Source organism: Azoarcus sp. DD4 (genome assembly GCF_006496635.1).
GTDB lineage: Bacteria > Pseudomonadota > Gammaproteobacteria > Burkholderiales > Rhodocyclaceae > Azoarcus.
The window spans coordinates 4,366,838-4,423,653 of sequence record NZ_CP022958.1 but is presented as its reverse complement, the minus strand read 5'-3'; the positions used below and the strand labels follow the sequence as shown (position 1 = coordinate 4,423,653).

Annotated in this window: 52 protein-coding genes and 1 pseudogene (2 of these 53 running past the window's edge); 37 read left to right on the top strand and 16 right to left on the bottom strand. The window is 66.6% G+C overall.

Annotation, left to right across the window (positions count from 1 at the left end; genetic code table 11):
* The 7 genes from trpE to CJ010_RS20360 all read left to right on the top strand — a co-directional run.
* Positions 1-1,047 carry the 3' portion of an anthranilate synthase component I gene (gene trpE, locus CJ010_RS20390; RefSeq protein WP_141019751.1) on the top strand. 426 nt of this gene lie to the left of the window's left edge, so only the last 1,047 of its 1,473 coding nucleotides appear in the window; its start codon lies off the left edge, out of view; it ends in the stop codon at positions 1,045-1,047.
* Between the two features lie 371 nt (positions 1,048-1,418).
* The gene (locus CJ010_RS20385; RefSeq protein ID WP_141019750.1) at positions 1,419-2,006 is read left to right on the top strand and encodes an aminodeoxychorismate/anthranilate synthase component II; all 588 of its coding nucleotides are present in this window, start codon (positions 1,419-1,421) and stop codon (positions 2,004-2,006) included.
* Positions 2,007-2,021: 15 nt separating this feature from the next.
* Entirely contained in the window at positions 2,022-3,059 is a 1,038-nt protein-coding gene (gene trpD / locus CJ010_RS20380) for an anthranilate phosphoribosyltransferase (RefSeq protein WP_141019749.1), read from the top strand.
* Entirely contained in the window at positions 3,059-3,853 is a 795-nt protein-coding gene (gene trpC, locus CJ010_RS20375; protein ID WP_141019748.1) for an indole-3-glycerol phosphate synthase TrpC, read from the top strand. The genes trpD and trpC overlap by 1 nt, the downstream gene beginning before the upstream one ends.
* A gap of 3 nt (positions 3,854-3,856) precedes the next feature.
* Positions 3,857-7,780, top strand: coding sequence for a translocation/assembly module TamB domain-containing protein (locus tag CJ010_RS20370; protein WP_141019747.1), 3,924 nt, complete (start codon positions 3,857-3,859; stop codon positions 7,778-7,780).
* Positions 7,781-7,931: 151 nt separating this feature from the next.
* Positions 7,932-8,498, top strand: coding sequence for a peptide-methionine (S)-S-oxide reductase MsrA (gene msrA / locus CJ010_RS20365; RefSeq protein WP_141019746.1), 567 nt, complete (start codon positions 7,932-7,934; stop codon positions 8,496-8,498).
* A 93-nt stretch (positions 8,499-8,591) separates the two neighbouring features.
* Positions 8,592-8,936 carry an FKBP-type peptidyl-prolyl cis-trans isomerase gene (locus CJ010_RS20360; protein ID WP_011767042.1) on the top strand — a complete coding sequence of 115 codons (345 nt, stop codon included), beginning with the start codon at positions 8,592-8,594 and terminating at the stop codon, positions 8,934-8,936.
* A 68-nt stretch (positions 8,937-9,004) separates the two neighbouring features.
* On the opposite strand, the gene CJ010_RS20355 is transcribed toward CJ010_RS20360, so the two are convergent.
* Both CJ010_RS20355 and recQ read right to left on the bottom strand, forming a co-directional pair.
* Positions 9,005-9,676 (bottom strand): PEP-CTERM sorting domain-containing protein, encoded by a 672-nt coding sequence (locus CJ010_RS20355; RefSeq protein WP_141019745.1) that lies wholly within the window; start codon positions 9,674-9,676, stop codon positions 9,005-9,007.
* A 229-nt stretch (positions 9,677-9,905) separates the two neighbouring features.
* Complete coding sequence (gene recQ / locus CJ010_RS20350) at positions 9,906-11,732, bottom strand: DNA helicase RecQ (RefSeq protein ID WP_141019744.1); 1,827 nt, start codon at positions 11,730-11,732, stop codon at positions 9,906-9,908.
* Positions 11,733-11,853: 121 nt separating this feature from the next.
* Between recQ and CJ010_RS20345 the strand changes: the two genes are divergently transcribed.
* Both CJ010_RS20345 and CJ010_RS20340 read left to right on the top strand, forming a co-directional pair.
* Positions 11,854-12,495 carry a TetR/AcrR family transcriptional regulator gene (locus CJ010_RS20345; RefSeq protein WP_141019743.1) on the top strand — a complete coding sequence of 214 codons (642 nt, stop codon included), beginning with the start codon at positions 11,854-11,856 and terminating at the stop codon, positions 12,493-12,495.
* A gap of 45 nt (positions 12,496-12,540) precedes the next feature.
* Complete coding sequence (locus CJ010_RS20340) at positions 12,541-13,524, top strand: MDR family oxidoreductase (protein ID WP_141019742.1); 984 nt, start codon at positions 12,541-12,543, stop codon at positions 13,522-13,524.
* Positions 13,525-13,546: 22 nt separating this feature from the next.
* Here CJ010_RS20340 and CJ010_RS20335 read toward each other — a convergent pair whose 3' ends face one another.
* From CJ010_RS20335 to CJ010_RS20295, 10 genes and pseudogenes are all read right to left on the bottom strand, one after another.
* Complete coding sequence (locus CJ010_RS20335) at positions 13,547-14,005, bottom strand: nuclear transport factor 2 family protein (RefSeq protein ID WP_141019741.1); 459 nt, start codon at positions 14,003-14,005, stop codon at positions 13,547-13,549.
* A gap of 10 nt (positions 14,006-14,015) precedes the next feature.
* Complete coding sequence (locus tag CJ010_RS20330) at positions 14,016-14,798, bottom strand: SDR family oxidoreductase (RefSeq protein ID WP_141019740.1); 783 nt, start codon at positions 14,796-14,798, stop codon at positions 14,016-14,018.
* A gap of 7 nt (positions 14,799-14,805) precedes the next feature.
* Positions 14,806-15,375 carry a DUF3833 domain-containing protein gene (locus CJ010_RS20325; protein ID WP_205754828.1) on the bottom strand — a complete coding sequence of 190 codons (570 nt, stop codon included), beginning with the start codon at positions 15,373-15,375 and terminating at the stop codon, positions 14,806-14,808.
* Positions 15,372-16,109, bottom strand: coding sequence for an MFS transporter (locus CJ010_RS25590; RefSeq protein WP_256378930.1), 738 nt, complete (start codon positions 16,107-16,109; stop codon positions 15,372-15,374). The genes CJ010_RS20325 and CJ010_RS25590 overlap by 4 nt, the downstream gene beginning before the upstream one ends.
* A 32-nt stretch (positions 16,110-16,141) precedes the next feature.
* Positions 16,142-16,687: pseudogene (locus CJ010_RS25585) on the bottom strand (MFS transporter); the annotation flags it as partial.
* Positions 16,684-17,304 carry a chalcone isomerase family protein gene (locus CJ010_RS20315; RefSeq protein ID WP_141019739.1) on the bottom strand — a complete coding sequence of 207 codons (621 nt, stop codon included), beginning with the start codon at positions 17,302-17,304 and terminating at the stop codon, positions 16,684-16,686. The pseudogene CJ010_RS25585 and the gene CJ010_RS20315, both read right to left, overlap by 4 nt.
* A gap of 2 nt (positions 17,305-17,306) precedes the next feature.
* Positions 17,307-18,596 (bottom strand): cyclopropane-fatty-acyl-phospholipid synthase family protein, encoded by a 1,290-nt coding sequence (locus CJ010_RS20310; RefSeq protein WP_141019738.1) that lies wholly within the window; start codon positions 18,594-18,596, stop codon positions 17,307-17,309.
* Positions 18,593-19,399 carry a DUF1365 domain-containing protein gene (locus tag CJ010_RS20305; RefSeq protein WP_141019737.1) on the bottom strand — a complete coding sequence of 269 codons (807 nt, stop codon included), beginning with the start codon at positions 19,397-19,399 and terminating at the stop codon, positions 18,593-18,595. The genes CJ010_RS20310 and CJ010_RS20305 overlap by 4 nt, the downstream gene beginning before the upstream one ends.
* Before the next feature lie 34 nt (positions 19,400-19,433).
* Positions 19,434-20,783, bottom strand: a complete 1,350-nt coding sequence (locus tag CJ010_RS20300) for an NAD(P)/FAD-dependent oxidoreductase (protein ID WP_141019736.1) — start codon at positions 20,781-20,783, stop codon at positions 19,434-19,436.
* A gap of 15 nt (positions 20,784-20,798) precedes the next feature.
* A complete protein-coding gene (locus CJ010_RS20295) occupies positions 20,799-21,074 on the bottom strand; it encodes a hypothetical protein (RefSeq protein WP_141019735.1) in 276 nt (91 codons plus the stop codon).
* Positions 21,075-21,167: 93 nt separating this feature from the next.
* Here CJ010_RS20295 and CJ010_RS20290 point away from each other — a divergent pair, with 93 nt between their 5' ends.
* The 9 genes from CJ010_RS20290 to CJ010_RS20250 all read left to right on the top strand — a co-directional run bounded on the left by CJ010_RS20290 (position 21,168) and on the right by CJ010_RS20250 (position 31,332).
* A complete protein-coding gene (locus CJ010_RS20290; protein ID WP_141019734.1) occupies positions 21,168-22,085 on the top strand; it encodes a MerR family transcriptional regulator in 918 nt (305 codons plus the stop codon).
* A 349-nt stretch (positions 22,086-22,434) separates the two neighbouring features.
* Positions 22,435-23,901, top strand: a complete 1,467-nt coding sequence (locus tag CJ010_RS20285; protein ID WP_240794428.1) for an acetyl-CoA hydrolase/transferase family protein — start codon at positions 22,435-22,437, stop codon at positions 23,899-23,901.
* 92 nt (positions 23,902-23,993) lie between these two features.
* A complete protein-coding gene (locus CJ010_RS20280; RefSeq protein ID WP_371415674.1) occupies positions 23,994-25,661 on the top strand; it encodes a Na/Pi cotransporter family protein in 1,668 nt (555 codons plus the stop codon).
* Between the two features lie 62 nt (positions 25,662-25,723).
* Positions 25,724-26,215, top strand: coding sequence for a D-glycero-beta-D-manno-heptose 1-phosphate adenylyltransferase (gene rfaE2 / locus CJ010_RS20275; protein WP_141019732.1), 492 nt, complete (start codon positions 25,724-25,726; stop codon positions 26,213-26,215).
* A gap of 409 nt (positions 26,216-26,624) precedes the next feature.
* Positions 26,625-27,764 carry a cytochrome c oxidase subunit II gene (coxB, locus tag CJ010_RS20270; protein ID WP_141019731.1) on the top strand — a complete coding sequence of 380 codons (1,140 nt, stop codon included), beginning with the start codon at positions 26,625-26,627 and terminating at the stop codon, positions 27,762-27,764.
* 105 nt (positions 27,765-27,869) lie between these two features.
* Positions 27,870-29,447, top strand: a complete 1,578-nt coding sequence (gene ctaD, locus CJ010_RS20265) for a cytochrome c oxidase subunit I (protein WP_141019730.1) — start codon at positions 27,870-27,872, stop codon at positions 29,445-29,447.
* 195 nt (positions 29,448-29,642) lie between these two features.
* Positions 29,643-30,227 carry a cytochrome c oxidase assembly protein gene (locus CJ010_RS20260; protein WP_141020794.1) on the top strand — a complete coding sequence of 195 codons (585 nt, stop codon included), beginning with the start codon at positions 29,643-29,645 and terminating at the stop codon, positions 30,225-30,227.
* The gene (locus tag CJ010_RS20255) at positions 30,220-30,414 is read left to right on the top strand and encodes a DUF2970 domain-containing protein (protein WP_240794426.1); all 195 of its coding nucleotides are present in this window, start codon (positions 30,220-30,222) and stop codon (positions 30,412-30,414) included. The genes CJ010_RS20260 and CJ010_RS20255 overlap by 8 nt, the downstream gene beginning before the upstream one ends.
* 66 nt (positions 30,415-30,480) lie before the next feature.
* Positions 30,481-31,332, top strand: a complete 852-nt coding sequence (locus CJ010_RS20250; RefSeq protein ID WP_141019728.1) for a cytochrome c oxidase subunit 3 — start codon at positions 30,481-30,483, stop codon at positions 31,330-31,332.
* A gap of 8 nt (positions 31,333-31,340) precedes the next feature.
* Here CJ010_RS20250 and CJ010_RS20245 read toward each other — a convergent pair whose 3' ends face one another.
* Positions 31,341-31,535 (bottom strand): twin transmembrane helix small protein, encoded by a 195-nt coding sequence (locus tag CJ010_RS20245; protein WP_141019727.1) that lies wholly within the window; start codon positions 31,533-31,535, stop codon positions 31,341-31,343.
* 48 nt (positions 31,536-31,583) lie between these two features.
* On the opposite strand from CJ010_RS20245, the gene CJ010_RS20240 reads away from it, so the two are divergent.
* The 5 genes from CJ010_RS20240 to CJ010_RS20220 are packed head-to-tail and all read left to right on the top strand — an operon-like array spanning position 31,584 to position 35,502.
* Positions 31,584-32,306: an SURF1 family protein gene (locus CJ010_RS20240; protein ID WP_141019726.1), complete on the top strand. Its 723-nt coding sequence runs from the start codon at positions 31,584-31,586 to the stop codon at positions 32,304-32,306.
* On the top strand, positions 32,284-32,934 hold the full coding sequence (locus CJ010_RS20235; protein WP_141019725.1) for a hypothetical protein: 651 nt from the start codon (positions 32,284-32,286) through the stop codon (positions 32,932-32,934). The genes CJ010_RS20240 and CJ010_RS20235 overlap by 23 nt, the downstream gene beginning before the upstream one ends.
* On the top strand, positions 32,931-33,989 hold the full coding sequence (locus CJ010_RS20230; RefSeq protein ID WP_141019724.1) for a heme A synthase: 1,059 nt from the start codon (positions 32,931-32,933) through the stop codon (positions 33,987-33,989). The genes CJ010_RS20235 and CJ010_RS20230 overlap by 4 nt, the downstream gene beginning before the upstream one ends.
* The gene (gene cyoE / locus CJ010_RS20225) at positions 33,989-34,888 is read left to right on the top strand and encodes a heme o synthase (RefSeq protein WP_141019723.1); all 900 of its coding nucleotides are present in this window, start codon (positions 33,989-33,991) and stop codon (positions 34,886-34,888) included. The genes CJ010_RS20230 and cyoE overlap by 1 nt, the downstream gene beginning before the upstream one ends.
* An 11-nt stretch (positions 34,889-34,899) precedes the next feature.
* Positions 34,900-35,502: an SCO family protein gene (locus CJ010_RS20220; RefSeq protein WP_141019722.1), complete on the top strand. Its 603-nt coding sequence runs from the start codon at positions 34,900-34,902 to the stop codon at positions 35,500-35,502.
* Positions 35,503-35,554: 52 nt separating this feature from the next.
* Here CJ010_RS20220 and rpoH read toward each other — a convergent pair whose 3' ends face one another.
* Positions 35,555-36,409, bottom strand: a complete 855-nt coding sequence (rpoH, locus tag CJ010_RS20215) for an RNA polymerase sigma factor RpoH (protein ID WP_141019721.1) — start codon at positions 36,407-36,409, stop codon at positions 35,555-35,557.
* A 404-nt stretch (positions 36,410-36,813) separates the two neighbouring features.
* On the opposite strand from rpoH, the gene CJ010_RS20210 reads away from it, so the two are divergent.
* The gene (locus CJ010_RS20210) at positions 36,814-37,884 is read left to right on the top strand and encodes a porin (protein WP_141019720.1); all 1,071 of its coding nucleotides are present in this window, start codon (positions 36,814-36,816) and stop codon (positions 37,882-37,884) included.
* Between the two features lie 293 nt (positions 37,885-38,177).
* Positions 38,178-39,272, top strand: a complete 1,095-nt coding sequence (locus tag CJ010_RS20205) for a porin (protein WP_141019719.1) — start codon at positions 38,178-38,180, stop codon at positions 39,270-39,272.
* 123 nt (positions 39,273-39,395) lie between these two features.
* Here the strand turns inward: CJ010_RS20205 and CJ010_RS20200 are convergent, their stop codons facing one another.
* Together CJ010_RS20200 and CJ010_RS20195 are read right to left on the bottom strand one after the other, a co-directional pair.
* On the bottom strand, positions 39,396-40,802 hold the full coding sequence (locus CJ010_RS20200) for an MBL fold metallo-hydrolase RNA specificity domain-containing protein (protein WP_141019718.1): 1,407 nt from the start codon (positions 40,800-40,802) through the stop codon (positions 39,396-39,398).
* A gap of 162 nt (positions 40,803-40,964) precedes the next feature.
* Entirely contained in the window at positions 40,965-41,705 is a 741-nt protein-coding gene (locus CJ010_RS20195) for a long-chain N-acyl amino acid synthase (protein ID WP_141019717.1), read from the bottom strand.
* 355 nt (positions 41,706-42,060) lie between these two features.
* On the opposite strand from CJ010_RS20195, the gene CJ010_RS20190 reads away from it, so the two are divergent.
* The 12 genes from CJ010_RS20190 to CJ010_RS20135 form a co-directional block, all read left to right on the top strand.
* On the top strand, positions 42,061-42,582 hold the full coding sequence (locus tag CJ010_RS20190; protein ID WP_141019716.1) for an XrtA/PEP-CTERM system exopolysaccharide export protein: 522 nt from the start codon (positions 42,061-42,063) through the stop codon (positions 42,580-42,582).
* Between the two features lie 74 nt (positions 42,583-42,656).
* On the top strand, positions 42,657-44,201 hold the full coding sequence (locus CJ010_RS20185) for an XrtA system polysaccharide chain length determinant (protein ID WP_141019715.1): 1,545 nt from the start codon (positions 42,657-42,659) through the stop codon (positions 44,199-44,201).
* Positions 44,202-44,214: 13 nt separating this feature from the next.
* Complete coding sequence (locus tag CJ010_RS20180) at positions 44,215-45,180, top strand: XrtA-associated tyrosine autokinase (RefSeq protein WP_141019714.1); 966 nt, start codon at positions 44,215-44,217, stop codon at positions 45,178-45,180.
* A gap of 4 nt (positions 45,181-45,184) precedes the next feature.
* On the top strand, positions 45,185-46,726 hold the full coding sequence (locus tag CJ010_RS20175) for a TIGR03016 family PEP-CTERM system-associated outer membrane protein (protein WP_240794425.1): 1,542 nt from the start codon (positions 45,185-45,187) through the stop codon (positions 46,724-46,726).
* A gap of 12 nt (positions 46,727-46,738) precedes the next feature.
* A complete protein-coding gene (locus CJ010_RS20170; protein ID WP_141019712.1) occupies positions 46,739-47,818 on the top strand; it encodes an XrtA/PEP-CTERM system-associated ATPase in 1,080 nt (359 codons plus the stop codon).
* Positions 47,815-48,987, top strand: a complete 1,173-nt coding sequence (gene wecB / locus CJ010_RS20165; RefSeq protein WP_141019711.1) for a non-hydrolyzing UDP-N-acetylglucosamine 2-epimerase — start codon at positions 47,815-47,817, stop codon at positions 48,985-48,987. The genes CJ010_RS20170 and wecB overlap by 4 nt, the downstream gene beginning before the upstream one ends.
* Before the next feature lie 19 nt (positions 48,988-49,006).
* Positions 49,007-49,846: an XrtA system polysaccharide deacetylase gene (locus CJ010_RS20160; RefSeq protein WP_141019710.1), complete on the top strand. Its 840-nt coding sequence runs from the start codon at positions 49,007-49,009 to the stop codon at positions 49,844-49,846.
* Between the two features lie 24 nt (positions 49,847-49,870).
* Entirely contained in the window at positions 49,871-50,917 is a 1,047-nt protein-coding gene (locus CJ010_RS20155; RefSeq protein WP_141019709.1) for a FemAB family XrtA/PEP-CTERM system-associated protein, read from the top strand.
* Between the two features lie 5 nt (positions 50,918-50,922).
* The gene (locus CJ010_RS20150) at positions 50,923-52,146 is read left to right on the top strand and encodes a TIGR03087 family PEP-CTERM/XrtA system glycosyltransferase (RefSeq protein WP_141019708.1); all 1,224 of its coding nucleotides are present in this window, start codon (positions 50,923-50,925) and stop codon (positions 52,144-52,146) included.
* Between the two features lie 111 nt (positions 52,147-52,257).
* A complete protein-coding gene (xrtA, locus tag CJ010_RS20145; protein WP_240794424.1) occupies positions 52,258-53,739 on the top strand; it encodes an exosortase A in 1,482 nt (493 codons plus the stop codon).
* Positions 53,739-54,911: a TIGR03088 family PEP-CTERM/XrtA system glycosyltransferase gene (locus CJ010_RS20140; protein ID WP_141020793.1), complete on the top strand. Its 1,173-nt coding sequence runs from the start codon at positions 53,739-53,741 to the stop codon at positions 54,909-54,911. Before xrtA ends, CJ010_RS20140 begins: the two co-directional genes overlap by 1 nt.
* 16 nt (positions 54,912-54,927) lie before the next feature.
* On the top strand, positions 54,928-56,816 hold the 5' portion of the coding sequence (locus CJ010_RS20135) for an XrtA/PEP-CTERM system amidotransferase (protein ID WP_141019706.1). It continues 49 nt past the right edge of the window; the window shows 1,889 of its 1,938 coding nt (coding positions 1-1,889); the start codon lies at positions 54,928-54,930; its stop codon lies beyond the right edge, outside the window.

Below are 56,816 nucleotides of genomic sequence, written 5' to 3'. Positions count from 1 at the left end.
GAACTCGGAACCCCCGACATCCTGCTGCTGCTGTCCGAGGAGATCGCCATCGTCGACAATCTCACCGGCAAGCTGACGCTGGTGGTGTATGCCGAACCGGAGGTGCCTGGCGCCTACAAGCGCGCCAGGAAGCGCCTGCAGGAACTGCTGGCCCGGCTGCGCGCGCCGGTAGCGATTCCGGAGGACGTGCGCGCCGAGCCGGCGCCGGCGGTGTCCAGCTTCGGCGAGGAGGCCTTCAAGGACGCGGTGCGCCGTGCCAAGCAGTACATCGTCGACGGCGACATCATGCAGGTGGTGCTGTCGCAGCGCATGAGCAAGCCCTTCGCCGCGCATCCGATGGCGCTCTACCGGGCGATCCGCTCGCTGAATCCGTCGCCCTACATGTTCTATTTCAATCTCGAGGACTTCCACGTCGTCGGCGCCTCGCCGGAGATCCTGGTTCGCCTCGAGGACGACACCGTCACCGTGCGGCCGATCGCGGGTACCCGCAAGCGCGGGGCTACCGTCGCCGAGGACGTGGCGCTGGAAGAAGACTTGCTGGCCGACCAAAAGGAGCGCGCCGAGCATCTGCAACTGCTCGACCTCGGCCGCAACGACGCCGGCCGGGTGTCGGAGACCGGCACCGTGAAGGTCACCGAGCGCTTCACCATCGAGCGCTACTCCCATGTGATGCACATCGTGTCCAACGTCGAGGGCAAGCTGAAGGATGGGTTGGACGCGCTGGCGGTGCTGCGTGCCACCTTCCCGGCGGGCACGGTGTCGGGCGCGCCCAAGCTGCGCGCAATGGAGATCATCGACGAGTTGGAGCCGGTCAAGCGCGGCATCTACGCCGGCTCGGTGGGGTATCTTGGTTTCCACGGCGACATGGACCTGGCGATCGCGATCCGCACGGCGGTGCTCAAGGATGGTCAGATCCACGTGCAGGCGGGGGCGGGCATCGTTGCCGACTCCGACCCGGATGCCGAATGGCAGGAAACGCAGAACAAGGCGCGGGCCATGCTGCGGGCGGCCGAGATGGCCGAGGGCGGGCTGGATACGCAGGTTTGAGGTTTGTGCCGCTGGTGACTTGGTGAGCTGAAACCGGCGGCACGGGTGGTTTTGTTACCGGGCTGCGGAACTCGCTCGCTGCGCTCGCTCGGACAGTCCTTGCCCTTCCACAAACACCACCCATGCCGCCTCAGGGTGGCGAGGGCCCGGACGCCGCGTGCGGTGAATCGTGGAGGATGTGCGGGTGTTCCTGGAGCCGGCGAGGACTGTCCGAGCCCGAAGGGCGAGTTCCACAGCCGGCGGAAGGAATTCCCGCGCAGCCTCCAACGCGCGCCCACCGTTCAGTCACATACCGCCCGGCGCTACACAGATATTCCATCGCGTCGAAGCCAGAATTGGCAGCCGCGACGCAGCGAAAAAGGAAAACCGACATGTTGCTGATGATCGACAACTACGACAGCTTCACCTACAACCTGGTGCAATACTTCGGCGAACTCGGCGCCCAGGTGAAGGTGTTCCGCAACGACGAAATTACCCTCGAGCAGATCGCTCACATGAAGCCCGACCACCTGGTCGTCTCGCCCGGACCGTGCTCGCCGGCTGAAGCCGGCATCTCGGTCGCCGCGATCCGCGAATTCGCCGGCAAGCTGCCCATCCTCGGCGTCTGCCTCGGCCACCAGAGCATAGGTGCCGCCTTCGGCGGGCGCATCGTGCACGCGCAGAAACTCATGCATGGCAAGACCTCGCCGGTGCACCACAAGGACATCGGCGTGTTCCGCGGTCTGCCCAACCCGCTCATCTGCACCCGCTATCATTCGCTCGCGATCGAACGCGCCAGCCTGCCGGACTGTCTGGAGATTACCGCCTGGACCGACGACGGCGAGATCATGGGCGTGCGCCACAAGACGCTGGACGTCGAAGGCGTACAGTTCCACCCCGAATCGATCATGACCGAGCGCGGCCATGACCTGCTGAAGAACTTCCTCGAATCGAGCCGCAGCCTGCCTGCCGCCGCCTGACCGGAAAAAGCGAACATGACGATCACCGCCCAGCAAGCGCTCCAGCGCACCATCGAACACCGCGAAATTTTCTTCGACGAAATGCTGTCGCTGATGCGCCAGATCATGGCCGGGGAAATCTCGCCGGTGATGACCGCCGCCATCCTCACCGGCCTGCGCGTCAAGAAGGAAACCATAGGCGAAATCACCGCCGCCGCCACCGTGATGCGCGAACTCGCCACCAAGGTGGTGGTGCCGCCGCCGCATGACCACTTCATCGACGTCGTCGGCACTGGCGGCGACGGTTCCCACACTTTCAACATCTCCACCGCCACCATCTTCGTCGCCGCCGCGGCCGGCGCGCGCGTCGCCAAACACGGTAACCGCAGCGTGTCGTCGAAGTCGGGCAGCGCGGATGCGCTCGAAGCGCTCGGCGCGAACATCATGCTCACGCCCGAACAGGTGGCGGAGAGCGTCGACGCCACCGGCATCGGCTTCATGTTCGCGCCCAGCCACCACAGCGCGATGAAGAACGTCGCCCCGGTGCGGCGCGAGATGGGCGTGCGCACCATCTTCAACATCCTCGGCCCGCTCACCAACCCGGCGGGCGCGCCCAACACCCTGCTCGGCGTCTTCCATCCCGACCTCGTCGGCATCCTGGTGCGGGTCATGGAACGCCTCGGCGCCAACCACGTGCTGGTGGTGCATGGCCTGGACGGCATGGACGAAGTCAGCCTCGGCGCCGCCACCCTGGTCGGCGAACTCAAGGACGGCAAGGTCACCGAGTACGAGATCCACCCGGAAGACTACGGCCTCGCCATGGTCGGTAGCCGCAACCTGCGCGTGGCCGATCCCGAGGAGTCGCGCCAGGTGCTGCTCGGTGCGCTCGAAAACAAGGAAGGCCCGGCGCGCGAGATCGTCGCGTTCAACGCCGGCGTCGCGCTCTACACCGCCAACCTGGTCGATTCCATCGGCGCCGGCATCCTTCGCGCCCGTGAGGTGCTCGCCAGCGGCGCGGCGCGCGCCAAGCTCGACGAGTACGTGCAATTCACCCGCAAGTTCGGGAGCGCCTGATGAGCGACATCCTGCAGAAGATCTGCGCGGTCAAGCGCGAGGAAGTCGCCGCCGCGCTGGCCGCCAGGCCGCTCGCCACGGTGCGGGCGGAAGCCGAAGCGCAGCCCGCCGCGCGCGACTTCGTCGGCGCCATCCGCGCGAAGATCGCCGCCGGCCGCGCCGCGGTGATCTCCGAGATCAAGAAGGCCAGCCCCTCCAAGGGCGTGATCCGCGAGGACTTCCGCCCGGCAGAGATCGCGCAGTCCTACGAGGCCGCCGGCGCCGCCTGCCTGTCGGTGCTCACCGACAAGCCCTTCTTCCAGGGCGCGCCGGAATACCTGCAGGCCGCCCGCGCCGCCTGCGCGCTGCCGGCGCTGCGCAAGGATTTCCTGGTCGACGCCTACCAGGTGTATGAGGCGCGCGCGATGGGCGCCGACGCCATCCTGCTGATCGCCGCCTGCCTGTCGCTGGCCGAGATGCAGGAGATGGAGCAGATCGCCCGCAGCCTGGGCATGGCGGTGCTGGTCGAGGTGCACGACGGCGAAGAGCTGGAGCAGGCCCTGCAGCTGCAGACCCCGCTCATCGGCATCAATAACCGCAACCTGCGCACCTTCGAGGTCTCGCTGCAGACCACGCTCGGCCTGCTGCCGCGGCTGGCGTCCGAGGCGGAGCGTATCGTGGTCACCGAGTCGGGCATCCTCAAACCGGAAGACGTCGCGCTGATGCGGGCCAACGGCGTCAACGCCTTCCTCGTCGGCGAAGCCTTCATGCGGGTGCCCGATCCGGGTGCCGGTTTGCGGGCACTTTTCGGCTAAAGCATGGGCGAGCCGGACGCACCCGATGCGGTGGCGCCGGCCCCCGGCGCCGCGCCGGGCAAGCGCCGGCGCTGGTTGTACGCGCTGGCCAGCGCCGCCGCAGCCGTAGTCGGTGCCGCCGTGTGGGCGCTGGCCACCGAGTCCGGTCTGCAGCTGGTTGCTGGCCTGGCCAGCCGCGTCACCAGTGGTCAGTTGCAGTTCGACGAGCCGCAGGGGCGGCTGATCGGCCCGCTGCGTATCGCCCGCATCCGCTATACCTCATCAGGTCTTACCTTTCGCGCCGATGAGCTGGCGCTGGATTGGCAGGCCGCCGCGCTAGCACGCGGACGCCTGCAGGTCGACCGCCTGAGCGCAGCGCGTGTCGAAGTTCGACTGCCGGAGGCGGTCGATGACGCTGCACCCCTTGCTGCACCGGATTCGCTTGCGCTGCCGCTGGACATCGAGCTCTCCCTGTTTGCGCTCGACGCGTTTGCGCTCTGGCGGGGAAAGGCCTCCGAGCCGGCTTTCAGCATGTCCGCCGTGGCGGCCTCGCTGGTCAGTGAGGGCGGGCGACACCAACTGCGCAGCCTGCAGGCGACGCTGCCTTTCGGCGCGGCGACCCTGGCGGGAGAGATCGGCACCGCGCCACCCTTCACCCTCGCCGCACAGGCTTCCCTCGCCGGTAGGCAGGCCGGACACGACTTTCAAGTCGAGGCGAAGGCTGCCGGCGGGCTCCTGGCGCCGAGCGTCCAGGCCGATCTGCACGGCGCGCTCGATGGACACCTGGAACTGGAGGCGACGCCGTTCTCCAGCTTGCCGCTGCGCAGCCTGCGGGTGAAGGCCGGCGGAATCGACCCGGCTGCCTTCGTCGCCGGGGCTCCGACGGCGGCACTGAGTTTGGAGGCCGACCTGAGCGCGCGCGAGGCGGCGGATTTCGCCGGCGGCCTGCGCCTGGTCGGACCGTTCCGTATCGACAATGCCCGCCCGGACACCCTCGACCACGGCGGGCTGCCGCTCGCCGTGGTGGCGGGCGAGCTTGACTGGACGGCGGCGGCGATCGGCATCCGCAGCCTCGATCTGCGGCTCGCCGGCGGCGGGCGCCTGAATGGTGCACTGTCTTGGGCGCCGGCGGCGACGCCGAGTGCCGGCGACTTCGGCCGTCTCCAGGCCCGGCTCGCGCTGGACGATATCGATACACGCCGGCTGGATGCTCGCCTGCCGTCACAGCGCTTGGCGGGAACGCTGGAGGCCGAGGCCGACGCGCAGCGGCAGGCAGCGAAGCTGAAGCTGCAGGCCGGGACAGCACGCGTAGAGGCCGAGGGCGTGCGTCAGGTCGATGCGGCCGGAGTGGCGAGTTTCACGCTGTCGACCTTGCTGCGGGCGCTGAATCCGCAGGCGCTGTTCCCGGCGGCGCCGCGGGCTCAGGTGAATCTTGCGCTTGATGCGCACGGGCAGCTTGGCGACCAGGCTCATGTCGAAGCGAGCTTCCGTCTGCCCGACGGGCGCCTCGAGGGGCGACCGCTGCGGGGCGAGGGCCGCTTCCGCTTCGACGCTGGCTCCGACACGCCGCGCCTTGCCGATGTGGACATCGCGCTCGACGTCGCCGGCAACCGGCTTAGCGCCAGGGGCGCCTGGGGGCGTGAGCGCGATCGGCTGGCTTTCCTGCTCGACGCTCCCGCGCTGGCCGCGCTCGGCTACGGGCTGGGCGGCCGGCTGCGTGCGGAGGGCGAAGCCGGCGGTGGGCTGCAGGCGCCGTCGGGGCGCATCCAGCTGTTCGCCTCGCAACTGCGGCTGCCGGGCGGTGTCCAGGTCGCCGGGGCGAACGCGAGTGCTTCGCTGGCGGCGGGATCGAATGGTGCCGTGGCGCTGGCACTGGGTTTGTCCGGTGTGGGCCGGGAGGGGGCCGAGGCACCGTGGGTGGATGCCCTCCGCCTCGGGGTGGACGGGCGGATCGACGCGCACCGTGTCGAACTGAGCGCCGAAGGCGCGGCCGACCACCGCCTGCGTCTCGCGCTGGATGGCGGCTGGCACCCGGCCAGCAACCGGACCGGCTGGCAGTGGACCGGCAGCTTGAGTGCGCTGCAAAGCGAGGGCGCACTCGCGGTACGCCTGCTGGCCCCGGCGGCACTGGTGGCCGGGGCCAGCGGCGTCGATCTGGCGGCGGCCGAGTTCCTGGCCGGCGAGCAGGGGCGCATCCGCCTGGAGGAAACGCGCTGGTCGCCGGCATCCAGCGCCTTCCGCGGTTCGCTCACCGGCCTGTCGTTCGGCCTGGTCCGGCGCGCAGACGGACGGCCACGACGCGGCCCGGGGCCGCTGGTGCTGGGTGCGGAATGGCGTTTTCGCGTCGCCGATGCGGTGGATGGCGAGGCGCGCCTGTACCGTGAAGCAGGCGATCTTTCCGTCAGTGGCGAGCTTCCCACCCGACTTGGACTGGAGGCCTTGGAAGCGCGGCTGGTCGCGCGCGACAGCCGGCTGTCGGCCTCGCTTGCTGCGCGCGGCAGCGAATTCGGCGAGCTGTCGGGGACGGCCACCGCGGCGCTCGAGCGCGAAGGCGGCGGCTGGCGGCTGGCTCAGCAGGCCCCGCTGCTCGGTTCGGCCAGGTTGGCGATGCCGTCCATTGCCTGGCTGGGACGTCTGCTGCGGGAGAACGTCGAAACCGGCGGTCAACTGGAGGGGGCGTTCACGCTCGCCGGCACCCCGGCCGAACCGCGGGCGAGTGGCCGCATCCAGGGGCGTGGCCTCAGTCTGGCGCTGGTCGATCAGGGCTTGATCCTGTCCGGCGGCGAACTGGAAGCCGATTTCGACCGGGATTTCCTGCGCCTGGAGCGCCTCGCCTTCGTCTCGCCCAACCGGGTGAAACCGCGCGAGAGCCGAATTCCGTTTGCCACCCTGACATCCACACCGGGTTCGCTCGCCGCCAATGGCCGCATTGCGCTCGCCACGGGCATCGGCGAATTCGTCTTCACGGCGGATCGCCTGCCGATCCTGCAGCGCGCCGACCGCTGGCTCATCCTGTCGGGCAAGGGCGAGGCGAAGTCGACCTGGACCACCCTGGCCCTCGATGCCGATCTGCGCGCCGATGCGGGCTATGTGGAGATTGCGGAAACCTTGCCGCCCAGCCTGTCCGACGATGTCGTGATCCTGGGGCGGGAAGAGCCCACCGCTGGTGGCTTCGCAATCACCAGCGATGTGCGCGTCGCCCTCGGCGATGCACTCTATTTGTCCGCGCTCGGGGTGGAAACGCGCCTCGGCGGTGCATTGCGCCTGCGTCAGCAACCCGAGCGGCCGCTGGTCGCGATCGGCAGTGTGTCGACGGTAGGTGGCAGTTACAAGGGTTATGGCCAGCGGCTCGCGATCGAGCGCGGGCTGGTGAACTTCCAGGGGCCGCTGGACGATCCGGGGCTCAACATCGTCGCCTTGCGCAAGGGGCTCGCGGTGGAGGCGGGGGTGGCGATCACCGGCAGCGCGCGCCGTCCTCAGGTGCGCCTGGTGTCCGAACCCTCGGTGCCTGATCCGGAGAAGCTATCGTGGATCGTGCTCGGCCGCGCCCCTGATGCCAGCGGCGGTGCCGACCTCGCCTTGCTGCTGCCGGCGGCGCAGGCGCTGCTGGGTGGGCCGGGCGGCGGCATGACCGAGCAGCTGTCGCGCAGCCTGGGTTTCGACTCGTTCGCCATCGGTCAGGGGGAACTGAACAGCAGTTCGCGCACGGCCACCAGTCGTGTCGCCGGGAGTGGTACGACTATTGCGAGTGGACCGACGGTTGCCGGCCAGGTGCTGAGCGTGGGCAAGCGTTTGTCGACCGACCTCTTCCTGTCCTTCGAGCAGAGCCTGGGCGGCGCGGAGAGCCTGGTCAAGCTGACCTACCAGCTCGGTCGCCGCGTGTCGGTGGTCGCACGTGGCGGAACCGACAACGCGCTGGACGTGTATTACACGTTCGCTTTCCGCTGAATCGGCGCCGCGGTCGCGCGAGTGTGATCCAGTTGCGTCTGGTTACTATGTCTTTGGATATATTTTGCCCAGCGTGACGAATGACGCGAATGAAGTGCGTCGGGCGCTGTCTGATGCAGTAGATGCCGGCCATGGCATATGAGGAACGATCATGACGAACACGACTGTAGCCCCGACGCTGGAGACTGCGCTCCTTGGCGGGGGGTGTTTCTGGTGCCTTGAAGCGGTGTTCCGCGAGGTCGAGGGTGTCGAGCGCGTGGTGTCCGGTTACAGCGGCGGCCACCTGGATGCGCCGACCTACCGTCAGGTGTGCGCGGGCGGTACCGGCCATGTCGAAGTGGTGCAGGTCCACTTCGATCCGGCGCGGGTGAGCTATCGCGACCTGCTGGAGATCTTCTTCGTGATCCACGACCCGACCACGATGGACAGGCAGGGTAACGACGTCGGACCGCAGTACCGTTCGGTAATCTACGTCAATGGCGACGAACAGTTGCACACCGCGCTGGCGCTGATCGAGGAACTCGGCGAGGCGCGGGCCTATCCACGCGCGATCGTCACCAAGGTCGAGCGCGCCGGTACCTTCTGGCCGGCGGAGGTCGAGCACCAGGAGTACTACGCGCACAACAGCGACCAGCCCTACTGCCAGTACGTGGTGGCACCCAAGGTGGCGAAATTTCGCGACAAGTTCGGCGCGCGGCGCAAGGGTGCGGGGCACTGAACCATGCCGGCTGGAGGTCGGCGGACTGGGTTTGCGGCTGCGAGCGGTTAGAATCCGGGTTTTCAACCGGGGCGACCCGAGCAGGAGACACACATGACCCAGACCACTACCGCCAGCGGCCTCATCATCGAAGACCTCGAAGTCGGCAGCGGCGATGTCGCGGCGAAGGGCCAGATGGTTTCGGTGCACTACACCGGCTGGCTGACCGATGGCCGCAAGTTCGATTCCAGCAAGGATCGCAACGATCCGTTCAATTTCCCGCTCGGTGCCGGCCACGTGATTCGCGGCTGGGACGAAGGCGTCCAGGGCATGCAGGTCGGCGGCAAGCGCAAGCTGACGATTCCGCCGGAACTCGGCTACGGCGCCCGCGGCGCCGGTGGCGTGATTCCGCCGAACGCCACGCTGGTGTTCGAGGTAGAACTGCTGAAGGTGCTGTAAGCGGCGGCTGGCGATACTCAGGAGCACAACAGGAAAAAGGCGCTGTCCATCGGGCAGCGCTTTTTTTTTTAGCGCCGCGCCAGGGCCGGCGTGCGCCGCAAGGCGCCCAGCCCGAGCATGCCGACGCCCAGCAGTGCGAGCGTAAGCGAGCCCGGTTCCGGGATGGCGAGTACCGCGACCGGGGTGTTGGCGGTAGAGATGAGTCGATCTCCGCTCAGCCGTACCCAGTCGATCAGGGCGCCTTCGCTGTTGGAGCCGCCCGATCCGCCGCTGACGTCGGTCCAGAAGCGCAGGTCGAGCAGGGTATCGGTCCAGGCGAGCAGGGTGCTGAACTCGGAGAACACGAGTTCGGTGCCGCCCAGGCTGAAGCTGCCTAGGTTGGACCAGGTGCTGCTGCCGCCGACGCGGGCGTCGACATAGAGGTAGTCGGCGGCATCGGAGTCGTTATCGAACACTGCCCACGAGAAGGACAGCGTCAGGTTGTCGTAGCCGGTGGCGTCGATGCTCACCTGGGTGGCAGAAGCGTCGGGCGAGCCGGCGCGCGCATCGGTCAGCGCAAGATACTGGCTGCCATCGATGGTCACATCGCTGGGGGTCCGTTCGAGTTCGATCCAGCCGTTGCCGACGGTGTTGCCGCCGCTTCGATTGAAGTCGTCCTCGAACACGGTAACCGCGGCTGCCGGAGCGGCGAAGGTCCAGGCGAGGGCGGCGGTGCTGAGCAAATGCCAGGTTTTTTTCATGGCTTTTCTTCCCGCGGGCGATGTCGGATCGGGCTGGGCGAGGGCCGGCGTTGCCGGGGCCGTCGTCCGTCTGGCGCTTCAGCCGTACTGCAGTTTCATGGCGCGTGAACCGATCTTAGCTTGCGCCATGCCGGCGGCTTCGGGACTTATGTCACGCCGCATGTTTTTATGCCGAAGGACATAGCGATGGATTTGTGGCGAAAGTCACGCCGTGCCGGCGTGGCGGGCCTCAGCCGACTTCGGCGACCAGATCGACGATGGCCTGGCCGTAGGCTTCCATCTTGCGGTCGCCGATACCGCTGACGCCGGCGAGTTCGGCGAGGCTGGCCGGGCGGGCGATGGCAATCTCGCGCAGCGTGGCGTCGTGGAAGATCACGTAGGCCGGCACGTTGCGCTCTTTCGCGGTGGCGGCACGCCAGGCGCGCAGGCGGTCGAACAGGGTGGTCGGCACGCCGCCGGGGATGTCCATGGACGCGGTGGTGCGTGCCTTGCTGCGCCCGCGCTTGCGCTCGCGTTCGAGGCGGAGGTGGAATTCGGCCTCGCCACGCAGCAGCGGGCGGGCCAATTCGGTGAGGGCGAGCGCGTTGTAGCGCTCGTGATCGACCGCCAGGTATTCGCGCGCGATCAGCTGACGGAACACCGTGCGCCAGCGCTTCTCGTCGAGTTCGCTGCCTATGCCGAAGGTGCTGAGCCCTTCGTGCTGGCGTTCCAGCACCTTCTCGGTGCGTTCGCCGCGCAGCACGTCGATCAGATGGCCGGTGCCGTAGCGCTGGCCGGTGCGGTAGACGCAGGAGAGCGCCTTGCGCGCGGCCTCGGTGGCGTCCCAGGTCTGCGGGGGGCTGATGCAGTTGTCGCAGTTGCCGCAGGGGCCGGATTCCTCGCCGAAGTAGGCGAGCAGATGCTGGCGGCGGCAGGTGGTGGCCTCGACCAGGCCGACCAGCACGTCGAGCCGGTTGCGCGCGAGGCGCTTGAATTCCTCGCTCGCTTCCGATTCGTCGATCATGCGGCGCTGCTGCACCACGTCCTGCGCGCCCCAGGCCATCCAGGCCTGCGCCGGCAGGCCGTCGCGGCCGGCGCGGCCGGTTTCCTGGTAATAGCCCTCGATCGAGCGCGGCAGGTCGAGGTGGGCGACGAAGCGCACGTCCGGCTTGTCGATGCCCATGCCGAAGGCGATGGTCGCCACCATCACGATGCCGTCCTCGCGCAGGAAGCGGGTCTGGTGTTCGGCGCGCACATCCTGGCCGAGGCCGGCGTGGTAGGGCAGCGCGTTGATGCCCTGTTCCTGCAGCCAGGCGGCGGTCTCCTCCACCTTGCGGCGCGACAGGCAATACACCACGCCGGCTTCCGACGGAAACTCCTCGCGGATGAAGTTCAGCAGCTGGCGGCGCGGATCGTCCTTGTCGACGATGGTGTAGCGGATGTTGGGGCGGTCGAAGCTGGAGATGAAGCGGCGCGCGTCCTCCAGCCGCAGGCGGCCGGCGATCTCCTCGCGGGTCTGGCGGTCGGCGGTGGCGGTGAGCGCGATGCGCGGGATGGCCGGGTAGCGCTCCGGCAGGATGGACAGCTGCAGGTATTCCGGGCGGAAGTCGTGGCCCCACTGCGACACGCAGTGCGCCTCGTCGATCGCGAACAGCGCCAGCCGGTGGGTGTCGCGCAGGTGGTCGAGCTGGTCGAGGAAGCGCGGCGTCATCAGCCGCTCGGGCGCGACATAGAGCAGGTCGAGTTCGCCGGCGTAGAGCGCGCGCTCCACCCTGCGCGCCTCTTCCGCATCCAGGCTGGAGTTGAGGAAGGCCGCCTTGACGCCGGCTTCCACCAGCGCGCTCACCTGGTCGTGCATCAGCGCGATCAGCGGCGACACCACGATGGCCGTGCCCTCGCGCAGCAGCGCCGGCACCTGGTAGCACAGCGACTTGCCGCCGCCGGTCGGCATCAGCACCAGCGCGTCGCCGCCGGCCGCGACGTGCTCGACGATGGACTGCTGCTCGCCGCGGAACGCGGTGTAGCCGAAGACGTGCTCGAGGACGTGGTGCGCGGAGGTATGGGTGTAAGCGGACATCGGCCGGCATTTTACGGGAATCGGTGCCTTGCAGGCGGCGCGTGCTGCGCGCCCGAAGGCCAGGAAGGGGATCGGAAGGCAGGCTTGCAATTTAATAGACGACCGGTCTAATATGGGTCGCATGAACCAAGCGAATACCGCCCGCCGCCGTCCCGGCCGCCCGCCGCGTGTCGACGGGGCCCGCGAAGACACCCGTGCAGCCTTGTTGCGCCAGGGCATCGCAATGCTGACCGAGCGCGGCTTCAACAGCATAGGTATAGACGAAGTGCTGCGGGCGGTCGGCGTGCCCAAGGGCTCCTTCTATTACTACTTCGCCAGCAAGGACGATTTCGGTCTGGCGGCACTGCAGACCTATGCCGAGTACTTCGCCGCCAAGCTCGACCGCCATTTCCTCGATGCCAACCTCTCGCCGCTGGCGCGCGTACGCGCCTTCATCGACGGGGCCGACGCCGGCATGGGGCGCTACGACTACCGGCGCGGCTGCCTGGTCGGCAACCTCGGGCAGGAGATGAGCGCGCTGTCGGAGCCCTTCCGCGCCCGCCTGGAGGCGGTGTTCGCCGACTGGCAGGCCCGCCTTGCTGCCTGCCTGCAGGAGGCGGTCGCCGCCGGCGAACTGGCGGCCGACACCGACTGTGCGCGCTGGGCTGAATTCTTCTGGACCGGCTGGGAAGGCGCGGTGCTGCGCGCCCGCCTGGCCGGCAACGGCGGGCCGCTGCAGCGCTTTGGCGAGTTCTTCCTCGCCGCGCTGCCGCGTCCCGACTGACCCCCGATTTTCGCAAGCAGGTTCCCAACCCCTGGAGGAGACAGCATGTTCAAGGCCATCCTGATCGAGAAGGACGACAGCGGCTACCGCGCCGCGCTCAAGGACGTCCACGAGGCGCAGTTGCCGGAAGGCGACGTGCGCGTGAAGGTGGCGTGGTCCACCCTCAACTACAAGGACGGCCTTGCCATCACCGGCAAGGGGCCGGTGGTGCGCAGCTTTCCGATGGTGCCCGGCATCGACCTCGCCGGCACGGTGGAGGAGAGCAGCCATCCCGATTACAAGGCAGGCGATGCGGTGGTGCTCAACGGCTGGGGCGTGGGCGAGGCGCATTGGGGAGGGCTGGCGCAGCAGGCGCGCCTGAAGGGCGACTGGCTGATTCCGCTGCCGGCGGCATTCACGCCGCGCCAGGCGATGGCCATCGGCACCGCCGGCTACACCGCGATGCTGTGCGTGCTGGCGCTCGAACGCCACGGCATCACCCCGGCTTCCGGCGACGTGCTGGTCACCGGCGCCGCCGGCGGGGTGGGCAGCGTGGCGGTGGCATTGCTGGCGAAGCTCGGCTACCGCGTGGTGGCGTCCACCGGGCGGCCGGCGGAGGCCGACTACCTCACCGCGCTGGGCGCGGCGGAAATCGTCGATCGCGCGCAGTTCTCGGCGCCCGGCAAGCCGCTCGTCAAGGAGCGCTGGGCGGCGGCGATCGACACCGTCGGCAGTCACACCCTGGCCAATGTCTGCGCCAGCCTGCGCTACCGCGGCGTGGTGGCGGCCTGCGGCCTCGCCCAGGGGATGGACCTGCCGGCCACGGTAGCGCCCTTCATCCTGCGCGGGGTGACGCTGGCCGGCGTCGATAGCGTGTACTGCCCGCGCGCGGATCGTCTGCTGGCCTGGCAGCGGCTGGCGACCGACCTCGATCCGGCCCTGCTCGACACCATCACCCACGAGATCGGCCTCGGCGAGGCGATCACCGTTGCCGGCGCGCTGCTCGAAGGCAAGGTGCGCGGCCGCGTGGTGGTGGATGTGAACCGCTGACGACGGTGCCCCTGTGCCGGCGTCAGCCGGGTGCAGGGGCCGCCAGGCGCTGGCGCAGCGCCCGCATCAGGGTGCCGACCAGCGGCAGTTTTTCGTAGAGTTCCTCGGCCGCATCCCAGTAGTCGCGGTGCATGCAGACCCGGCCGGCGCCGTCGAAGCGCAGGTGGCTGACGCCGCGGATGACGACGTCGCGGCCGCGCAGCCGGAGGTGGAAGTCCCAGCCCAGCATGGCCTCGCGCCCGCTGGCGATGCGGCTGGTGACGACGAAGCGGGGCGCATCCACCGTGGCGAACATGTGTTCGAAGATGCGGACGATGGCCGGCGTGCCGACGACCGCATTGAAGGGGTCCTTGAAGCGGGCGTCGGGGGCGTAGAGTGCGCCGATCCCGGTGATGGTGTGCGGCGAGAGCGTCTGGTAGAAGCGGACCAGGCGCTCGCAGGCGGCATCGATGTCGAAGCGGATGGCGTGGGCGGTTTGCACGGTGTCGGGTTCACAGGCCGGTGAGCTTGCGTATCAAGGAGAAATATAGCCGGCGGGGCAGACATTGCAGCGCTTTCATCACGCGCGTGAAGCGCTTGGGGAAGTGGATCTCGAATTCGCCGCGCGCGAGGCCGGCGAGGATTTCCCCGGCGGCGGTGTCGGCCGAGATCAGCGCCGGCATGCGGAAGTCGTTCTGTGCGGTGAGCGGCGTGGCGACGAAGCCCGGATTGATCACGAAGACCGAGATGCCGCGCGGCGCGAGGTCGAGGTAGAGGGTTTCTGCGAAGTGGATCAGCGCGGCCTTCGAGCTGCCATAGGTGATGGCGCGCGGCAGGCCGCGATAGCCGGCGACGCTGCCCACCAGCGCGATCGCGCCGGCGCCGCGTTCCAGCATGGCGGGCAGCACGGTGGCGACACCGTCCATGGGGCCGATCAGGTTGACCGCCAGGGTCTCGCGTATCGCCGCGGCGTCCAGTTCCCAGGCGCGCAGCGGGCGATAGGTGCCGGCGTTGAAGACGACCAGATCGATGCCGCCCCAGTGAGCGAGCAGGCGTTCGTGCGCGGCGGCGACCGCTTCCCGGCGGGTGATGTCCAGCGGCAGCAGCAGGGCTTCCGGGCAGGCGTCGGCGAGTGCGGCAAGCTTGTCGCTGCTGCGCGCCGACAGGGCCAGCTTCGCACCGCGGCTGGCGAGTGCGCAGGCCAGCGCCGCGCCGATGCCGGTGGAGGCGCCGATCAGCCAGACGCGTCTGCCCTGCCAGTCTGTAATCGGCGTGTTCAGCGCTCGCAGCAACATCCGCGCCTCACTCCCGCCGCTTGTGGAAGGACAGGGTGACTTCGCCCAGGCGGAAGCCCCACTTGCTCATTACCGAGCGGTTGAGCATGACGCGCTCGTCCATCAGGAACATCCAGTCGTCGAAATCGACGTGGTAGATCTCGTCCTCTACCGGCAGGGCGAGCACGTAGCGCCAGCGCAGCGCATTGCCGGCGACTTCGCCGCGCGCCTCGCCGACCACGTCGTCGGCGCGGCCTGTCCAGCCGCCCCGGCCGTCGCGCGTCAGCGTCCACACCCGCCGCTGGGTGCTCCCGTCCGAGTAGGTGAAGCGCTCGTCCAGCGTGCCGGTATCGCCTTGCCAGCTGGCGGCGATCACGACGTGGAAGCGCTTGACGACCTTGCCGCTGCGGTCCTGGAACATGCCGTGGGCGTCCAGCGTGCCGTTGAAGTAGTCGCGCAGGTCGAGTGCCGGCTGCTCGGCCGCGTATTCGCTGACGTCGATGCTGCTGCAGCCGGCGACGCCGAGGAAGGCGCAGCACATCAGCAGCGGGAACGCGCGACGCAACAAGCGCGGGTGCAGCACGAAGGTCGGGGTCATGGGGATGGGCTCCGTCTGACTGAGGCGGCGACTGCGTCGCCGGCCAGGGTGGTCCGCCAGCGCCACAGCAGGGCGATGGCGATGCATTTCAGGGCGACCGGCAGCAGCGCGTACACCGTGCGCAGGGCGTCGAGCGCCGCCGGCGAACGTTCGCCGGGCGCGTAGCCGAGCCAGGCGAGCAAGGGCAGCGCCAGGCCGGCGGCCAGCGCGAGGTTGGCCTTGGTCACGAAATTCCACCAGCCGAACCAGGCGCCGGCGCGCGCCTGGCCCGACGTGGGCGCGCGGGCCAGCAGATCGGCCAGCAAGGCCGGCGGCAGGGCGAGGTCGGCGCCGAAGGCGATGCCGGACAGCACGCAGATGGCGGCAAAGGCGCCGAGATCGCCGGCCTTCAGCAAGGCGGCCCAGGCGAACACCACGCAGGCCAGCAGCATGCTGCCCAGCCAGGCCGGCAGCTTGCCGATGCGGTGCGCGATTGCCACCCACAGCGGCAGGCTGGCCGCTGCGGCGAGAAAGTAGAGAACAAGGAAGAGACCGGCGCGGTGTTCGGCCTGCAGTACGTCGGCGACGAAGAACAGCACGGTCGCCGAAGGGATGGCCGCGGCGATGCCGTTGGCCGCGAAGATGGCGAGCAGGCGGGCGAAGGGGCGGTGTGCGAGTGCGCGCTCAACCCGGCGAGGACGGGCGCGCGGTGCGCGGTCGGCGCCGGCGCGTGTGCTGCACCGAGCAGGGTCCACGCGGCGCACGCCGCCAGCAGCGGCAGGAAGAGCCAGCCGAGGCGGGCCAGTCCGGCCGCAGTGTCGGAGGCCAGCAGGCCGGGCAGGGCCGCGGCCAGTATCACCCCGATCAGGGCGAAGCCCTCGCGGCTTGCCACCAGGCGGGTGCGTTCCTGCGGGTCGCGCCCGAGTTCTGCACCCCAGGCGTTGTAGGCGATGCTCGCAGCGGAGTAGCCGAGCGAGACCAGCACCAGTAGGCCGCCCAGCCAGGCCAGACCGGCGCCGGCGGGGGGAGCGAGCAGGGCCGGCAGGCCGAGCGCGAGCAAGGGCAGCGCCAGCACGATCATCCGCTGGCGCCAGGCCCAGCGGTCGCAGGCCCAGCCGATCAGCGGGTCGCTCAGGGCGTCGAAGATGCGGGTGGCGAGCAGCATCGCACCGACCGCCGCCAGCGGCAGGCCGAAGCTGTCGGCATAGAGGCGGGGCACATGGACGTAGATGGGCAGGGCGGCGAAGGCGAGCGGCAGACCCAGCGCACCATAGGCCAGCAGTGCGCTACCCGGCATGGCGACGTTGCGGCAGGCGGAAGTCGATGTTGTCACCGGCGGGCGTCCTGGTGCCGCGCCTGCGGACCGGCTTCGCCCAGCAGACGGTTGCGCATGGCGGGTTCGCGGGTACGCGGGTCCAGCCAGATGGCGAAGAAGGCTCGGGCGAGTTCGGGATCGTCGATCTCGCCGGTTTTGCGCTCGCCGTGCCAGAAGCCGGCGCCTTCGCCCGGCAGGTGCAGGCCGACCAGGGTGTCGCCGGCCGCAACGTCGGGCAGCACCCGGGCGAGCGCTGCACGCCAAAGCGCATGGCGGGCGGCGTCGCCGAAGCCGAGCCGCGCGATCTCGTCGATGCTGGTGTCAACCAGCCGGGCGCCCTCGATGTCGCGCGCGTAGCGAATTTCCAGTGCATGCCTGCGCTCGGCCGACCAGCCGGCGCCGGCTTCTCCCCACAGCGCAGCGTCGTAGATCCTGAGGCCGAACCAGCGCAGTTCGGCGCGGCCGAGCGTCTGCAGTGCGCCGGCCTGTTGCACCACCGCGGCCGGCAGGCGCAGCCCGGGTGCCGCGGTGGTGGTTCCGGTGCGATCGGCAGCCTGCCCAGCCGCCGCGAGGCCGATGGCTGCCAGCCAGGCGACGAGCAGCACGGTCGGACGGAGGCGGGCACGGCGGGCCATGATCAGCCGCGATGGGTGAAGGTGTAGTGGCGCACGTCGATGTCGCCGCTGCGAAAACCCGCTTCGCAGTAGGCGAGGTAGAAGCGCCACATGCGGTTGAAGCGTTCGGGGAAACCGAGTTCGCCCACCGCGCCGATCCGTGCTTCGAAGCGCTGGCGCCAGCAGGCGAGTGTCAGCCCGTAGTCCCGGCCGAAGCCGAAGTCGTCGACGATGCACAGGCCGGCGCGTTCGCTCTGCTTACGGATCGTAGCCGGCGAGGGCAGCATGCCGCCGGGGAAGATGTGACGCTGGATGAAGTCGGTGCCGCGGCGATAGCGGGCGAACAGCGCGTCGGCAATGGTGATGGCCTGGACCACGCAGCGTCCGCCCGGCCGCAACAGGTGGGCGATCTGGCGGAAGTAGGTGGGCCACCAGGTTTCGCCGACCGCTTCTATCATCTCGATGGAAACGATGTGGTCGAATCGGCCGCTGGTGTCGCGGTAGTCGCACAGGCGGAATTCGACGCGGTCGGCATAGCCGCCGCGCTCGGCACGCTCGCGTGCGTAGGCGAGCTGGGCCGGCGACAGGGTCAGTCCGACGACCTCGCAGCCGAACTCGGTGGCCGCGACTTCGGCGAAGCCGCCCCAGCCGCAGCCGATCTCGAGCAGGCGCTGGCCCGGCCTGGCGTCGAGCTGGGTGAGGATGCGACGGTATTTGCGCAGTTGCGCTTCGGCCAGCGCGGTACCCGACGGCAGCTCGCCCGGCCTGCGGTCTTCCGGAGCAAAGAGGCCGGCCGAGTAGGTCATGGTCGGGTCCAGCCAGAGTGCGTAGAACTCGTTGCCGAGGTCGTAGTGGGCCCGGATGTTGCGGCGCGAGCCGCGTCGTGTGTTGGCACGCAGCAGGTGGACGAGACGGTGGCCGAGCAGGCGCAGGACGCGGCCGTAGATCGCGTCGCCGAGCTGCTTGCGATTGCCTGACAGCAGGCCGAGCAGGCCGGGCAGTTCGCCGGTATCGACGTCCCAGTCGCCATCCATGTAGCTCTCGCCGAAGCCGATGTCGCCGCGCCCGAGGGCTTCGTCGAATACGCGCAGATCGCGTATCCGCAGGTGGGCCACCAGGGCACCGCGGCCGGCGCAGACGGTGTTGCCGTCGGGCAGGGTGAGCGCGAGCGCACCGCCTTCGAGGCGGTCGAGCAGTGCCAGCGCGAGGCGGGTAGCGCGTGGCAGTTTGTGCAGGCTCGCCGCTGGCGCGGCTGCGTCCAGCAGGGTCTGCAGCGTATGGCCGCGCGCCAGGCTGTGTTCGACGGCATTCATCGTGTGGTCTCCTCGAGCGGCGGCAGCGGTTTGCGGTGAAAGCGCGCGCGCCGCAGCACAAGGCGCAGCGCCTGCCAGTGGATGCGGGCGATCAGTCCCACGGTCATGAAGGGGTGGCGCAGCAGCCACTTCCGCATCGCCGCGCCGGTAAGGGGCTCGGCGCGGCCGCTGACACGGGTGCTGAGACTGTGGCTGCCGTCTTCCCAGTAGTCGATGGCGACCGAGTGGATCTGGCCGCGGCTGTCGAAGCGGAAGCGATATTCGCCGCGCACCGGGAAGAAGGGCGAAACATGGAAGACCTTGCGCGCCCGCAGTTCTTCGCCGGCCTCGATGGGGCGCAGGTCGGCGTGGTGCACCAGGTAGTTGTGGTGCTCGCCGAAGGTGTTGCTCACCTCGGCCAGTACCACCCGCAGGCGGCCGTCGCGGTCGTGGCAGAAGTAGAAACTGACCGGGTTGAATACGTAGCCGACGATGCGCGGCATGGTGTGCAGCACCACTTCGCCGTCGCACGCACCGCCGACGCCGTGCCGCGTCAGGAGGTCCCGCAGCCAGGTCAGCACAGGCCGGCCGTCGCGGCTGCCGTGGTCGCGGTCGAAGACGGCGAACAGATTGCGGCGGTTTATCCCGAGCAGCGGCACGCGCAGTGACGGCAGCTGCGACAGCGGCAGGCGCAGGAAGGCGGCCGGGTAGACGAAGCGGTTGTGCGCATGGCCATGTCTTTCATGCATGACCGCACCGAAGCAGGCGGTGGGCGCGAGCGGGCTGGCGACCGTTCGGACGGTGGCGACCTGGTGCGTATTCATGGCCGTTGCCTTGTGCCGGTTGGCGCAGTCCGCTTCATGCCGGCACCGCCTGACCGATGTGCGACGCCGGGTTGAGCGAGGCGGCGCGCCAGGGGATGGGCACGGCCAGGCGCTCGCACACGGCGATCGCGGACTTCAGCCCGTCTTCGTGGAAGCCGTAACCGGTCCACGCGCCGGCAAACCAGCTGCGACGGCGTCCCTGCAGTTGCGGCAGGGCTGCCTGGGCTTCGATGGCTGCCTGATCGAAGATCGGGTGGGCGTAGTGGAAGCGCTCGATGACCTTGCGCTCGGCCGGTTCGCGAAAGGGGTTGAGCGACACCATCACCGGCGTATCGAAGGGCAGCGGCTGCAGGCGGTTGATCAGGTAGCTCACCGACACCGGGCGCGCGTCGGGAGCGCCTTCGCCGGCAAGGTAGTTCCAGGCCGACCAAGCGGCGCGGCGGCGCGGCAGCAAGTCGGTGTCGGTGTGCAGCACGGCGAGGTTGTCCTGGTAGCGGACGGCGCCGAGTACGCGGCGTTCGTCGCCGCTGGCGTCCGCGCCGAGGATGGCGAGCGTCTGGTCGCTGTGGCAGGCGAACACCACCTCGTCAAAGCGTTCGGCGCCGGCGCGGGTATGCAGCAAGACGCCGTCCGGCCGGCGTTCGGCGCGCTGCACCCCGAGGCCGACGCGGACATCGTCGAGGCGCGCCAGCATGCGCTGGACGTAGCTGCGGCCGCCACCGGACACGGTCAGCCACTGCGGCCGGTCGAGGATTTGCAGCAATCCGTGGTTGTGGCAGAAGCGCACGAAGGTGGCGAGCGGATAGGCCAGCATGGTGCCGGTCGGGCAGGACCAGATCGCTGCCGCCATCGGCAGCAGGTACCAGTCGCGAAAGCCGGCCCCGTAACGCTCGCGGGCGAGGTAGTCGCCCAGGCTCTCGTCCGGGATACCACCTTCGCGCGCCATGCGCGTGGTGGCACGGTTGAAGCGCACGATGTCCGCCACCATGCGCAGGAAGGCCGGGCGGGCGATGTTGCGCTGCTGGGCGAACAGGGTGGCGAGGCTGGTTCCGGCCCATTCCAGATCGGGTGCCGCCAGGCTCACCGAGAAGCTCATCTCGCTTTCTGCCGCCTCGACGCCGAGCAGGTCGAACAGGGCGCACAGGTTGGGGTAAGTGCGGCGGTTGAAAACCAGGAAGCCGGTGTCGACCGCCGCGTGGCGGTCGTCCACGCAGACATCCACGGTATTGGTGTGGCCGCCGACGTAGTGACCCGCCTCGAACAGCGTGACCTGGTAACGGCTCGCCAGCAGCCAGGCGCTGGCGAGGCCGGCGATGCCGCCGCCGATCACCGCGATGCGGCGCGATGTGGCAGGGAGGACGGAATCGAGTTCGCCGAGACGCATGCGTTTTCTCCCGCCTCAGTGCCGGCTGCGGCCGTCGCCGGACTCGGCGGCGCGCGCTCGGGCTGGGATGGTGAGGGCCGGTCCCGGCTCGGCGCGGTGCAGGAAGAGCATCAGCTGCAGGCTTTCTGATGCATCTTTGTCCATGACAAAACTCGCTGAGGATTCGGCGCTGCCGATGCCCCGGGTTAGCGTCGTCGCCAACGGGATCAGGACGCTGCCTGCCGCCAGAAGAACGAGCATCATGCGCCGCGAGGGTGCTGTGCGCAGCCTGTGGCTTGTCGAGCGCTTCATTGTATTTGTCCTGGACAATGTGGATTGATGAACCTAAGATAGGTTCGACGGACCGGCTTGTCAATCAATACATTCAAATTTGTCCAAGACAACATGACTATCTTGCCCAATGTCGAAGCCATGCTGGGAATCGCCGCGGTCGAGCGGGATACCGGGCTGGCGAAGGACACGCTGCGCGTATGGGAGCGGCGCTACGGCTTTCCGACACCTGCACGGGATGCGAATGGCGAGCGCGTGTACAGCGCGGAGCAGGTGGACAAGCTGCGGCTCATCCGCCGCCTGCTCGATCAGGGCAAGCGGCCTTCGCACGTGGTCGGCGCGAGTACCGAGACGCTGATCGGCATGCTGGAGGCCTGCCGTCCGGCGCCGCCTGCGGCGACCGTCCAGGAACAGGCCCTGTTGCAATACGTGCGCCTGCACCGCAGCGCCGAGCTGGCGACGGCACTGCATCAACTGCTGCTGAAGCAGGGTTTGCAGCGCTTCGTGGCGGACACGGTGGCGCCGCTCAACGACGCGGTGGGCGAAGCCTGGCTGCGCGGTGAGATCGATGTGGCCGACGAGCACCTCTACACCGAGCAGGTGCAGAACGTGCTGCGCGGCGCCATCGGCGCCCACATGGCGAGCGCCGGCCGGCCGCGCATCCTGCTGACCACGCTGCCGGACGAACTGCACGCGCTCGGCCTGCTGATGGTGGAGGCGACCCTGGTGCCGGAGGGCATTGCCTGCGTGTCGCTCGGAACGCAGACGCCGTTGGCGGACATCCCGGCGGCGGCGGTGGCGGGTGGATTCGACATCGTCGGACTGTCGTTCAGCGTGGCCTATCCGGCGCGGCAGGCGGTGGATGCGTTGCGCGAGTTGCGTGCGGCCTTGCCGGACAACATCGCCCTGTGGGCCGGCGGCGGTGCGCTGCGCGACAAGCGCCGGCGCGTGCCGGGCGTGGAAGCGATGGCGACGCTGGACGAGGCCCTGGTCGCGGTGCAGGGCTGGCGGGCCGCGCACACATCCGGCTGAGGCAGGGTGGCAGCGGCGGTCTTCCAGCTAATGCATCTATCAGCTTTTTCCATACGCCAGCGAATGGTGGCTTCGTATAATCCGGGGTTCCAAGACGGGCACGGCACCGCACAGATGCCCGCTGGAACACGGCCGTGAGGCCGGTTCCCCGGAGGACAAGCCATCTGCGCGATGGTGGGTGTGTGCCTGCGAACAGCCCGGAGAACACGGGCGGCGGGGCGCGAGGAGGCAAGCGTGGCGTTCCAGGAGGGAGCGCCTTGTGCAGACTTTCAGGCTCATTCCGAACGCCATGTCCATCTCCAGCTCCACCCGCGATCGCATTCTCTCGCCCCAGCTCCGCAGCAAAGTCATGTCCGCCGAAGCGGCCGCCGCCCTCATCCCGTCCGGGGTGAACGTCGGCATGAGCGGCTTCACCGGCGCCGGCTACCCCAAGGCGGTGCCGGCCGCGCTCGCCAAGCGCATCATGGATGCCAACCTCAACGGCAAGAACTTCAAGATCGGCGTATGGACCGGCGCCTCGACCGCGCCCGAACTCGACGGCGCGCTGGCCATGGTCGACGGTGTCGAGTTGCGCCTGCCCTATCAGTCCGATCCGACCTGCCGCAAGCGCATCAATGCCGGCGAGATGGAATACATCGACATGCATCTGTCGCAGGTCGCCCAGTTCGTCTGGTTCGGCTTCCTCGGCAAGCTCGATGTGGCGGTGGTGGAGGTCTCTGGCATTCTGGAGGATGGTCGGCTGGTGCCGTCGTCCTCGGTGGGCAACAACAAGACTTGGCTGGATCAGGCCGACAAGGTCATCCTCGAGGTGAACAGCTGGCAGAACCCGGCGCTGGAGGGGATGCACGACATCTACTACGGCACCGCGCTGCCGCCGTTCCGCAAGCCCATCCCGCTGCTGAAGGCCGACGACCGCATCGGCGAGCCCTACCTGCGCTGCGATCCGGACAAGATCATCGCGGTGGTCGAAACCCACACGCCGGACCGCAACTCCGCCTTCTCCGCGCCGGACGAGAATTCCCGCCGCATCGCCGGCCACATCCTGGAATTTCTCGAGCACGAAGTGAAGAAGGGGCGGCTGCCGGCCAACCTGCTGCCGCTGCAGTCGGGCGTGGGCAACATTGCCAACGCAGTGATGGCCGGGCTCAACCAGGGGCCGTTCGAGAACCTCACCGCCTACACCGAGGTGCTGCAGGACGGAATGCTCGACCTGATCAAGTCGGGCAAGCTGACCTGCGCTTCGGCCACCGCCTTCTCGCTGTCGCCGGCGGCGCTGGCGGAGCTGAATGCCGATCTCGCCCGCTACCGCGACAGCATCATCCTGCGCCCGCAGGAGATATCCAATCATCCCGAGCTGATCCGCCGCCTCGGGGTGATCGCGATGAACGGCATGATCGAGGCCGACATCTACGGCAACGTGAACTCCACCCATGTGATGGGCACGCGGATCATGAACGGCATCGGCGGCTCGGGAGATTTCGCCCGCAATGCCTATATCTCGATCTTCATGACGCCCTCGCAGGCCAAGGGCGGCGACATCTCCTGCATCGTGCCGATGGCCTCCCACGTGGACCACACCGAGCACGACGTGCAGGTGCTGGTGACCGAGCAGGGCCTCGCCGACTTGCGCGGGCTCTCGCCCAAGCAGCGAGCGCGGGTGATCATCGACAACTGCGCGCATCCGCACTTCCGACCGGCATTGATGGATTACTACAAGCGCTCGCTGCAGCATTCCGAGGGCAAGCAGACGCCGCACCTGCTCGACGAGGCGCTGTCCTGGCACCTCAAGTACCTGCGCGGCGGCCAGATGCTGTGATGTTCGGGGCGGTGTAAAGTCGCGGAGCAGGCCTCGGCCCGAGGCCGGCCCCGACAAGAAGAGGCTGGACCCTGGAGACGACCGCCCCGCCCGTGTTTTCCCTGTTCGATGCCGCCGGCGGCTTCTTCGGTGGCGTCGGCCTGTTCCTGCTCGGCATGCATCTGCTGACCGACGGCCTCAAGCTCGCGGCCGGCCGGGCACTGGAAGATCTGCTCGAGCGGTCGACCTCGACCCGCCTGCGCGGTCTGGCGGCCGGCATCCTGATCACCTCGCTGGTGCAGTCCTCGACCGCCGTCACCGTGGCCAGCATCGGCTTCGTCAATACCGGCCTGCTGTCGCTGCAGAATGCGCTGTGGGTGATCTTCGGTTCCAACGTCGGCACCACGATGAACGCCTGGCTGGTGGCGGCGCTGGGTTTCGGTTTCAGGATCGATGCCTTCGCGCTGCCCTTTGTCGGCCTCGGCGCGGTCCTGATGCTGGCCAGCGGCACGCCGCGCCTGCGTGCGCTCGGCGAGGCGCTGGCCGGCTTCGGCGTGCTCTTCCTCGGCATCGATGTGCTCAAGGAGAGCTTTTCCGGCATCGGTGGCCGGCTCGATCTGGCCGAGCACATCCGGCCGGGCTTTTCCGGCTACCTGATCCTGGTCGCCATCGGCACCCTGCTCACGGTGCTGATGCAGGCGTCCGGCGCGGTGATTGCCATCGTCATCACCGCCGCTCAGGGCGGGCTGATGTCGATCGAGGCGGCCTGCGCGCTGGTGATCGGCACCAACATCGGCACCACCTTCACCGCCATCCTGTCGGCGGTGGGTGCCACCTCGAACGCCCGCAGGCTCGCCGCCGCGCATGTGTTTTTCAATCTGGTCACCGGGGCCGTGGCGCTCGTGCTGCTACCGGTGCTGATCGGTCTGCTCGGGGTGTTGAGGACGTGGTTCGGACAGCCGGCGACGCCTGCGGTGATGATTGCGCTGTTCCACTCGGTGTTCAATGTGCTCGGCGTGCTGCTCATGGCGGTGGCTGCGAACTGGCTGCTGGCTTGGCTGGGGCGTCATTTCCGCACCCGCGAGGAAGAACTGGGCAAACCGCAGTTTCTCGACGCCGGCACCGCGTCCATGCCCTATCTGGCCCTGCGCGCACTGCGCATGGAGCTTGGCCGCACCCAGACGCTGGCAACCGAATGCCTGCTGGCCGTGAGCGCGCCGAATGCGGACGAGGCCGGCGTGATCCGGCGCGATCAGGTGTTGTCCCCGCTCGCCCGGGCGATCTCGACCTATGCGGAGCGTCTCAATGTACAGGTGGTGCCGCCGGGGCTCTCGGATCGGCTCGCGCGCAGCCTGCGGGTGCTGCAGTACCAGCAGACGGTGGTGGAGTGCTGTCGGCTGGGCGTGGCGCTGGGCACTCGATTGGGGGCCATGCAGGCCACCCATCTGGCCGACGCGGCCTACGCCTTCACCGTTTCGATCGATGCCCTCGCGCATGCCGCCGATTGTTCGCAGGCCGGTTTTACGGCGGCGGGGGTGGAAGCGGCTCTGGCTGCGGCCGAGGCCGACTACCTGCACCTGAAGGAGTCGCTGCTGACCGCAGGCGCGCATGCACAGATGAGCATACGCGACATGCAGGACAGGCTGCGTCATGCGAGCCTGCTGCGTCGTGCCGCCGAACAGGCCGCGAAGGCCGCTCGCCATCTGTCCGCGCTCGACGAAGGCGAGGCTACGCCGCCCGACCTGCCGGGCGCGGATTTCGAGCCGTTGCCGGCGGCCTGACCGGGCGTATGCGGCGGCGAGGTAGAATGCCACCGCTTTCCGCCACCGATCGATCAGCCCCGATGAAGACCTATTCCCGCCCGGATTTCGAACGCAAGATCTGCCCGCCCGAGGCGCTCGCAAAGCGCGCTGCCGAACTGCCGCGGCCGCTGGTGTTCACCAATGGCTGCTTCGACATCCTGCATCGCGGTCATGTCACCTATCTCGCCCAGGCCCGTGCGTTGGGCGCGGCCATGGTGGTGGCGCTCAATACCGATGCCTCGGTGCGGCGCCTCGGCAAGGGCGAGGACAGGCCGATGAATCCGCTGGAGGACAGGCTGGCGGTGATGGCCGCGCTCGGTTGCGTGGATCTCGTCACCTGGTTCGACGAGGACACGCCGATCGCCCGCATCCTGGAGGCGAAGCCCGAGGTGCTGGTGAAGGGCGGCGACTGGGCGCCGGATCGCATCGTCGGTGCGGCCGAGGTGCGCGGCTGGGGCGGCGCGGTGCATTCCATCCCGTTCGAGGTCGAGCGTTCGACCACCGCCCTGATCGAACGCATCCGCAAGGCTTGAGGCCGTCGGTCCAGGCGGGCTACGGCCGTGCGCAAGTCGCTACACGGCGTGCATTGCATTGCAGCAAATAGGGCTGCGGGAAAACCCTGAACGTGCGGCGAGCGCCCTTTTTGGCGGTCGTCTTTAGCGTATTTTGCGCTGCAGCATATTGATTTGGATCAAAAATCCTGGTTGCGGCGGTCAAATTCGCTATGGCATGATCGATGCAACTGAGCGGTGAGCCCCGCATAAGCAGAACGCAAATCCAGAGGGCATCCGCATACAGGCATCGTTCCGGCCAACGGCCGGACCATGGCAGACATCGGAGCGTGGAGGAGACCTCGTCCGTTGTAGCGCCCGGGATGCACTTGCATCCCGGGCGACCATGGCCCGAGGCGTCAGGTCGAAACTGCATACCTCGGGGGTGACCATGGGTCGTGCCGTTCGAAGTGCAGCGTACGCCTCACCGCTTTTCCTGCTGCTGCAGCCAGCCTTCGCTGCAGTCGAAACCAGCCGCTACAACCTCCAGCCGCCGGTCACCGATATCGCCACAGAGATCTACAGCATGCACACGCTGATGCTGATCCTGTGCCTGGTGATCTTCATCGGCGTGTTCGGCGTGATGTTCTGGTCCGTCATCCACCATCGCAAGTCGCGCGGCGTCACCGCTGCCCATTTTCACGAGAACACCGCGGTCGAGATCGCCTGGACCATCGTGCCGGTGCTGATCCTGCTCGGCATGGCCTGGCCGGCCACCAAGACGGTGATCGCGATGAAGGACACCTCCAATCCCGACATCACCATCAAGGCCACCGGCTACCAGTGGAAGTGGGGCTACGACTATCTGCAGGGCGAGGGCGAGGGCATCCGCTTCCTGTCTGCGTCGTCTACCCCGCGCGACCAGATCGAGGGCTCGGCGCCCAAGGGCGATGCCTATCTGGTGGAAGTGGATAACCCTGTCGTGGTGCCGGCAGGCAAGAAGATCCGCATCCTCACCACCGCGAACGACGTCATCCATGCATGGTGGATACCCGCTTTCGGCGTCAAGCAGGACGCCATTCCCGGCTTCATCCGTGACGCCTGGTTCAAGACCGACAAGGAAGGCGTCTATCGCGGCAATTGTGCCGAACTGTGCGGGCGCGACCACGGTTTCATGCCCATCGAGGTGCATGTCGTTTCCGCCGAGAAGTACACCGCCTGGGTAGCCGAGCAAAAGGCCAGGGCCGGTGCCGCTGCAGCCGACGACAGTCGTGAGTGGCCGCTGGCCGAACTGGTGGCGCGCGGGCGGAAGGTATTCGCCGCCAACTGTGCCGCCTGCCACCAGGAGAACGGCAAGGGCTTGCCGCCGGCCTTTCCGCCGCTGGACGGTTCCACGGTGGTGCTGGGCGAGAAGACCGGTCAGATCGACGTGGTGCTGCACGGCCGGCCGGGGACCGCGATGGCGGCCTTCGGCGCGCAGCTTTCGGACGCGGACCTTGCCGCGGTGATCACCTATACCCGCAACAGCTGGAGCAATGCGACCGGCGAGGCGGTGCAACCGGCGGACGTCAAGGCCGGACGCAAAGGCTGAGGTCGCCGCGGCGACCAGGCCGCGGTGCCGATTGGATGTCGGGGGTGAGATGGGAGGCCTGGCCTCCCGCCGTCGCACCCCGTGCGTATCGAGGAGGAGTCCCGCATGGCCGCTGTCACCCCGGACCAGCTGCACGATCATCATCATGCGCCGACCGGCCTGATGCGCTGGATCACCACCACCAATCACAAGGACATCGGCACGATGTACCTCGTGTTCAGCTTCATCATGTTCCTGTCCGGGGGCGTGATGGCGCTCACCATCCGGGCCGAACTCTTCCAGCCCGGCCTGCAGGTGGTGCAGCCCGAGTTCTTCAACCAGCTCACCACCATGCACGGCCTGGTGATGGTGTTCGGCGCGATCATGCCGGCCTTCGTCGGCTTCGCCAACTGGATGATCCCGCTGATGATAGGCGCGTCCGACATGGCCTTCGCGCGGATGAACAACTGGAGCTTCTGGCTGCTGCCGCCGGCGGCCATCCTGCTGATCGGCTCCTTCTTCGCGCCGGGCGGCGCCACGGCGGCCGGCTGGACGCTCTACGCGCCGCTGTCGGTGCAGATGGGCATGGGCATGGACATGGCGATCTTCGCCGTTCACATCATGGGCCTGTCGTCCATCATGGGTGCGATCAACATCGTGGTCACCATCCTCAACATGCGCGCACCCGGCATGACGATGATGAAGATGCCGCTGTTCTGCTGGACCTGGCTGATCACCGCCTACCTGCTGATCGCGGTGATGCCGGTGCTGGCCGGCGCGGTGACCATGATCCTGACCGACCGCCACTTCGGCACCAGCTTCTTCAATGCCGCGGGCGGCGGCGACCCGGTGATGTACCAGCACATCTTCTGGTTCTTCGGCCATCCGGAGGTGTACATCATGATCCTCCCGGCCTTCGGCATCGTCAGCCAGATCATCCCGACCTTCGCGAGGAAGCCGCTGTTCGGCTACGCCTCGATGGTGTACGCCACCGCCTCGATCGCCATCCTGTCCTTTGTGGTGTGGGCGCACCACATGTTCACCACCGGCATGCCGGCGGCGGGGCAGCTCTTCTTCATGTACGCCACCATGTTGATTGCGGTGCCCACCGGGGTGAAGGTGTTCAACTGGATCGCCACCATGTGGCGCGGCGCCCTCAGCTTCGAGACGCCGATGCTGTGGGCTACGGGCTTCATCTTCGTGTTCACCATGGGTGGCTTCACCGGCCTGATCTGCGCGATCGCGCCGATCGACATCCAGGTGCAGGACACCTATTACGTGGTCGCCCACTTCCACTACGTGCTGGTGGCCGGCAGCCTGTTCGCGCTCTTCGCCGGCGCCTACTTCTGGCTGCCCAAATGGACCGGCCACATGCCGGACGAACGCCTGGGCAAGCTGCACTTCTGGTGCTCCATCGTGTTCTTCAACATCACCTTCTTCCCGATGCACTTCCTCGGGCTGGCCGGCATGCCGCGGCGCATTCCGGACTACGCGCTGCAGTTCGCCGACTTCAATGCGCTCGCCAGCGTCGGCGCCTTCGGCTTCGGGTTGTCGCAGCTGATCTTCCTGGTGGTGGCGGTGAAATGCGTGCGCGGCGGCGAGCGCGCCACGGCCAAGCCGTGGGACAGCGCCGAAGGGCTGGAATGGACGGTGCCGTCGCCGGCGCCGCATCACACCTTCGAACAGGCGCCGGTTGTGACATGAATGCACAGTGCGAAACGGAGTTCCTTGATCCATCGGCAAGCCACCTGACCTGAACGAAATGCCCCACACCACCGACCGCCGTCACGCCAACCGCCGCACCGCGCTGATCCATGCGGTGGTGGCGTTCGGCTTCTTCGTGGTGGTCATCCTCAAGTACAAGGTGTTCGGCCAATGAACGCCACGCCGTCGCCCGTCATGTCCTCCGCCCGCCACGCCCGGCTCGCCGCAGACAACCGGCGCCTGCTGTGGCGCCTCGGTTTGGCCGCGGTGGTGATGTTCGGCTTTGGCTTCAGCCTGGTGCCCTTCTACGAGAAAATCTGCGAAGTCACCGGCATCAACAACCTGCTCAAGGCGGATGCCGCACTCGTCAATTCCCAGGTCGACGCCAGCCGCAGCGTGCTCATCCAGTTCGACGCCAACCTGCACGACCTGCCCTGGCAGTTCCAGCCGCGCCAGCGCTCGGTGACGGTGCATCCGGGCGAACTGGTGCGGATCGACTACGAAGTCACCAACACCCGCGCCGAGACCATCACCGGGCAGGCGGTCCCGAGCTACGGGCCACAGGTGGCCGGGCAGTATTTCCGCAAGATGGATTGCTTCTGCTTCACCCAGCAGACGCTGGCGCCGGGCGAGCAACGCGTCATGCCGGTGGTTTTCGTGGTCGATCCCGAACTGCCGGCGGATGTGACCACGATCACTCTGTCCTACACCTTCTTCGAAATCCAGGGCCGCAAGCTTGTCGCGGCCGGGGCATCCGCCGATGGTGGCGGCGGTGGCTGAACGGCGTGCCGGCTTTCTGGCCACGCTGCGCGCGGTGTTGTGGTCTTTCGTCGGTGTGCGCAAGCGTCACGCCTACGATGAGGACGCGCGCACGCTGGACCCGCGCGCGGTGATCGTCGCCGGCCTGATTGCGGGGCTGATCTTCGTGCTGACGATCGTCGCGGTGGTGACGTGGGTGGTTGGCTGATAGATGCGAAACCGGGCGCAGTGCCGTCCGGGACCAGGAAAGCAGGACCAGTAACGGAGGCAGATCATGACCGAAACGCTGGAACGCTATTTCGTGCCGGAGCCGTCGAAGTTTCCCATCTTCGGCTCGGTTGCGCTGCTGCTGTTCGGCTCGGGTGCGGCGATGTGGGTGAACAAGCTTGCAGCCGGCCCCTGGATCTTCTTCGCCGGCATCGCCATCCTGGTCTATATGCTGTTCGGCTGGTTCGGCCAGGTGGTGAGGGAATCGGAATCCGGCAAATACGGCCACCAGGTAGACACCGCCTTCCGCTGGTCGATGGGCTGGTTCATCTTCTCCGAAGTGATGTTCTTCGCCGCCTTCTTCGGCGCGCTGTTCTACGTGCGCGTGCTGGCGGTGCCGTGGCTGTCGTCCGGCGACACCGAAGCCCTGCTGTGGCAAGGCTACAGCGGCGCGTGGCCCAATGCCGGCCCTAACGCCAGTGAAGCCTTCACGCCGATGGGGGCCTGGGGCATCCCGGCGATCAACACCCTGATCCTGCTCACCTCCGGGGCAACGCTCACCTGGGCGCATTACGGTCTGCTCAAGGACAAGCGCGGCCAGCTCAAGCTCGGCCTTCTGGTCACCATCCTGCTCGGTGTGGTCTTCCTGAGCCTGCAGGCCTACGAGTACCTGCATGCATATTCGGAGCTCAATCTGCGCCTCGATACCGGCATCTACGGTTCGACCTTCTTCCTGCTCACGGGCTTCCACGGCATGCATGTGACCGTCGGCGCGATCATGCTGATGGTGATGCTGGCGCGCGCGATGGCGGGGCACTTCCGCCCCGACAGCCATTTCGGTTTCGAAGCGGCGGCATGGTATTGGCACTTCGTGGATGTGGTGTGGCTGTGCCTCTTCGTCGTGGTGTACTGGCTCTAGGACCGGGATCAGAGCTTGCTGTCGATCAGGCCGCTGGCGAAACCCGCCATCAACAGCAGGAAGAGGGTAATCGACAGTCCGACGCGGATCGCCAGCGCGCGCGCGGTGCGGGTGCCCTGGCCGCGGTCGCGTACGAGGAAGCTCAGCGCCGAGCCCAGGCTGGCGATGATGAGAATGAGCAGGGCAATGACGACAATGCGCATGACGACGCTCCTGGACGACGTCATCCAGTGTAGGAGAAAGCCGGCGGCATGAGTGCCCGATTGCGCGATCTCCTGCCGCTGGTCGCCGGCCTCGCACTGGCGCTGCTCACGCTGCAACTGGGCAACTGGCAGCTGCGGCGCGCACAGGAAAAGACCGAACTGCAGGCGGTGCAGGTCGAGCGGGCAGCGCACGGTGCGCTCGCTTGGCGGGCGGACGCCGCGGCGCCGGCCGAGTGGCAGCCGGTACGGCTTGTCGGCCGGTGGCAGGCTGAGGCGGGTTTCTATCTCGACAACCGCACCCACGGCGGCCGCGCCGGCTATCACGTATTCACGCCGCTACGGCTTGCGGACGGCTCGGGCGTGGTGCTGGTGAACCGCGGCTGGATCGCGGCTGGCGCTGATCGCATGCAGTTGCCGCAGGTCGATACGACTGCGGCCGAGGTGGCGGTGAGCGGCGTGGTCCGCTTTCCCGGCCCAGCGCCGTTCAACCTGTCGGCCGAGCTTGCGCAGGGGAGGGTGTGGCAGCGCCTCGATCTCCCGGCGTATCGGCGTGCGAGCGGCCTCGCGGTCGTTGGCTGGACGGTGCAGCAGACCTCGGCCGCGACGGACGGGTTGGTGCGCGACTGGCCGCGACCCGACACCGGTGTCGACCGGCATCGCGGCTATGCCCTGCAGTGGTATGCGTTTGCGGCGATGGCTGCTGGACTCAGCGGCTGGTATGCATGGCGGAACTTTCGACGGAGTGAGGATGAGCACCGGGCAACTGACTGAAGCCTTGATCGATCCGCGGGCGGAACGTGCCGGTAGCCGTGCGCGCCGTACCTTGCTGCTATTGGCCCTGGTGTGCGCCTTGCCGGTCGTCGCCTCCTACCTCGCCTTCTATTTCTGGCCACCGAGCGGGCGGGTCAATCATGGCGAGCTGCTTGTGCCTGCCGCTTTGCCGACAGGTCCGCTGGCCGGAATCGGCGGGCAGGCGCCGCTGCGCCGTGCCGAACTGGAAGGGCGATGGACGCTCGTCTATGTCGGGTCTGCCGGCTGTGACCGTGCCTGCGAAACCAGCCTTTACGCGATGCGCCAGGCAAGGCTGGCCCAAGGGAAGGAGCAGGCGCGGGTCGGCCGGCTGTGGCTGCTGGCCGATGGCGGCCAGCCGCGCAGGGAGATCACGTCGCTGCACCCCGACCTTCGGCTGGCGCCTGCGGTGGACGACTGGCTGGCGCAACTGCCTGGCGCGGCGCGGGGTGTGCACCTGTACCTGGTCGATCCGCTCGGCAACGTGATGATGCGTTTTCCGCCGGTAACGGACGGCGACGCTGCGGCAGCCGAAGTGCGCGGCATCGTCAAGGATCTCCAGCGCCTGCTCAAGTATTCGGCGCTCGGTCGCAGCGAGGGGCGCGAATGAGACTCTACCGCCGGCTCGTCCTGCTTGCGCTGCTGCTCACCGTGGTGGTGGTGGTGTTTGGCGCCTATGTCCGCCTCGCGGACGCTGGACTGGGCTGTCCGGACTGGCCGGGCTGCTACGGTCAGCTCAGTCCGCATCATGCCGCCGAGGAAATCGGCACCGCCCACGCTGCCGATCCGCATGGCCCGGTCAGCCCGGCCAAGGCCTGGAAGGAGATGCTGCACCGCTATCTTGCCGCGGGGCTCGGGCTGTTGATCCTCGCGATGGCCGTGCTTGCGTGGCGTCATCGCCGGCACGCAGGAAGCGCGCCCGGCGTCGCTACGGCCCTGGTCGGCGTGGTGCTGATTCAGGGATTGCTCGGCAAATGGACGGTGACCCTGCTGCTCAAGCCGGCGATCGTCACCGGGCACCTGCTCGGCGGGCTCACCGTGCTCGCCCTGTTGAGCTGGATGGCCCTGCGCGCTCACGGCGCCCGGCGGCGTACGCAAAGGGTGCCACCAGGCTTGGCGCTTGCCGCCCGCGTCGGCTTCGTGCTGCTGATCGCGCAGATTGCCCTCGGCGGCTGGACAAGTACCAACTACGCCGCACTGGCATGTCCGGACTTCCCAGCCTGTCATGGCAGTTTCTATCCGCCGGCCGATTACGGCCACGCCTTCCATCTGGTACGCGAACTCGGCATGACCGCCGACGGGGAGTTGCTGCCGCTGGCCGCACTCACCGCCATCCACTGGTCGCATCGCGTCGGGGCGGCCGTCGTCGGCGGCTTCCTGCTACTGGTCGGCGGTCTGCTGCTGCGTCGCGACGCGCTGCCGGGCATCGTCCTGATTGCCGCCGTGGTCCTGCAGATCGTATTGGGCGTCGCCAATGTGCTGCTGTCGCTGCCTTTGCCGCTGGCCGTGGCGCACAACGCCGGCGCCGCGCTGCTGGTGGCGGTGATGGTATGGATCAACTGGCGGGTTGCGGGGGAGGGGCGAGCGTGCCGCGCTCCGGTGAGCGATTTCGCCGCCGGGGCGCGTGTCCTCGCGTTGCGTCGCATCGGTAACGGGAGGGGATGATGAAAGCCATGAGCCTGTCGCAAGTCCATGTCGGCCGCCGTCTGCACGCCTTTTATGTGCTCACCAAGCCGCGGGTGAATGCGCTGATCGTGTTTTGCGCCGTGATTGGCATGTTTCTGGCAGTCCCGGACGGCTTGCCGGATCCGCTCAGGGTGCTGGCCGCCACTGTGGGCATTGCCTGCGTGGCCGGTGCCGCGGCGGCGATGAACTGCCTGATCGAACAGCAGATCGATGCCCGCATGGCGCGCACCCGTGGGCGCCCGCTGCCGCGCGGCGAGCTGCACTCCTTCGAGGCGCTGGTGTTTGCCGGCATGCTCGGCGGCTTCGGGCTCAGCGTGCTGTACGAGGGCGTGAACCCGCTGACGATGTGGCTGACGCTGGCAACCTTCGTCGGCTACGCGGTCATCTACACGCTGTTGCTCAAGCCGCGCACGCCGCAGAACATCGTCATCGGCGGCGCCTCCGGGGCGATGCCGCCGGTGCTGGGCTGGGCCGCGGTGTCCGGCGAGGTGAGCGCCGATGCCTTACTGCTCTTCCTCATCATCTTCGCGTGGACGCCGCCGCACTTCTGGTCGCTGGCTCTGTATCGCACCGCCGACTACGCCCGTGCCGGGCTGCCGATGCTGCCGGTGACGCACGGCTCGGCCTTCACCCGGCTGTCGGTCCTGCTCTACACCCTGATCCTGTTCGGCGTGACGCTACTGCCGTTTGCCACCCGCATGAGCAGCTGGCTTTACCTTGTTGCGGCGGTGCTGCTCGGCGGGCGTTTCATCCACTATGCCTGGCGGCTGTGGCGCGACTACAGCGATGCGCTCGCACGGCGAACTTTCCGCTTCTCCATCGTCTATCTATCATTGCTGTTCGCCGCGCTGCTTGCGGACCACTACCTGCGCCTCTAGACCCTTTCCGAATGCTGCGAATCCCGTTTCGATCCACCTGCCTGGCGGCGGTCATCGCCCTGAGCGCCTTGCTCGCTGCCTGTTCCGACCGCTCGCCGGTCTTCCATTCGACCGACATTACCGGTGCCGACTACGGCAAGACCCTGGCACTGACCGATCACGCCGGGCATGCGCGCACGCTGGCCGACTTCCGCGGCAAGGCCGTGACCTTGTTCTTCGGCTACACCCAGTGCCCCGATGTCTGCCCGACCAATCTGGTGACCATGGCCGAAGTGATGCGTCAGCTCGGCGCCGACGCGGAGCGGCTGCAGGTGTTGTTCGTCACCGTGGATCCGGAGCGCGACACGCAGGCCTTGCTGTCGCAGTACGTGCCCGCGTTCGATGCCCGCTTCCTCGGGCTCTATGGCACGGCGGAGCAGACGGCCGATGTCGCACGGGAGTTCCGGGTGTTCTACCGCAAGAGCGGCGATACGTCGGGCAGCACTTACACCATCGACCACTCGGCCGGCACCTATGTCTTCGATCCCGCCGGACGCCTGCGGCTCTACGTCAAGCACGGGGAGCCGGCGGACAAGCTGGCCGATGACATCCGCCAGCTGCTCGCCGGGAGGTAAACGAAACACGGCAGCCGAAAGGCTGCCGTGAGCAAGTCGAGCTGTGCGCTGTTTACACCGAGGCAGCCAGCAAGCCCCGCATCTTCTGCATCGCCTTGGCCTCGATCTGGCGGATGCGCTCTGCCGACACGCCGTACTCGGCGGCAAGTTCGTGCAGCGTGGCGCTGTCGCCTTCGGTCAGCCAGCGGCGCTGCACGATGTTGCGGCTGCGGTCGTCGAGGGCATCGAGCGCCTCGCGCAAACCGGTGTCGTGCAGGCGGGCGAGTTCGGCACGTTCCAGCACTTCGGAGGGTTCCGCGTGCGGGTCGGGCAGATAGGCGATCGGCGCGAAGCGGTCGTCTTCGTCGTCCGAGCCGCCGTCGAGCGGAATGTCGCGTCCGCTGAGGCGGGTTTCCATTTCCACCACTTCCTCGGGTTTCACGCCGAGTTGGGTGGCCACCGCCTGGACTTCGTCGCGGTTGAGCGTGCCGGTGTCTTGCTTGAGGCTGCGCAAGTTGAAGAAGAGCTTGCGCTGCGCCTTGGTGGTGGCGATCTTCACCAGCCGCCAGTTCTTGAGGATGTACTCATGGATCTCCGCCTTGATCCAGTGGATCGCGAAGGAGACAAGGCGTACGCCGCGATCCGGATCGAAGCGCTTCACCGCCTTCATCAGGCCGATGTTGCCCTCCTGGATGAGGTCGGCATGCGGTAGTCCGTAGCCCAGATAGCCGCGCGCGATCGCAACCACGACGCGCAAATGCGACATCACCAGCTGGCGGGCGGCGTCGACATCGCCTTCGTCGCGCAGTCGCGTTGCCAGTTCGACCTCCTGCTGCTCGGTGAGCAGCGGCACGCGGTTCACCGCCTGTATGTACTGGTCGATGCTGCCTGCGGCGGACGGAACGGGAAACGAAAGGGCTTGCGACATACGGTGGAGTCCTCCTTGGGGGCAATTTTAGCACTCGCTGCGTCAGAGTGCTAAGGGTCGGCGGAGTTCCGCCGGACGGGCAAGTGCCCGCCATTGAGTCTTTCGCTTGCAGGGCCACCGGGTCGATGACGGTAGAGCACGAAACTCATGCCTGGCCTTCGTCGATGGGCGCCTTCAGGTTGCATCCAAGCTCCCGCTTACGCCGGGCGGTCTTGTGAGGCGTAGTGTCGTTGCTGTTGTGCTCATGCAACAGTGCTCGCCCGAAAACAACGCCCTGTCGTGTTCTGTAATGGACGGTTTGTACCGTAGCCGGGCGGTTCATCGTGATGGCGCGGAACTGTCGCGTAACGGTGAGCCCGGCCGACGCCATGGCGGCGGTCCCATCTTCAGACAAGGGGTATTGCATGCAAAAGAAATTGATCGCGCTGGCTGTTGCTGGCTTGATGTCCGCTCCGGCTTTCGCGCAGTCGAACGTGACGGTCTACGGTTTGGTCGACTTCGGCTACGTCTATACCGGTGACAGCGCCACCTCCGGCGTCAAGTCCCGCAACGCCATCGACGCCGGCAATTCCGCCGGCAACCGTCTCGGCTTCAAGGGCACGGAAGACCTGGGCAATGGCCTGAAGGCCTCCTTCGTGTATGAAACCGCCGTCCGCGGCGATGCCAACGACAACGGCCTGTGGGGCAGCACCGGTTCGCGCCAGTCCTTCGTTGCGCTGTCCGGCAACTTCGGTACCGTTGCGCTCGGCAAGCAGTATGCGCCGCAGTACACCCTGGCGAGCGCCGTCGACGCGTTCAACCGGGGTACTGTCGCGACCATCGCCAACGTCTACATCCACGAATCCCGCCTGGATAACCTGGCCGCTTACGTTTCGCCCAACTGGAGCGGCCTCTCGTTCGTGGCTGCCTACACCAACAGCGCTTCCGGCAACGAAGGCATCCACAACGACTTTGGCAATCAGGACTCCACCACCAGGGACGCTCGTGCCTGGGCCATCAGCCCGAGCTACAAGAACGGTCCCGTTTACGTTGCGCTGAACGTCCACCAGATCCGCGTGAATGCCAGTGATGCCACCACCAAGGTCTGGGACCTCGGCGGTACCTACGACCTCGGCATGGTCAAGCTCGGTGCCATCTATGGCGTGCGCGATATCAAAGACTCGGTGAAGCACAGCCAGTGGGGTCTGACGGCCGTCGTGCCGGTGGGCACCGCGGGCAAGATTCAGGCTTCCTACATCCATCGCAAGAGCGACTGGGATGCCGCCGTCAGCGACGCCAAGGTCAGCCAGTGGGGCATCGGTTACCAGCACGAGCTGTCCAAGCGTACTGCCATCTACACCGCCTTCTCGGACATCAACAACAAGGGTTCGGCCAAGGACGGTGGTCAGGGCGCTGCCTTCGTCGGCACCGCGCAAGGCTCCATCAGCGGCAACTACCAGCGCGGCTTCACCGTTGGTCTGCGCCACACCTTCTGATTGCGCCTGATCACGAAACGGGCGGTACGAAAAACGGGTGCTTCGGCACCCGTTTTTCCATGCATGCGCGTCGCGGTATCTGCGCTTGCGTCCCATGGCGGGTCTCGCTCCGCCCAACCCGGCACATGATTGTTGCACCCATGCAACAGGATTCGTCCGAAAGCGTCTCTTTTCACACGGGATGCTTGCGTCGTGATGCTGCCGGTTTGCACAATCGCCGCAACTTCTCGTGCGAGAGGTAAGTCGGGCCGGCGCCAAGGTGACGGTCTCAACTTCAAATTGAGGAGAAATACATGCAAAAGAAACTGATCGCGCTGGCTGTTGCTGGCCTGATGTCCGCACCGGCTTTCGCTCAGTCGAACGTGACGATCTACGGTGTGGTCGACTTCGGCTACCAGTGGACCGGCGACAGCCGCACCAGCGGTGTCGATTCCCGCAGCGCGCTGGATTCCGGCAACTCCGCTGGCAACCGCCTCGGTTTCAAGGGCACGGAAGATCTGGGCAACGGCCTGAAGGCTTCCTTCGTGTATGAAACCGGTATCGTTGGCGACACCAGCGGTTCGAACGGCCTGTGGGGCGGCGCCGGTGCTCGCCAGTCCTACCTGGCGCTGTCGGGCAACTTCGGTACCGTGGCCCTCGGCCGTCAGTACACCCCGGCGCACGCCATGCTGGCCGGCAACATCGACCCGTTCGGCTTCGGCAAGGGTACCGTTGCTGCCATCAGCAACGTCTACATCAGCCCGGCCCGCCTGGATAACCTGGTTGCCTACGTTTCGCCGAGCTTCGGTGGTTTCAACGTCGTGGCCGCCTACACCAACAATGCTGCTGGTGATGAAACTGTTGAGAACGACCGTGGCACCGGTGGCCTTGCCGCTGGCGACGCTCGCGCCTGGGCGATCGCTCCGACCTACAAGAACGGCCCGGTCTACGTTGCTCTGAACGTGCACCAGATCCGTGGCAACGCCACCTCCCTGACCACCGACAGCGTCACCAAGGCTTGGGACCTCGGCGGTACCTACGACTTCGGCGTGGTCAAGCTGGGTGCTGTGTATGGCATCACCGACGTCGAAGACGTCGTGAAGCACAAGCAGTGGGCCGTGACCGCCGCTGTGCCGGTTGGCGCTGCTGGCAAGGTCCAGGCTTCCTTCGTTCGTCGTAAGAGCGAAATCGACGGTGGCGACGACGCCCGCGTCAGCCAGTGGGGTCTCGGCTACGAGCACGCCCTGTCGAAGCGCACGGCTGTCTACACCGCCTACTCCGACATCAACAACAAGGGTGCGGCTGACGACGGCTTCTACGCTGCTTCGACCGGCAACGCCACCACTGGCAACATCGCTTCCGGCAACTACCAGCGTGGTTTCAACCTGGGTATCCGCCACTCCTTCTAATTTCGCCTAAACGCGAGATTGGTCAAAACGGGCGCTTCGGCGCCCGTTTTTTCGTTTACCGCCGGCTCACCGCCGGCTGAGTTGATGCGTCGCGCTGCCTGAGGCCGGGCGACGCTTGCGGCCTTAAAGTCTTACGGCCGTTCGACCCTTGGTCGCCGTCGTGAGCTTTTCCGCCAAGGCCACCCGGGCGGCTTCCTCGCCATGCACCAGGCGGACTTCCGCCGGCAGGTGGCGCATGCGTGTTATGAAGCGGACCAGATCGTTCTGGTCGGCGTGGGCCGAGTAGCCTGCCAGCGTGTGGATGCCGGCGCGGATGGTGATGTGTTCGCCGTCGAGGTCGACGTAGCCGCCGCGCGGGCCGAAGCTCTGGATGGCGTGACCGGGCGTGCCGCGTGCCTGGTAACCGACGAAGAGCACGTCATGGCGTGCATCGTGCAGCATCGCCTTCAGGTAGTTCACCACGCGTCCGCCGGCGCACATGCCGCTGGCCGCAATCACGATGGCGGGCTCGCCGCTGCGCGCAAGACGGCGCACGTTGGCGAGGTGGGCGTCATGGTCGTCGATGGCCACGAGTTGCGGGAAATCGAGCGGTCGGCGACCGGCACGAACCCGAGCAAGTGCTTCTGCATCCCACCACGGCTGCAGATCCCGATACAAGGCGGTAAAGCGGCTGGCAAGCGGGGAGTCCAGGTAGATCGGCAGCCGGGCCCACTTTGCCGCGTTGGAGCTGCGCTTGCGGGCTTCGCGGTGCAGGATGTCCTCGAATTCATACAGCAGTTCCTGCGTCCGGCCGATGCTGAAGGCGGGAATGATCACCGTCCCGCCGTTCTGCAATGCGTGTTCGACGATGTTCTGCAGGCGCAGTCGCCGATCGCGACGGTTTTCATGGCTGCGGTCGCCGTAGGTGCTTTCTAGTACCACCACATCCGCTGCCCACGGCGGGCGGGGAGCCGGCAGCAGCGGTGCGTGCGGCGCGCCCAGATCGCCCGAGAACAGAATGCGTTCCGGCGTGCCGCCCGGGCTGCGCACATCGCACTCGACATAGGCTGAGCCGAGGATGTGCCCGGCGCGTTGAAGGCGGATCCGGCATGTGGTGTTGCCACGGCCGCTGACTGTAAGCCAGGTCCGGTAGGGTAGCGGCTGCAAACGGGCCTCGACCATCTGCAGGTAGCGTTCGATCAGGCGGGTGTCGCGCGTGACGCCGAGCTCGAACGCGTCCGCCAGCACTGTAGGTAGCAGGCGTGCCGATGGTTCGCTGCAGATTATGGGGCCCTTGAAGCCTGCCGCGAGTAGCCAGGGGATGCGGCCGACGTGGTCGATATGCACGTGGGTGAGCACCAGGGCGCGGATACGGCCCACCGCAAAGCGGATCTCGAGCGCGTCATCCCCGCGCCGGCCGTCTGCTGCCGTTTCGGCGCCCTGGAAAAGGCCGCAATCAATGAGGAGGCTGTCGCCATCGTCGAAGAGGAGCTGATGGCAGGAGCCGGTGACGCCTGTGTGGCCGCCGTGGTGAATGATCTGTGAGCGCATGGCGAAATTCTATTTGTCATTTACTGAAAATGACAAAAGATTTACTGGTTGCGTTCGCCGGCCGGGCTGGGGCAGCCTGCGTGTGGCTGGCTCAGGGCGAGGCCGTATCGCGGGGCGTGAGTGCTGTTGGTGAGGCGCCGGTCAGCTTTGCCTGGCGCTGCGTCAGGCGCCGATAAGACTGTGCTGCAGCGCGATAAGGGCGGCCGGCGGCGCGAAAAGCCGATAAAGGCTGCGCGCGGTGCTGTCGGGCTGGCCGGCATGTAGCGCTATCAATTCATCGACTTCCTGTTGCGACATATGCATCAGTACTGCGGGCGCGCCGACGCGTGGGCAGATGCGTTCGGGGCCGGCGACCGTGTAACCGAGCATGCGCCGGTAAAATCCCGCGTGCCGCGGATGGACCTCGATGAACAGGTCTGTCATGCGATGAACCATGCGTGCGAGCACATAGACCAGTTGGAACATCGCCGCCATGACTTCGGGCGAGCTGTGTTCGGGATCCATCGCCAGCCGGGTAACCTCGCAAACGCGACCGCCTGCGAGCCTGAAGGCGTCGATTTCGTCACGATAGAGAGTGTCCGCCATCAACCCGTCGGCTGAGTCGAGACCGAGCGTAAGCGTTGCAACGAGATGGTCGCCCCGGCACGCGGCGATGGTGGTCCTGGTGGCGCATCGAACGAGTTCGGCGTGGTAGGTGCGCAGCCCGCGCGACGAATACATTCGCTCGATCAGCTGCGGAATCCTGCGCTCGAGCGCATCGATACCGTCGGCGATACGGATATGGTAGCCGTCGCGAATGAGCGCGAAGTCCGGATTCAGCTGCAGTGGGGCATGGCAGGGCTCGTTCCAGGATGCGCAGTCCTGGCGGTTGGCGCCCTGGTCGAAGGCTGCATCGAATGTCATCCCGAAAGCCGTCCTTGTTGTTATTCAGGGGACACCAGAACCATCGCCTGGGGTCGGGTCTGTCATGCCGACCTGTCGGGAGGCGATGTTGCGGCCAATGCGAAGACGAATGTAAGGCAGTGGCGGTCGATCTGGCTGTAAGAGATTGTGTATTTGTTCCTACCGCCTGTCCCGCGTATCTTCGTAGCATGAAAATTACGCTGAAGGCGTATTATTGCCGTCGATCAGAACAGGGGTGTCTTCGACCATGAGCAACAAAGTTTCGACTGTTTGGGCCGGTGTCCGGCGTGCGGGACTGCTGGCGTGTTTGATCGGTGGCCTGGCTGGCTGCGCCTCATCCTTCCCGCCGGCGCCGATGGCTGCCGCGGATTCGGAATACAACTACGTCATCGGGCCGGGCGACGCCGTCAATATCGTGGTGTGGCGGAACCCGGAGCTGTCGATGTCGGTGCCGGTTCGTCCGGACGGCAAGATCACGACGCCGCTGGTCGAGGATCTGCCCGCACTCGGCAAGGATGCGACGACGCTCGCACGCGACATCGAGAAGGAGCTCGCCAAGTTCATCCGCGAGCCGGTGGTGACCGTCATCGTCACGCAATTCGTCGGGCCTTACAGTGAGCAGATCCGCGTCGTCGGTGAAGCCGGCACGCCACAGGTGCTGGCCTACAAGCAGAAAATGACTCTGCTCGACGTGATGATCGCGGTCGGCGGCATGACCGAGTTCGCCGATGGCAATGCCGCGACGATCCTGCGTACCAGCGAAGGCAACAAGCAGTACAGTGTGCGCATCAAGGATCTCGTCAAGCGCGGCGACGTCTCGGCCAACGTCGAAATGCGGCCGGGTGACGTGCTGATCATCCCGCAGAGCTGGTTCTGAGCATCTTTTCTCGGGGCGGGGCGTTTCTTCGCATCGATGGGGTGCAGGCCGAGGGGCGTCTCCAGGACTGAAACATGGAAGAACTTGTAATACAGCTGGTCGGCTACCTGCGGGGTATGTGGCGTTTCCGCTGGTGGGGTCTGGCGCTTGCCTGGATAGTCGGTGTCAGCGGTTGCATCGCGATCTACCTGATGCCCGACAAGTACGAGTCGAGTGCGCGCGTATTCGTAGACACTCAGTCCATCTTGCGGCCACTGATGTCGGGTCTCGCGGTGCAGCCGAACGTGGACCAGCAGATCGCGATCCTCAGCCGGACCTTGATCAACCGTCCGAACGTCGAGAAGCTGATCACCATGGCTGATCTCGATCTCGGTGTCCGCGGCAATGTCGAGCGCGAGGCCCTGATCGCCGAACTCACGGCAGGTCTGCAGATCCGGGGTACGGGGCGCGACAATCTGTTCACGCTGGCCTACGCCGACACCCGGCCGGATCGCGCCCAGCGCGTGGTCCAGTCGCTGGTGTCGTTGTTCGTGGAGTCCGGCCTGGGGACCAAGCGCCAGGATTCCGACTCGGCCCGTCGCTTCATCGAGGAGCAGATCAAGAACTACGAGGGCAAGCTCAACGAGGCGGAGAACCGGATGAAGGAGTTCCGCTTGAGGAACATGGCGCTGATGGGCGACAGCGGAAAGGACTACGTGTCGCAGATCGCCCAGATGTCAGGCCAGCTCGAACAGGCCAGGCTCGAGCTGCGCGAGGCGGAGAATTCGCGCGACGCGCTGCAGAGCCAGCTTGTGGGTGAGGAGCCGGTGCTGCTGCCGCAGACGCCCAGCCCCTCGGCTGTTTCGATTCCCGAGATCGACGGCCGCATCGATGCCCTCAAGCGCAATCTCGACGACATGATGCAGCGTTACACCGATCAGCACCCCGATGTGGTTGGTGCCAAGCGGGTCATAGAGCAACTCGAGCAGCAGAAGTTGGACGAGATCGAGGCGCGTCGCAAGGCAGGGCCCGGGCAGTTCGGTGCCCTGAACTCGAACCCTGTCTTCCAGCAGATGAAGCTCGCTCTGGCCGAGGCCCAGGCGCGGGTTGCCTCGCTGCGGGCGCGGGTCGGTGAATACGAGTCTCGTGTTAACCAGGCGCGTGCTGCGTCCAAGATGCTGCCCGAACTGGAGGCCGAACTCGCCCAGCTCAATCGCGATTACGCCGTTCACAAGAGCAACTACGACAGCCTGGTGGCACGCCGCGAATCGGCCAACATCGCTGTCGAGATGGACGCGAAGTCCGGCATTGCGGAGTTCCGCCTGATTGATCCGCCCAGCCTGCCGGTCAAACCGTCGGCGCCGAACCGGCTCCTGTTGATGCCGCTTGCAGGGCTGGCGGGGCTTGCGGCCGGGTTCGCGCTGACATTCCTGATCAGCCAGTTGCGTCCGGCCTTCAGTGATGGCCGGGCTCTGCGCGAGGTGACCGGTTTGCCGGTGCTCGGCACGGTCTCGATGTTGCCCACGCCGGAACGCCAGCGCCTGCGCAAGCGTGGCCTGATGGCTTTTTCGGGCGGGCTCGTGGCATTCGTGGGGGCGATCGGTCTGGCGACCTTTGTTCTTCATTTGATACAGCGATAGCCGGAAGAGCACGATGAGCCTAATCGAAAAAGCGGTTGAACGTCTGGACCAACTCAAGCAGGCCGCGGCCGAACCCGTGGTGGAACGCGCATCGGTAGCAGTGGCGAAGCCGGAGGCAGTGCTGGCATTGACCGTTGGCGAGGAGGTCGGGGCCGGGGCCGAATCGTCGTCGGCGGTGCCGCGCGCGCAGCCGGTGCCCGCGCCCAATCCCAACGTCTCGAGGGCAATCACCATCGATCTGGGCCGCCTTGCGACCTTGGGTATGGTGACGCCGGATCAGCCGCGCTCGCCGATCGCCGAGGAGTTTCGCGTCATCAAGCGCCCCTTGCTGCGCAATGCCACTGCAAGTGGAGCGACCGCCGTGCATAACGGCAGCCTGATCATGGTGACGAGCGCGATGCCGGGTGAGGGCAAGTCCTTCACCGCCATCAACCTGGCGATCAGCATGGCGATGGAGCTGGACTACACCGTGCTGCTCGTCGATGCGGACGTTTCGCGCCCCTCGGTACTGAACCGGCTCGGACTGCCGCCCGAGCGCGGCTTGATGGACGTGCTGTCGGGCGAGGTTTCCGACCTCGGCGACGTCCTGCTGAGAACCAACATCGAGAAGCTTTCCATCCTGCCGGCGGGCATGCCGCATCAGCGGGCAACGGAACTGCTGGCGTCCGATACGATGAATCGACTGCTGGAGCAGATCGCCAATCGCTATGCGGACCGCATCGTGGTGTTTGATTCGCCGCCGCTGCTGGTAACGACGGAAGCCCGTGTGCTGGCCACCCACATGGGGCAGATCGTCGTCGTCGTCGAAGCGGAACGCACGACGCATGCCGTGGTGAGACAAGCCCTGGCGACGGTCGAGAATTGCCCGATCAAGCTGATGGTGCTCAACAAGTCGCGCGGTGAGGGGGCCGGCGGCTATTACGGCTATGGTGGATATGGATACGGCTACGGGGCGAGTACGCGTGCGGAAGTCGCCTGAGGTGGTGAAGGGCAAGCTGGCATTGCAGGTGCTTAAGCGCGTCGCGGTGCTTTCCATGGTGGGTGGGGCGGGCAGCGCACTTGCCCAGACCGTCACCGTGACCCCGTCGGTGGAAACTCGTCTGAGCTGGACGGACAACGTCGGCGCGAGTGCGCAGGACAAGCGACAGGACTGGTTTGCCGAGATTGCGCCGGGTATTGCGATTTCGCGCGAGAGCGGTCGCTTCAGCGGGCGCCTCAATGCGGAGTTGCGCAATGTCGCCTACGCCAGCGAAAGTGATCGCAACACCTCCTTCGTGGCGCTGCAGGGGCGCGGGCAACTGGAGGCGGTGGAGAACCTGCTGTTCGTCGACATGGATGCGGCGATCAGTCGCAACAACCTTTCAGCCTTTACCGGGCGCAGTTCGGTCGACACGCTCAATACCGACGAGAACGACGAGACCAGGACTTGGTCTCTAGCGCCGCGCATGCAGTTCCGCTACGGTGACGCAGAGGGCTCGCTGGGCTACCTGTCGCGCTGGGTCGATAGCGGCGGCAGCGCGCTCGGTCAGCAGCGTCTGAGCCAATGGACTGCGCAGGCCGGTAGCCCGTCCGCCTTCCGGGTGCTCGGATGGGGGCTGAATTACTCGCGTAGCGATTCGGATTACGGCAGCTCCACCACCAGCGGCGGGAGTAACAGCGTCAATAAGGAAGTTGGGCGCGCCACGCTCTACATCAACGTCACGCCGCAGTTCCGCCTGCGTGCGATCGGTGGGCGCGAGTCGAACGACTACGCCAATGGCCGCAAGGAAAGTGGCACCATCTACGGCGGCGGATTCGACTGGAACCCGACGGAACGCACCATCATCGAGGCGACGACCGAGGAGCGCATTTTCGGCCGCGGTTACGATTTCCGCTTTAATCACCGGATGGCACGTTCCAGCTGGAACCTGCAGTTCTCCAAGGACTTTTCGTCTGGCCTGGAGTCGTTCGGGCAGTCGCGTCAGCTGACACAACAGGAGCGGCTGTGTGCCCAGATCGCGGCGCTGGTGTCGAGCGATCCGGCCCAGCAGGAGCAGTTCTACCAGAGCTGCCTGGTGGCATTGGGATTCGATCCGTTCGCGGCGCGGCAAACCTTGCGTTCCAACGCGCAATTCATCGACAAGTCGATGCAGGCAGGTTTTTCGCTGACCGGGGTTCGCAATGTGCTCAGTTTCACCCTGATGCGTTCCGACCGCACCCGCGTCGGTTCGGGCGGGAGTCTTGCGACGGACGACGATTTCGCCAACACCGATCGCGTGCTTACCACCGCGGGGACGGTGGCTCTGAGCCATCGCCTGTCCGGCTACTCGTCGCTGAATTTCTCGGTTACGCGCGAACGATCCGAGGGTGCCAGCGGCACCAATCTCGACACCCGCCGCCTTTTCATGCTTGTTGGCCTGACTACCCAGCTGGGGCCCAACACCTACGGTGGCTTGAACTATCGTTACCAGCGCTCCGACGGTAGCAGTGCAGGCAGCGACTTCACCGAGAACTCGATCACCGCCAATCTGGGCATGCGTTTCTGAGCGGACGGTTCCATGTACGAGGCCTATTTCAAACTTCGCAGCAAACCCTTCCAGCTCAACCCGGATCCCGCCTTCTTTTTCGGCAGCCGCGGCCACCGGCGGGCAATGGCCTATCTCGAGTATGGCCTGCATCAAAGCGAAGGTTTCATCGTGATCACCGGCGAGATCGGTGCCGGCAAGACGACCATCGTGCGCAGCCTGCTCGAGAACCTCGATCAGGACAAGGTCGTGGCAGCGAATCTGGTGAGTACGCAGATCGATGCCAACGACATCCTGCGCATGGTCGCCGCAGCCTTCGGCATTCCCAACCGTCATCTGGACAAGGCAGGGCTGCTGCTCGCCCTCGAAACCTTCCTGGTAACGACCACGGCGGCCGGCAAGCGAGCCCTGCTCATCGTCGATGAAGCGCAGAACCTCAGTCCGGCGGCGGTCGAAGAGTTGCGCATGTTGTCGAATTTTCAGCTCGAAGACCACGCCCTGCTGCAGAGTTTCCTGATCGGTCAGCCGGAATTCCGCGACATCATGCAGGGCGCCGAAATGCAGCAACTGCGCCAACGCGTGATCGCGTCCTACCATCTGGGGCCACTCGACGCCGAGGAGACGCGTGCCTATATCGAGCATCGCCTGCGCCACGTCGGCTGGACGGACGACCCGATCTTCCTGCCCGAGGCCTTTGCCCGCATCTACACGCAGTCTGGTGGCATTCCCCGCCGCATCAACACCCTGTGCGATCGCCTGTTGCTGGCGGCCTTCCTCAACGAGCGCCACCAGATAGGCGAAGCGGAAGTGCGCGAGGTGGTGGAAGAGTTGAAGGAAGAATTCGCTGCGCCGGCGCGGCAGCGCCTGAACGGCGTGCCGGCAGGCGAGCTGCAGGCGGGCGCGGCGCTGCTCGATGGCGTGGCCGTGGAGCGCCTCCAGGTGTCGTCCGAGGTGGCAGATATCGTCGCAGGTATGGCGGCCAACTACGACCTGCAGCGGATAGAGAACCGTCTGGCCAATCTCGAGCAATCGGTGTCGGCCACGCTCGGGGTTCTCAATCAGTTGCTGCAGGCGCTGCGGCGCAATGTGTCCGACGGAGAGAGGCCCCAATGAGCGGGTCGCTCGCCAAGTCAGGCTTGCCTGCCGCAGCGCCGGTCATCTGCGTGGTCGGCGCCAGGCCCAACTACATGAAGATGGCGCCCATCATCCGCGCCTTCGCCGCCCATGAACCCCCGCTGCCCACTTTGCTGGTCCATACCGGGCAGCACTACGACCCGGCGATGAAGGACAGGCTTTTCACCGATCTCGAACTACCCGCCCCCGATGTGAACCTGGCTGTCGGCTCCGGGACGCATGCGGTGCAGACGGCCGAGGTGATGAAGCGCTTCGAGCCCGTCATCGACGAACGCGGTGCTCGTGCGGTGCTGGTCGTGGGGGATGTGAACTCGACGTTGGCCTGCGCACTGGTGGCGGCCAAACGCCACATTCCGGTGATTCACGTCGAGTCGGGGCTGCGCAGCAACGATCGCCGGATGCCGGAGGAAATCAATCGCATCCTGACCGATCAGCTGTCGGACGTTCTCTACACCACCGAACGCAGCGCCCATGACAACCTGCGACGCGAAGGCATCGCCGACGAGCGCATGGTGTTCGTCGGCAACGTGATGATAGACAGCCTGCTGGCGAGCAGGAGTCGGGCAGTGCCGCCGGTCGAGCTGCTGGCCGCTGCTGGCCTGGACCCCAGCCGGATTGAGGGCGGCTATGGCGTCGTCACGCTGCACCGGCCGTCGAACGTCGATCACGCCGAGACGCTCGGCCCCATCATCGATGCTCTGCGCGAGATCGCCCATCGCCTGCCGTTGGTGTTCGCCCTGCATCCGCGCACGCGCGCCAATCTGGAGCGGTTCGGCATGCTCGACCGGCTGGATGCGCCCGGTTTCCTGATCCTGCCGCCGCAGGGCTACCTCGAGATGCTGGGCCTGATGGCGGGGGCTGCCATGGTGCTGACCGATTCCGGCGGTATTCAGGAGGAAACGACGGCGCTCGGCGTCCCCTGCCTGACGATACGTGAGAACACCGAACGGCCGATCACCGTGGAGCAGGGCACCAACACCCTGGTCGGCACCGATCCGGGCGCCATCGTCTCGGCGGCGTGGGCCGTACTCGATGGCGGCGGAAAGCGAGGCCGCGTGCCCGAGCACTGGGATGGCCGCACCGCCGAGCGCATCGCGGGCCATCTTGCAGGCTGGCTCGCCGAGCACGAAACGGCGCTGGACGCCTGAGCAGCAGGGAGCGATCCGCATGCAACCGGACATCACCAACGCGCTCACCATCGACGTCGAGGACTACTTCCAGGTGTCCGCGCTCGCGCCCCATTTTCCGCGTCAGAGCTGGGACACGGTGCCATGTCGCGTCGAGCGTAACGTCGAACTGATTCTCGCCCTGCTGGAGCAGCGGGGGGCACGCGCAACCTTCTTCACGCTGGGCTGGGTGGCCGAGCGCTTCCCGCATCTGGTGCGGCGCATTTGCGACAGCGGGCATGAACTGGCCAGCCACGGCTATGGGCACGAGCGTGCCAGCGCGCAGACGCCCGAGTCCTTCCTCGCCGATATCGCGCTCGCCAAGGCGGTGCTGGAGGATATCTGCGGTCACGCGGTTTCGGGTTACCGCGCACCGAGTTTCTCTATCGGCGAATCGAATCCCTGGGCGCACGACGTGATCGCCGAGGCCGGCTATGCGTACAGTTCCAGCGTCTATCCGGTCAAGCACGATCATTACGGGATCCCCGACGCGCCGCGCTTTCCCTATCGCCTCGCCAACGGCTTGATGGAAATTCCGGTAACCACCATGCGCTGGCTCGGGCGCAACTGGCCGGCCGGTGGCGGCGGTTATTTCCGGCTCCTGCCGTATGCGGTGTCGCGCTGGCAGATCGCCAAGGTGAACCACGACGATCGCCGTCCGGCCATCTTCTACTTCCACCCCTGGGAGGTAGACCCCGAGCAGCCGCGTGTTGCTGGTGCGTCGGCCAAGACGCGCTTTCGCCATTACGTGAATCTTGCGCACACCGAGAGCCGTCTGCGCCGCCTGCTCGGCGATTTTCGCTGGGGGCGGGCGGACGAGGTGTTTCGCGACGCTGCCTGACGCAGTGTTTAACCGAGCTCGGCCATGGATCGCCTGACTACCGTGATCAAAACGCTTTCGAGGCCGGATGCGCCGCGCTGGGATGCTTTCGTGCATGCCTGTCCGCAGGCGACCTTCTTCCACCTGTCTGCCTGGCAGGACATCGTCGAGCGCATCTTCCGCCACCGCACCTGGTTCCTCTATGCGGAACGCGCCGGTGCGATCGTTGCGGTGCTGCCGCTGGCGGAGGTGAAGAGCCGGCTGTTCGGCCATGCGCTGACCTCGCTGCCGTTCTGCGTATATGGCGGCATTGCTGCCGCGGACGACGCCGGCGACGCTGTCGCGCTGCTGGAGGCCGAGGCCGACGCGCTGGCCCGACGTCTCGGGGTTCAGCACCTCGAATTCCGCAATCTCGAAGCACGGCATGAGGATTGGCCGCGGCAGACCCTTTACGTCACCTTCCGCAAGCCCATCCTGCCCGAGATCGAAGACAACATGCTCGCCATTCCGCGCAAACAGCGGGCGATGGTGAGGAAGGGCATCAAGAACGGTCTGGTGAGCGAGATCGATGCCGGCGTGGACCGCTTCTTTGCGCTCTACGCCGACAATGTGCTGCGCCATGGCACTCCGGCCCTGCCCAGACGTTTCTTCCAGAGTCTGAAGGACAGCTTCGGCGAGGCCTGTGAAGTGATGACGGTATGCGATCCGGGTGGCAGACCCTTGTCCAGCGTGCTCAGTTTCTATTTCCGCGACGAAATCCTGCCCTACTACGCCGGAGACGATGTCGCCGCCCGAGATCTTGCCGCCAACGACTTCAAATACTGGGAGCTGATGCGGCGTGCCTGCGAGCGCGGCTGCAAGGTGTTCGATTACGGCCGCAGCAAGGTCGGCACCGGGCCATACAGCTTCAAGAAGAACTGGGGCTTCGAACCGCAGCCGCTGTCCTACGAGTACCGGCTCTACAAGCGTGACAGCGTGCCGCAGAACAATCCGATGAACCCGAAGTACCGCGCCTTCATCGCCCTGTGGCGTCGTTTGCCGATCGGGCTCGCGAATGCGCTCGGCCCTCACATCGTGCGCAACCTGGGGTGAGTCCGGTGGTCGACGTCCGCCCGCCGCTGTTGTACCTGGTGCATAGAATTCCCTTTCCGCCCAACAAGGGCGACAAGGTGCGGTCCTTCAACATCCTGCGCCAGCTGGCCCAGGGCCACCGCGTTTTCCTTGGCACCTTCGTCGATCAGCCGGAAGACCACGCCCATGTGGGGCGGCTGTCCGAGTGGTGCGAAGAGGTTCACGCAGTGCCGTTGCACCCGCGTCTGGCCCGGCTCGCCAGCCTGCGCGGCTTGCTTACCGGCGAGGCGCTGAGTGTGCCCTACTACCGCCATGCCGACCTTGCGCGCTGGGTACGCGACACCGTCCGGCGCAACGGGATCCGTCAGGCGGTGGCGTTCTCCGGCCCGATGGCGCAGTACCTCGACCTACCCGGGCTGGACCGCAGACTGATCGATTTCTGCGATCTCGATTCCGCCAAGTGGACCGCCTACGCCGACGACCATCGTTGGCCGATGTCCTGGCTCTATCGCCGCGAGGGCCGACGCCTGCTCGATTTCGAGCGAAGGATGGCGGCCGGGGCGAGCGCCAGCCTGTTCGTCACCGAGGCCGAGGCGGCGCTGTTCCGACAGCTTGCCGGCGGCGCGGCGAGTCCGGTGGAGGTCATGCAGAACGGAGTCGATGCCGAGTTCTTCGCACCTCGCGAGACCTACGAGCGACCTTACCCGACAGGCGAAGAGGTCATCGTATTCACCGGCGCCATGGACTACTGGCCGAACATCGACGCGGTGAGCTGGTTTGCCCATGAACTGCTGCCTGCAATCCGTCGTATGCGTCCGCGGGCTCGTTTCTGGGTCGTGGGCATGAACCCGGCGCCCACCGTCCTGGCGCTGGCCGGCAACGATGTCAGTGTGACCGGCGGCGTACCCGATATCCGGCCCTATCTCGCCCATGCCGACGTGGTAGTGGCGCCGCTGCGGATTGCCCGTGGCATACAGAACAAGGTGCTCGAGGCCATGGCGATGGCGCGGCCCGTCGTCACGACGCAGGCCTGTGCGACCGGGCTGACGGTGATGGATGACGAGTGTGAGATAGCCCACGGCGGCGAAGATGTCGTTTCGCGTATCTTGTCCCTGTTGGACGACCGCGAGGCCAGCCTTGCCATGGGGCGCGCAGCGCGCGACCGGGTGCTTGCCGATTACAGCTGGCAGGCGCATCTCGCCAAGCTCGACCGGATGCTGGAGGCGTGCACGCGTGCCGGCCAGGGTTGAAATGCGCGCATCAGCGCGCCATGGGGCGCAGCAATGAAGCGGGATGTCGAACACGAAGTCCTGGATGCCGAACCGCCGTCCGCCACGCCACCCAAGCACGAAGGGTTTGCGGTGATCGCGGTGGCGCTGGCCGCGGTTTCGGCGTGGGTTCTCGGCTGGTACTGGCCGACAGCCAGCGGTATCGCGGCCATCTGGTGGCGTTCCGACACCTTTGCACATGGACTGGTGGTCTTCCCGGTGTTCGCCTGGCTGCTGTGGCGCAAGCGCGAACGTCTCGCGGCAATGCCGCCGCAGCCCGTGCCGTGGCTCGCCCTGCCGGCGGTCTTGATGGGCTTCGGCTGGCTGTTGGGCGAGCTGGTCAGCGTGGCGGCGGCGAGCCAGTTCTTCCTGATGGCCATGTTGGTCACCGCTTACGTCGCAGTGCTTGGCTGGCCGATCGCGCGGGTGCTCGCGTTTCCGCTCGTTTTCCTTTTCTTCGGTGTGCCGATAGGCGATTTCCTGTTGCCGGCCCTGATGGGCCTGACCGCCGAGTTCACCGTGGCGGCGCTGCGTTTCTCAGGCGTGCCGGTCTTCCAGGAGGGGTTGCAGTTCATCGTGCCCAACGGCCGCTGGTCAGTCGTCGAGGCCTGCAGCGGCATCCGCTATCTGATCGCTTCGCTGATGGTCGGCGCGCTCTACGCCTACCTCAACTACACCAGCCTGAAGCGCCGGTTGCTGTTCATGTTGGTCGCCCTGCTCGTACCCATCCTTGCCAATTGGCTGCGCGCCTACATGATCGTGATGATCGGCTACCTCTCCGATAATCGATTCGCGGTGGGTTTCGACCACCTCATCTACGGTTGGGTCTTCTTCGGCGTGGTCATCCTGTTGATGTTCTGGATCGGCGGGCGCTGGTACGAGGCGCCGGTGGTCGTGGATGCGGCTTCCGTCCGTCAGGCGCCGCCGGTGAGTTCCGGTGCGTGGCTCAAACTGCTGCCACTGGCCGCGGTGGTCGCGGCTTTCCCTTTGCTGGTACGCGGCCTCGATCGTTCGACGGACGATTTCAGCATGGCAATGCAACTGCCTGCAGCGAGCGCGGCCTGGTCTGCGACAGCGCTGCCCACGGGCTTCTATCGGCCGCACTACAAGGGCGGGCGGGGAGAGGCGGGGGCCGTTTATCGCGCCGACGACGGGCGTATGGTCGCCGTGCACGTGGTGCTGTTCGCTGCCCAGGAGGTGGGGCACGAGATGGTGACCTGGGGTAACGGGCTGGTGGCGCCGGAATCACATGTTGCGGCAGTCCTTGCGGCTGGCTCGCAGCGCCTCGATGGCACGGTGATTCGCAGCGCGTCGCTGGCGACCCCGCGCGATCGTTACCACGTGTGGAATTGGTACCGTCTGCCGGGCAAGACCCTGACCGGCGATATCGAGGCCAAGCTGTGGCTTGTGGCGGATCGTCTGCTCGGTCGTCCCGACGCTTCTGCCGTGGTGACGCTGATGACGCCGGAAGCCGATGACCCCGCGGCCGCGGCGGCAGTCCTCCAGGCATTTGTCGCTGCTCATGGTGCAGCGCTCGATGCCGCCGTCGACACGGCCTTGCAGGGCGCTCCGTGATGCGGGACAGTCGGCCGCTGGTGATGCACGTCGTCTACAGCTTCGACGTGGGCGGGCTGGAGAACGGCGTGGTCAACATCATCAACCGCATGCGGTCCGATGCGTTCCGCCACGCGGTGGTAGCGCTCACCCGATGTGCTCCGGCGTTCTGTGCGCGCGTCACGCGGGCCGATGTGGATTTCATCTCGCTGGAGAAGCCGCCCGGGCACGGCATCAAGCTCTATCCGAAACTGTTCCGCCTCTTCGCCGAGATGCGCCCGGCCATCGTGCACACCCGCAATCTGGCCGCGCTGGAGGCGGTGGTTCCGGCGCGCGCCGCCGGGGTACCGGTACGCATCCATGGCGAGCACGGCTGGGATGTCAGCGATCCGCATGGCGTGCGACGCAAGTACCGCATGCTGCGACGGCTCTACCGGCCCTTCGTGTCGCACTACATTGCGCTTTCGGGCGATCTCGAACGCTATCTGGCGCAAGGCGTGGGCGTGCCGGCGAACCGCCTCAGCCGCATCTGCAATGGTGTCGATCTGAGACGTTTCCAGCACGGACGCGACGGCGGCGTGCCGCTCGCGGGCTGTCCCTTCGATGCGCCGCGGGGGCTGATCGTGGTCGGCACGGTCGGGCGCTTGCAGGCGGTCAAGGATCAGCTCAATCTCGTGCGTGCCTTCGCGCGGCTGGCCGCAAGCCGGCGGCCCGAGTTCGATGGACTGCGGCTGATGATCGCAGGGGACGGTCCGATGCGAACTGCGGTCGAGTCGGCCATCGTCGAGGGCGGTATCGGCGACAGGGTCTGGCTTGCCGGTGAGCGTTCGGATGTTCCGGATGTCATGCGTGCGCTTGATCTATTTGTGCTACCTTCGAAGGCGGAAGGGATCTCCAACACGATCCTCGAAGCCATGGCGAGCGGTCTGCCGGTGGTTGCGACCGATGTCGGTGGCAACGCCGAACTGGTGGCGCAGGGACGGACGGGCATGCTGGTGCCCGCGGCGGACGATGCTGCGCTGGCCGATGCCATTGCCTCGTATGCGCTGAACCCGGCACTGCGGCAGATGCACGGCAATGCCGGGCGCGAACGCGTGGAACGTGAATTCAGCCTCGACGGTATGGTCGAGCGTTATCGCGCCCTGTATCAGGCGCAACTGGAAGCCGTCCGGCCCGCGCGGTCGGCGGCCTGAAAGAAGGGGGTAGGGCATGTGCGGCATTGCCGGTCTTTTCGATACGCGTGGCAAGCGCGATTTCGACCGTGAACTGGTTCGCCGCATGAACGACATCCAGTTCCATCGCGGACCGGATGAGGGCGACATTCACTTCGAGGCGGGGGTCGCGCTCGCGCACCGGCGCCTGTCCATCATCGACCTCTCCACCGGGCAGCAGCCGTTGTTCAACGAGGACGGCTCCGTCGCGGTGGTGTTCAACGGCGAGATCTACAACTACCAGGAGCTCGTGCCCGAACTCGAAGCGCTCGGCCACGTGTTCCATACGCGCAGCGACACCGAGGTCATCGTCCACGCCTGGGAGGCCTGGGGCGAGAGCTGCGTACAGCGCTTTCGCGGGATGTTTGCCTTCGGCCTGTGGGATCGCAACCGGCAGACGCTCTTCCTCGCCCGCGACCGGCTCGGCGTCAAGCCGCTGCACTATGCGCTGCTGCCGGACGGCACCCTGATCTTCGGGTCCGAGCTCAAGGTGCTGATGCAGCACCCCGGCCTGGACCGGCGCATCGACCCGCTGGCGGTCGAGGAGTATTTCGCGCTTGGCTACGTTGCCGAACCGCGCACCATTTTTGCCGGCGCACGCAAGCTCGCACCGGCCGAAACCCTGTGCGTGCGACGTGGCGAACCGGTGCCGGCGCCGCGTACCTACTGGGATGTCCGCTTTACGCTCGACAATCCGCTGTCGTTGGGCGAGGCGAGCCTCCAGCTGACCGAACGCCTGCGCGAATCCGTCCGGCTGCGGATGATCGCCGAAGTGCCGCTCGGCGCCTTCCTGTCCGGTGGCGTGGACTCCAGCGCGGTGGTCGCGACCATGGCGGGCTTGTCGTCCGATCCGGTGAACACCTGCTCGATCGCCTTCGATGATCCCGCGTTCAACGAATCCGCCTTTGCCCAGATGGTGGCGGACCGCTACCGCACCAATCATTACGTCGAAACGGTGAAGTCGGACGACTTCGACCTCATCGACACCCTGGCTGCGCTGTACGACGAGCCCTATGCCGACAGCTCGGCCATCCCCACCTACCGTGTCTGCCAGCTGGCCCGCAAGAAGGTGACGGTGGCGCTGTCGGGCGACGGTGGCGACGAGAGCTTCGGCGGTTACCGCCGCTACCGCATGCACCTGATGGAGGAGCGCATGCGTGGTGCGATGCCCCACGGTGTGCGTCGTCCGTTGTTCGGGCTGCTCGGCAGGGTGTATCCGAAAGCGGACTGGGCGCCACGCGTATTTCGCGCCAAGACGACCTTCCAGGCGCTGGCACGGGATTCGGTACAGGCCTATTTCCACTCCGTCTCCATCCTGCGCGACGACATGCGCCGCCAGTTGTTCTCCAACAGCTTCCGCGCCGAACTCGGCGGCTACAACGCCATCGAGGTTTTCCGGCGCCATGCCGCGCTCGCCGAAACGGACGATCCGCTGGCGCTGATCCAGTACCTCGACCTCAAGACCTACCTGGTGGGCGACATCAATACCAAGGTCGATCGCGCGAGCATGGCGCATTCGCTGGAAGTGCGCGAACCGCTGATGGACCACGAACTGGTCGAGTGGCTCGCGACGCTGCCGTCCTCGCTCAAGGTCAAGGGCAACGAGGGCAAATACCTGTTCAAGAAGGCGCTGGAGCCGATGCTGCCGAACGACGTGCTCTACCGGCCGAAGATGGGTTTCGCGGTGCCACTCGCACGCTGGTTCCGCGGCCCCCTGAAGGCGCGCGTGCGCGAGGCCGTACTAGGGGACACGCTGGCGGCGACGGGCATCTTCAACCGTGATTACCTCCAGCACCTGGTCGATGCCCATCAGTCGGGCGCGCGCGACTACAGCGCGCCCTTGTGGACGGTGCTGATGTTCGAGGCCTTCCTGCGCCAGGCCGGCGT

Bases quoted from the DNA above. Each gene is read 5' to 3' on its own strand.
- rpoH (WP_141019721.1), bottom strand. From the start codon at position 36,409: ATGTCGCAAGCCCTTTCGTTTCCCGTTCCGTCCGCCGCAGGCAGCATC.
- CJ010_RS20205 (WP_141019719.1), top strand. From the start codon at position 38,178: ATGCAAAAGAAACTGATCGCGCTGGCTGTTGCTGGCCTGATGTCCGCA.
- CJ010_RS20345 (WP_141019743.1), top strand. From the start codon at position 11,854: ATGAACCAAGCGAATACCGCCCGCCGCCGTCCCGGCCGCCCGCCGCGT.
- CJ010_RS20155 (WP_141019709.1), top strand. From the start codon at position 49,871: ATGGATCGCCTGACTACCGTGATCAAAACGCTTTCGAGGCCGGATGCG.
- wecB (WP_141019711.1), top strand. From the start codon at position 47,815: ATGAGCGGGTCGCTCGCCAAGTCAGGCTTGCCTGCCGCAGCGCCGGTC.
- CJ010_RS20340 (WP_141019742.1), top strand. From the start codon at position 12,541: ATGTTCAAGGCCATCCTGATCGAGAAGGACGACAGCGGCTACCGCGCC.
- CJ010_RS20220 (WP_141019722.1), top strand. From the start codon at position 34,900: ATGCTGCGAATCCCGTTTCGATCCACCTGCCTGGCGGCGGTCATCGCC.
- CJ010_RS20300 (WP_141019736.1), bottom strand. From the start codon at position 20,783: ATGCGTCTCGGCGAACTCGATTCCGTCCTCCCTGCCACATCGCGCCGC.
- ctaD (WP_141019730.1), top strand. From the start codon at position 27,870: ATGGCCGCTGTCACCCCGGACCAGCTGCACGATCATCATCATGCGCCG.
- CJ010_RS20230 (WP_141019724.1), top strand. From the start codon at position 32,931: ATGAGACTCTACCGCCGGCTCGTCCTGCTTGCGCTGCTGCTCACCGTG.
- CJ010_RS20140 (WP_141020793.1), top strand. From the start codon at position 53,739: ATGCGGGACAGTCGGCCGCTGGTGATGCACGTCGTCTACAGCTTCGAC.
- CJ010_RS20180 (WP_141019714.1), top strand. From the start codon at position 44,215: ATGAGCCTAATCGAAAAAGCGGTTGAACGTCTGGACCAACTCAAGCAG.
- CJ010_RS20305 (WP_141019737.1), bottom strand. From the start codon at position 19,399: ATGAATACGCACCAGGTCGCCACCGTCCGAACGGTCGCCAGCCCGCTC.
- CJ010_RS20360 (WP_011767042.1), top strand. From the start codon at position 8,592: ATGACCCAGACCACTACCGCCAGCGGCCTCATCATCGAAGACCTCGAA.
- CJ010_RS20260 (WP_141020794.1), top strand. From the start codon at position 29,643: ATGTCCTCCGCCCGCCACGCCCGGCTCGCCGCAGACAACCGGCGCCTG.
- CJ010_RS20370 (WP_141019747.1), top strand. From the start codon at position 3,857: ATGGGCGAGCCGGACGCACCCGATGCGGTGGCGCCGGCCCCCGGCGCC.
- CJ010_RS20385 (WP_141019750.1), top strand. From the start codon at position 1,419: ATGTTGCTGATGATCGACAACTACGACAGCTTCACCTACAACCTGGTG.
- CJ010_RS20310 (WP_141019738.1), bottom strand. From the start codon at position 18,596: ATGAATGCCGTCGAACACAGCCTGGCGCGCGGCCATACGCTGCAGACC.
- CJ010_RS20235 (WP_141019725.1), top strand. From the start codon at position 32,284: ATGAGCACCGGGCAACTGACTGAAGCCTTGATCGATCCGCGGGCGGAA.
- msrA (WP_141019746.1), top strand. From the start codon at position 7,932: ATGACGAACACGACTGTAGCCCCGACGCTGGAGACTGCGCTCCTTGGC.
- CJ010_RS20285 (WP_240794428.1), top strand. From the start codon at position 22,435: ATGTCCGCCGAAGCGGCCGCCGCCCTCATCCCGTCCGGGGTGAACGTC.
- CJ010_RS20290 (WP_141019734.1), top strand. From the start codon at position 21,168: ATGACTATCTTGCCCAATGTCGAAGCCATGCTGGGAATCGCCGCGGTC.
- CJ010_RS20330 (WP_141019740.1), bottom strand. From the start codon at position 14,798: ATGTTGCTGCGAGCGCTGAACACGCCGATTACAGACTGGCAGGGCAGA.
- CJ010_RS20240 (WP_141019726.1), top strand. From the start codon at position 31,584: ATGAGTGCCCGATTGCGCGATCTCCTGCCGCTGGTCGCCGGCCTCGCA.
- CJ010_RS20170 (WP_141019712.1), top strand. From the start codon at position 46,739: ATGTACGAGGCCTATTTCAAACTTCGCAGCAAACCCTTCCAGCTCAAC.
- CJ010_RS20295 (WP_141019735.1), bottom strand. From the start codon at position 21,074: ATGAAGCGCTCGACAAGCCACAGGCTGCGCACAGCACCCTCGCGGCGC.
- CJ010_RS20245 (WP_141019727.1), bottom strand. From the start codon at position 31,535: ATGCGCATTGTCGTCATTGCCCTGCTCATTCTCATCATCGCCAGCCTG.
- recQ (WP_141019744.1), bottom strand. From the start codon at position 11,732: ATGTCCGCTTACACCCATACCTCCGCGCACCACGTCCTCGAGCACGTC.
- trpC (WP_141019748.1), top strand. From the start codon at position 3,059: ATGAGCGACATCCTGCAGAAGATCTGCGCGGTCAAGCGCGAGGAAGTC.
- CJ010_RS20250 (WP_141019728.1), top strand. From the start codon at position 30,481: ATGACCGAAACGCTGGAACGCTATTTCGTGCCGGAGCCGTCGAAGTTT.
- cyoE (WP_141019723.1), top strand. From the start codon at position 33,989: ATGAAAGCCATGAGCCTGTCGCAAGTCCATGTCGGCCGCCGTCTGCAC.
- CJ010_RS20315 (WP_141019739.1), bottom strand. From the start codon at position 17,304: ATGGCCCGCCGTGCCCGCCTCCGTCCGACCGTGCTGCTCGTCGCCTGG.
- CJ010_RS20160 (WP_141019710.1), top strand. From the start codon at position 49,007: ATGCAACCGGACATCACCAACGCGCTCACCATCGACGTCGAGGACTAC.
- CJ010_RS20210 (WP_141019720.1), top strand. From the start codon at position 36,814: ATGCAAAAGAAATTGATCGCGCTGGCTGTTGCTGGCTTGATGTCCGCT.
- CJ010_RS20195 (WP_141019717.1), bottom strand. From the start codon at position 41,705: ATGACATTCGATGCAGCCTTCGACCAGGGCGCCAACCGCCAGGACTGC.
- CJ010_RS20325 (WP_205754828.1), bottom strand. From the start codon at position 15,375: ATGACCCCGACCTTCGTGCTGCACCCGCGCTTGTTGCGTCGCGCGTTC.
- CJ010_RS20355 (WP_141019745.1), bottom strand. From the start codon at position 9,676: ATGAAAAAAACCTGGCATTTGCTCAGCACCGCCGCCCTCGCCTGGACC.
- rfaE2 (WP_141019732.1), top strand. From the start codon at position 25,724: ATGAAGACCTATTCCCGCCCGGATTTCGAACGCAAGATCTGCCCGCCC.
- CJ010_RS20190 (WP_141019716.1), top strand. From the start codon at position 42,061: ATGGCTGCCGCGGATTCGGAATACAACTACGTCATCGGGCCGGGCGAC.
- CJ010_RS20185 (WP_141019715.1), top strand. From the start codon at position 42,657: ATGGAAGAACTTGTAATACAGCTGGTCGGCTACCTGCGGGGTATGTGG.
- trpD (WP_141019749.1), top strand. From the start codon at position 2,022: ATGACGATCACCGCCCAGCAAGCGCTCCAGCGCACCATCGAACACCGC.
- CJ010_RS20200 (WP_141019718.1), bottom strand. From the start codon at position 40,802: ATGCGCTCACAGATCATTCACCACGGCGGCCACACAGGCGTCACCGGC.
- coxB (WP_141019731.1), top strand. From the start codon at position 26,625: ATGGGTCGTGCCGTTCGAAGTGCAGCGTACGCCTCACCGCTTTTCCTG.